This window comes from Enterococcus sp. CSURQ0835 (genome assembly GCF_902706605.1).
GTDB lineage: Bacteria > Bacillota > Bacilli > Lactobacillales > Enterococcaceae > Enterococcus_A.
Genome location: NZ_CACSLH010000002.1, coordinates 1 through 57,671 on the forward strand (window position 1 = coordinate 1; position 57,671 = coordinate 57,671).

Genomic DNA, 57,671 nt, shown 5'->3' on the forward strand with positions numbered 1-57,671 from the left:
TATCGTGGACATTTCCTGGTGTTACGACAAGACTAATAATAAATCCGTGATCTTCACATGCCATATGTGCGGAATAAGCAAATTGCTTTTCCCGCTCACTTTTTACATAATAGCCACTTTCAGGATCAGTCGTACTGACTTTTCGTTCCTTTAATTCTTCTACAAATTGATTTGACCACAACCTTTCAATGCCCCATGTAAAAGGACGTTTTCCTTCTTTTCTACGTTGTTCATTAATTTCATCTTCTAATTCAGTTTGGTAAGCCTTCGCCTCAATGTGAGTTCGCTCTTTATTGAATTTGTGCTTGTTCGCATTCGCTTTAATATGAGTTGAGTCAACATAAATAATATCCTCTGTCACAAATCCAGCTTTAACAGCCTGTTCTAAGATATAAGCAAAAATTTCTTCAAATAAGGTTGTTTCTCGAAAACGACGGGCATAGTTTTTACCGAAGGTAGAAAAATGAGGAATTTTTTCCTGAAAATCATAACCAATAAACCATCGATAGGCGAGATTCGTTTCAACCTCTTTAATGGTTTGACGCATAGATGGAATCCCAAATAAATATTGAATGAACACTAACTTGATCAAGACAACGGGGTCAATACTTGGACGCCCTAAAGTAGAATACGTTGATTCAACAATAGGATAAACAAAATCAAAATCAATAGCAGCATCAATTTTACGGACTAGATGATCTTTAGGAACTAACTCATCTAAAGAAATTTGAACCGTCTGTTTTCGACCATCTAACGGATGTTTTGACATCATCGCTCTCATTCCTTTCAATAGCATTGAATTCGTTTTCAATTCTATTATAAAAGAAAAGACTGTAAACATCATCCAAAAAGGGACTTTGTCTACAGTCTGAGTGGAAGGACCTTTTCAGGCCCTTCCACTTTTTTGACTATTTATTTCAATAATTCTTTCAACGTTGGCATATCGTGGACTTGGTATTTTTCTTTGAAAGCTTGGATCTGTTCAGCGGAGAATTTTTCAGGATCTAATTCTAATGCTTCAACTGGCAATGGTCGTTCGTCTTTGATTTTGACATCAATAACGACTGGCCGTTTGCTAGCTTTAGCAGCAGTAAAAGCAGGTTCCAATTGATCATACTCAGTGATCGTGAAACTATCAGCTCCTAGTGCTTCACCGACTTTGCCAAAATCAGCACCTTCTAGGAAAACACCGAATTTTTGTTGTTCTGTGTCTTCTTGTTCAGCTTCGATAAAACCAAATGCCTCATTAGAAAAGACGACGTTGATCACTGGCAAGTTGTATTTGACTTGCGTGATGATATCTTGCATCATCATGGCAAAACCGCCATCACCGCTTAACGTGAACACTTGCCGTTCTGGATAGCTCAATTGTGCAGCTAGGCCACCAGGAACGCCATAGCCCATCGTAGCGAACCAACCAGATGTCGTGAAGAGTTGCGCGCCATTGAGATCCAAATGGCGGATCGCATTGACGGTCACGTTTCCGACATCGGTGACAAAAATAGCATCTTTTTCAGCGATCCGATTGATTTCTTTAAAGATTGGTTCTGGCCGCAATGGTTTTTCGGCATCATTTTCAAAACTCTTGCGCCAGTTATGCCAATTCTTGATATTTTCTTGATTGGCTGTCAACCAGTCATCTTTTGGACGTGCGGCACCCATTTCTGCTAATTTTTGTAAACTGGCAGCACCATCTCCTAAAATGGAAACGTCTGTTTTATGGCGACGGCCAAATTTAGCAGCATCGATATCAATTTGGATGAATTTAGCAGCTGGGTTGAAGAAGTAATTGGCAAATGGAAAATCACTTCCCGCAAAAACGATCAAATCAGCTTCAGCTAATGCTTCATTTGCTGGTTTAGTTGCTACTCGAGCCGCAAAGCCTAAGAAGTTTTCGTAACTATCTGGAACGATCCCCTTAGCTAAAACAGCTGCGGCAACTGGCATTGAGTAGTGTTCTGCAAATAACTTGACTGCATCAAAGCCATCTCGTAACCCTTGACCGATGTAAAGAACCGGTTTTTGTGCCGCTTCGATCAAAGGAATCGCTGCTGCTAAATCTTTTTCGGCTGGTTGTAAAACGCCAGTCTTGTGTACTTCGGCAGTCGCTTCTTTTTGTTCGGTGATCTCAGCAAAACCAAAATCGACTGGGATCGTAACGACTGCGACACCATTGTGTTTATAGGCGGCTTTAATCGCTTCATCGACGACATGCGGCAAACTTTGTGGGGTCATGACGGTCCGATTGTAAACACTCACATCAGCGAACATCGGATTTTCATTTAACTCTTGGAATGAATTATAGTTCATCGTAGTCGAAGCGACTTGGCCTAACAAGGCAACGACTGGCACGTGATCCATTTGAGCATCGTAAAGTCCATTGATCAAATGGGTTGCACCAGGTCCAGCTGAACCAAAGACTGCACCGATTTTTCCAGTTAATTTCGCATCCGCAGCTGCCGCGATCGCGCCGGCTTCTTCGTGGCGGACTTGGATGTATTTTACCGATTCGCGTTCTTTGTAAAGCGCATCCATCGTCGAGTTGAATGATCCGCCGGGAATCCCGTAAATATGATCGATCCCCCATGCTTCAAATACTTTTACCATTGCAATACCAGCATTAATTGTTGACATCTTCTTATCCACTCACTTTCTTTTTGTAAGTATCTCTGTAACTAGTATAGCTTTTTTTGTTGAAAGTACCAAAGAAAGTGTCTTTTCAAACTTACTAGCAGCAGATATGGTAAAATAAAATTAGAAAATCAGGAGTAGGAGAATGTTATGCAAGCATGGTTATTAACATTGGCACCGTGGCAGCAAGCGTTTGTTGGAACGTTATTTACTTGGGGGATGACAGCTGCGGGAGCCGCAATGGTCTTTTTCTTTAAAAACATCAATCGGAATGTCTTAAATACGATGCTAGGTTTTGCTTCAGGAGTCATGATCGCGGCAAGTTTTTGGTCGTTGCTAGATCCAGCGATCGCAGCAGCAGAGGAAAATGGTTCGATCCCTTGGCTAGTCGTAAGTTTAGGTTTTGGTTTGGGTGGTGTCTTTTTATATTTAGCAGATAAGACGATTCCTCATATGCACTTTGGACCAAACCAAGAAAAAGAAGGGATCCCCAGCCATTTGAAGCGGACGATCTTATTAGTTTTTTCGATTACGTTGCACAATATCCCGGAAGGCTTGGCAGTCGGAGTCGCGTTTGGTGCGGCTAGTGAAGCTGCCAATCCGACAGTCGCCGTGTTAGCAGCAATTTCAGTTGCTTTAGGTATCGGCATCCAAAATTTTCCAGAAGGAGCCGCCGTTGCGATCCCGTTGCGTCAAGAAGGGTTGAGTCGGACGAAATCATTTTTATACGGACAAGCTTCAGGAATCGTGGAACCAATTGCGGCTGTTATCGGCGCGGTTTTAGTTACTAAAGTTGAACCGCTTTTACCGTACGCGTTGGCTTTTGCCGCAGGTGCGATGATCTATGTCGTGGTGGAAGAACTGATCCCCGAAGCACAAGTGACAACAGATAGCCACCATCACTTCGGCGTTTTTGGGACGATGTTAGGGTTTATCATCATGATGATCTTGGACGTGGCCCTTGGGTGATCATGGGAAGTCCGAACTAAAAAACGACGGACCGATTTTTAGGCCCGTCGTTTTTTGTGATTCAATTGTTCGTTAGTCTAATAGCGGCGTTGTCTTTTTTTAGTTAGCCAGTTAACTAGCCAGATCGCAATCAATAGTAGGATCGCGATTTTAAAGATCAGACCGATCAAACCAGTAACAACTGGGATGATTATTTTTAACGCGAGGCTAGCGACTAGAAACAAGCCGATCACCATCAAGATACGGACAACAAATGGATAATCTTTCATTTGGATCCCTTCCTTTGCTTTTTTTATAGTATACCAAGTCTAAAGCTGAGATTCGTCCAACTTAAGATGTATTTCTAGACAAATGACCAATTTTTTTGCTTAAATGAAAGAAAAATAAAGGATCTAGTTAAAGGAGTGTTCCAAATGTCGAAATCACGGATCGAAGCATTCACGGATGCAGTGATTGCCATCGTGATGACCTTACTCGTTTTAGAACTTCACGTGCCAGAAGCGGCAACGTGGAGTGCGTTTAGCGAAGTCGGACATAAGTTTTTGATTTATTTTATCAGTTTTATTTCATTAGCAATCTACTGGAACAATCACCATCATTTGTTCCAAAGTGTCCATAAAGTGGACGGCTTAGTTTTGTGGGCCAACAATTTCTTAGTTTTGATGATGACGCTGTTTCCGTTTGTAACAGCTTGGGTAGGAGATCATCCTCTTGATTGGCCGCCCCAAGCGTTGTACGGCTTGGTGATCTTAGGAACGGATATCGCTTATTACTTGTTAGTGCGCGCTTTGATCCACGCAAATGGCAGTGATTCACGAGTCGCACGTTTGTTCAATCATTATCCGAAATCTTATTTATCGATTGCTTCTGCAGCGATCGCCTTACTAGCGGGCAAATTGATCGCGCCGATCGCTGTTTTGGTGATCAACTTTTTAGTGTTGTTGCTGTGGTTTATCCCTGAAAAAAAAGTCGAAAAAACGATTTGATCCTGCTAGTTACAAGCAGGATTTTTTTTGACTTGCGTTTATGGTAAAGTAAAGGAAAAAGATCAGGTGAAAACATGTTACAAGCGATTATTTTTGATATGGATGGCGTATTAGTTGATTCGGAATACACGTATTTTCAAAGTAAAAGTGCGATTTTAGCGGCGGCTGGTCATCCAGTAACTGAAACGTATCATTATCAATTTATGGGAACGACGGGAGAATACATGTGGCAGCAGATGAAAACCGAATTTGCGTTGCCAGAGTCTGTTGCCCACTATGTCCAGCAAATGAATCAAGCACGCCAAACACTTGTAGCTGAAAATGGCGTCAAGGCAATCGAAGGAGCCCCTGCTTTAGTTAAACGGTTGGCTAAACGTTTTCCACTGGCAGTCGCTTCATCATCGGCTAAGACCGAGATCGAAGAAAACCTAGCGGCGCTTGGTTTGCGCGAGGCATTTAGTGTCGTGTTGAGCAGTGAAGAAGTCCCCCATTCTAAACCTGCACCGGATGTGTATTTAGAAGCGGCTGCTCGACTTCAAGTCAAGCCGGAAAATTGTTTGGGGATTGAGGATACGCAAAATGGAAGTTTAGCCGTTAAGCGCGCGGGGATGGTTTGTTTAGGTTATGCCAATCCCAGTTATCCGACACAAGACCTCAGCAATGCCGATGCTGTACTGACTTCATTTCATGAGGTAGGGGCCGCTGAGATCGAAATGATTTTTAAAGAACAAACTAAATAACACTAAAAAAACGATCACCCATTGAGGAGATGATCGTTTTTTAGTTGCTGAAAAATATTTTCGTTACGCGTCATAATCCGTATCGAGTTCACTTACTTTCAACTTGCCAGCAGCTTCTTGTTCGATTTCTTCTAAGCTCCGCCCACGAGTTTCAGGGACACAGAAGCGAATGAACGCGACACCTAATAAACAAATGATACCAAAGATCGCAAAGACCATTTCTTGTGGCATAGAAGCTGTCATGATCGGAAAGAGCAAACCGACTAAAAAGGAACCGATCCAGTTAAAAGAAGACGCTAGACCAGAAGCGCGTCCTCGAATCGCAAGTGGGAAAATCTCGCCTACTAAAACCCAGGTCAAAGGTGCCCAAGTAAAGGAATAAAAGGCAACATACACACATAAGAAGACGACGATCACCATTGGATGAGTTTTAACAAACGCATTCAAGATCGTAGGTAAGATGAAAGATAAGCCCATCATCGTTCCACCTAGCATCAACAATGTCCGCCGATCGAATTTGTCAGCGATCACTAAGAAAAAGAGTGCTCCGATCACGAGGATGATCCCTTGAATGATAGGCCACATCAATGCTTCACTGGCAGCGTGCCCCGTCGCTTTTTCAACGATTAATGGAATGTAGTAAAAAATAGCGTTCGCTCCTTGGAATTGTTGGAAGGCAGCGACGCCGATCCCAGCAATGACTAAAGGACGGTAGCGACTGTCCAACAAGGTTGACCAAGAAGTCGTTTTCAACGCTTTTTCTTCTCGTTTAGTCGTGGTCAAAATTTGTTCTAATTCACCAGCGACTTCTTCTGGTTTTCGAATGAAACTCAAGACTTGTTTGGCTTCAGCTAAGCGATTTGATTTAGCTAAAAAGCGTGGTGATTCCGGTAAGGCTAAGACGCCGATGAATAAAATCAGCGCTGGTACTGCCGCAAGCGCTAACATCAAACGCCAAGCGATCATATGTGGCAAGCCCTTTAATAAATAATCCATGATGTAAGATAGCAACATTCCAGAAACGATCATGACTTGATTGATCCCGGAAAGTCGCCCCCGCAAGTGAGCCGGTGACATCTCAGACATGTAAGCGGGGACCAGTGCTGAGGCTGCTCCTACAGCTAAACCAAGAAAAGTCCGGACAACAATCAAGTAGATTTGACCATTATTAGGTGACAAACCGGATAAAATCGAACCGATCATAAAAATCAAAGCAGAGATCAAGATCATTTTTCTTCGTCCTAAGCGATCGGATAAAACGCCCGCTAACGCCCCGCCAAAAATCGCACCTAGCATAACAGAAGAAGTGATCCAACCAATGATGGAAGCATCCCCTGTCAAATGCCAATCTCGTTGAAGAAATGGCAAAGCACCCGTCATTACGCCGATATCATAACCAAATAAAATCCCACCAAATGCACCGAAGAAATAAATAAAAGATGACGATATTTTTTTAGTCTGTTTAGTTTTTTCCATGAAACAATCCCCCAAGTGTTGAAATAAGTAAAGAATAAGTTGAGATTGATCGTTGTTTTGTAAGCGGTTTAATCTTACCTCAATTGTACGTACATTACAAGACTTATTTTTTCGTCCGTTTGCTAAAATACGGTTGACATGTACGTACATCTGGTGTACATTTACGTTGTAAGCGCTACTAAATTAGTTTGAAGTTAAGTAGATTGATCGATGTTGTAAAGGAGGGGGCTGCAATTAAATCAGCAGAAGAACAAAAAGCCCAAGCACTATTAGATATTATGGATGGTCGGACAGCTTTAGGGATTGAGTTCGGTTCAACGCGGATCAAGGCAGTTTTGATTGATTCGAGTTATGCACCGATCGCAGCTGGAAGTTACGAATGGGAAAATCAATTAGAAAATGGAATCTGGACCTATTCATTAGAAGATGTTTGGAAAGGATTACGAATCAGTTATCGCAAAATGGCAGCGGAAGTATTTGAAAACTACGGGGAAACGTTAAAGACGATCGGTTCAATCGGATTTAGTGCGATGATGCACGGCTACATGGCCTTTGATCAGGACGACAAATTATTAGTTCCGTTTCGGACGTGGCGTAATTCGATTACGGAAGAAGCCGAAAAGATCTTAACAAAGGAGTTTGCCTACAATATTCCGCAGCGCTGGAGTATCGCACATCTGTATCAAGCGATTTTAAATGATGAACCACATGTTAAAAAAATCAAATTTTTAACGACTCTTGCAGGTTATGTCCACTGGCAAATGACTGGGGAAAAAGTATTAGGTGTAGGCGATGCTTCGGGAATGTTTCCGATCGATCTAGAAACTAAAAATTATAACCAAGCAATGGTGAAAAAATTCAGTCAGTTGATCGCAGATAAAGAGCTCGATCTAGATTTGAATGTGATCTTACCGAAAGTTCTACTAGCAGGAGCAAAAGGCGGGAAGTTGACACAATCTGGTGCTTCGCTATTAGATCCAACCGGTAATTTACAAGCTGGGATTCCTGTTTGTCCACCTGAAGGAGATGCGGGGACCGGAATGGTAGCCACTAACAGCGTAGCACCGCGAACCGGTAACGTTTCAGCCGGCACGTCAGCGTTTGCCATGATCGTGTTGGAAGATGAATTAGCTGAAGTTTATCCAGAGATCGACCAAGTTACGACGCCTGCGGGTGATTTAGTTGGAATGGTCCATACAAATAATTGTTCGTCTGACATCAATGCTTGGATGAAATTATTTGATGAATTCACGAAGAGTTTAGGCTTAGAAATCAGTCAAGACAAATTGTTTTCGATCTTGTTCAATGAAGCGTTGAAAGGTGATCCAGATTGTGGTGGCTTACTATCTTATGGCTATTTCTCAGGCGAAAATATCACAGGAGTCAATGAAGGTCGGCCATTATTTGTCCGTTCACCTGAAAGCAATTTCAACTTAGCGAATTTCATGCGAGTTCATTTAGCCAGTGCATTTGGCGCGATGCGTATCGGAATGGAGATTTTGAAAAAAGAAAATATCACGATCGACAAACTCGTGGGCCACGGTGGGATCTTTAAAACACCGGTAGTTGGTCAAACAATTTTAGCAGCTGCGATGGAAGCACCCGTCACAGTGATGGAAACAGCGGGTGAAGGTGGCGCGTGGGGGATCGCGTTATTAGCAGCGTACATGGAACAGGCAAAAGGGAAAGAGTTAGAACAGTTCCTAGCTGAAACGGTCTTTGGCGCTGATCAAGGTCAGACGATCGAACCGACTGAAGCAGATCTGAAAGGGTATGAAGCATTCATCGAACGGTATCGTCAAGGGATCGAAATTGAAAAAAGTGCGATCGAACATTTAAAAATTTAAAACGGGGGCAATAAAGCATGTTAGAACAATTAAAAGAAGAAGTTTTTGAAGCCAATCTTGAATTACCTAAATATGGTTTGATCAAATACACGTGGGGCAACGTGAGTGCTTTTGATAAAGAAACGGGTTACTTTGTTATTAAGCCAAGTGGTGTCAGCTATGAAAAGATGAAAGCATCTGACATGGTCGTGGTGGATCTAGACAACAACGTGATTGAAGGGGAGCTGAATCCATCTTCTGACACACCGACACATGCTGTCTTATACAAAGCTTTCCCTGAAATCGGTGGTGTCGTCCATACGCATTCCACTTGGGCAGCTTCTTGGGCACAGGCCGGATTGGACGTTCCAGCAATGGGAACCACGCATGCCGATACCTTTTACGGCTCAGTCCCTTGCGCGCGGTATTTGACACAAAAAGAGATCGATGATGGCTATGAACATGAAACAGGAAACGTCATTGTTGAGACTTTTAAAGAGCGTGGTTTGAAACCGTTAGAAGTTCCGGGTGTGTTATTACACGGTCATGGTCCTTTCACTTGGGGCAAAGATGCCAGCAGTGCGGTGATGAACGCAGTCGTCTTAGATGAAGTCTGCAAGATGAATTTTATCACTCGGCAATTGAACAGCTATGCAGAAGAGTTGCCACAACGCGTGTTAGATAAACATTATTTACGGAAACACGGTAAAAATGCGTATTACGGTCAAGGAAATCATTAAAAAATAAATTTTAAGGGAGAATCGCAAATGTTAGAAGTAAGCAAAAAAGAGTTTTGGTTTGTTGTAGGGTCTCAGTATCTTTATGGTGAAGAAGCGTTGGCATCTGTCCGGACAGACGCTGAAAAAATTGTGGAAGGCTTGAACAACAGCGGCAAATTACCTTACCCGATCGTTTTGAAAGAATTAGCCGTTACCGCTGATACGATCACAAAAATCATGAAAGAAATCAACTATCGCGATGAAGTGGCTGGAGTCATCACTTGGATGCATACTTTCTCGCCAGCTAAAATGTGGATTCGCGGGACAAAATTATTACAAAAACCATTGCTACATTTAGCAACCCAATTCAATGAAAGTATTCCTTGGAAAACGATCGACATGGACTTCATGAATCTGAACCAAAGTGCTCATGGCGACCGAGAATATGGATTTATCAACGCGCGTTTGAAAAAACAAAACAAGATCGTAGTTGGTTTTTGGCAAGCTGAAAAAGTCCAAACTCAAATTGCTGACTGGATGGATGTTGCCGTGGCATTTGATGAAAGCTTCAATATCCGGGTTGCGCGTTTTGGTGATAACATGCGAAACGTCGGCGTTACAGAAGGAGACAAAGTTGAAGCTCAGATCCAATTTGGTTGGGTCGTGGATTACTTTGGGATCGGTGATCTAGTTCAAGTGATCGATGCGGTAACCGATGAAGAAGTAGATGCATTATTTGAAGAATATAAAAAATTGTATGACTTTGAGTACGGCGATTACGATCAAAAAACATGGGAAGACCACGTCAAAGTTCAAGCGAGACAAGAAATCGGGATGCGTCGTTTCTTAGAACAAGGTAATTACAATGCGTTTACAACGAACTTTGAAGATTTATACGGAATGCAACAATTACCTGGTCTAGCAGTTCAACGGTTGAATGAGGAAGGCTACGGTTTTGCTGGTGAAGGAGATTGGAAAACAGCGGCGATCGATCGTTTGATGAAAGTCATGGCACGTAACGAGAACACTGGTTTCATGGAAGATTACACGTATGAATTAACAAATGGCCAAGAAGCGATCTTAGAATCACATATGATGGAAGTTGATCCAACGCTTGCTGCCAACAAACCAAAAATCGTCGTTTCACCACTTTCAATGGGTGACCGTGAAGATCCTGCTCGTTTAGTTTTTGATGGTAAAGCAGGTGAAGGTGTCGTCGTTTCAATGGCTGACTTTGGAACGCATTACAAATTATTGATCAATGAAGTCAGCGCATTTGAACCAACAGAAGCTGCACCAAACTTACCAGTTGCACGTGTGATGTGGACACCAAAACCTAACTTTTACGATGGTATCCATGCCTGGATCGAAGCTGGCGGCGGTCATCATACTGTTGTTTCTTTAAATTTGACAGCTGATCAGATCCAAACTTGGGCGAAATTAGTTGATTTAGAAACTGTGCTGATCAACTAATTTATCTGAGTTCCTCCTAACTTGCGGCTAGGTCAGAAGTCGTCTTCTGGCCGGCTGTTTATCCAAAAATCAGGAGTTGGACATGTTAATGTTCCGCTCCTTTTTTCTAGTTTATTTGGAGCAAAAAAAATATTTGAGTAAAATTAACCAAAAAAGTATTTACAGGTGAACGGTTTCACGATATACTACGAAGTAATAAAAGTAAATTTAACTTTAAAAGGAGATTCATTATATGACAGTCGTTGACTTTGATTCAAAAGACTATTTGAAAAAACTTGATGCTTGGTGGCGCGCTGCTGATTATGTTTCAGTTGGCCAATTGTATTTAAAAGATAACCCTTTATTAGATCGTCCGATCGAATCTTCTGACGTAAAAGTTCATCCAATCGGTCACTGGGGCACTATCTCAGGTCAAAACTTTATTTATGCTCATTTACTACGTGCGATTAATAAGTACGATTTGAACATGTTTTATATTTCAGGTCCTGGTCATGGTGGGCAAGTTATGGTTTCAAATGCTTACCTTGATGGAACTTATACTGAAAAATTCCCTAAAATCACACAAGATAAAGAAGGAATGAAAAAGTTATTCAAACAATTCTCATTCCCAGGCGGGATCGCATCGCATGCGGCGCCTGAAACACCAGGTTCGATCCATGAAGGTGGCGAACTTGGCTACGCATTGTCTCACGCAGTCGGTGCCGTTTTAGATAATCCAGATGTGATCGCAGCACCTGTTGTTGGTGATGGCGAAGCAGAAACCGGTCCATTACAAGCTGGCTGGTTATCAAATAATTTTATCAACCCAGTTAATGATGGTGCGATTTTACCGATCCTTTACTTAAATGGCGGAAAGATCTCAAATCCAACTGTCTTTGAACGTAAAAGTGATGAAGATTTACAAAAATACTTTGAAGGTCTTGGCTGGAAACCTTACTTTATCGAAGGAACTGACCCTGAAAAAGTTCATCCAATCATGGCGCAACAAATGGATAAAGCCATTGAAGAAATCAAAGCGATCCAAGCTGAAGCTCGTAAAGGCAAAGCTGAAGCTGCTACGATGCCTCATTGGCCAGTCTTAGTTGTTCGTACACCAAAAGGTTGGGGCGGACCAAAAGAATGGGATGGCGAAAAAATTGAAGGAACTTTCCGAGCTCACCAAGTGCCAATTCCAGTAGATGCTAACCATATGGAACATATCGATGCATTAGTAGATTGGATGAAATCATATCGTCCAGAAGAATTATTTACTGCAGATGGACAGTTAAAACCTGAAATCGCTGACTTTGCACCAAAAGGCGACAAACGGATGTCAGCTAACCCAATCACAAATGGCGGGATTGATCCAAAAGCATTGAACATGCCAGATTGGAAACAACATGCGATCGATACTTCAACTCCAGGTGCCGTTACAGCACAAGATATGATCGTCTTTGGGGAACAAGCGCGTGACTTGATCGTGAAAAACCCAGATAACTTCCGAATCTTTGGACCAGACGAAACGAAATCAAATCGTTTGAACAAAATCTTTGAAGTTACGAATCGTCAATGGTTAGAGCCAAAAGAATCGTCTGATGAATGGCAATCTTCTGTTGGCCGGGTAATTGATGGTCAATTATCAGAACACCAAGCAGAAGGCTTCTTAGAAGGTTATGTCTTAACTGGACGTCATGGCTTCTTTGCAAGTTATGAATCATTCTTACGTGTTGTCGATTCAATGTTGACCCAACACTTCAAATGGTTACGGAAAGCCAAAGAACAATCTTGGCGTAAAAATTATCCTTCATTGAACGTGATCGCAACTTCAACTGTTTTCCAACAAGATCACAATGGTTACACTCACCAAGATCCAGGTGTCTTGACTCATTTAGCTGAGAAGAAACCTGAATTCATTCGTGAATATTTACCAGCTGATGCAAACTCATTGATGGCTGTGATGGATAAGGCTTTACAAGAAGAAGAAGTAATCAATTTGATCGTTTCAAGTAAACACCCTCGTCCACAATTCTACTCAGCTGAAGAAGCTGAAGTATTAGTCAACGATGGTTTGAAAGTGATCGATTGGGCTTCAACAGACAAAGGTCAAGAACCAGATGTTGTTGTAGTGGCTGCTGGGACAGAACCTAACTTAGAAGCATTAGCTGCAGTTTCGATCTTGAACAAACAATATCCAGACATGAAGATCCGGTTTGTCAATGTCGTGGATATCTTGAAATTACGTCACCCTGATGTTGACCCACGTGGTTTATCAGATGAAGAATTCGATACGATCTTTACAAAAGACAAACCAATCGTCTTTGCTTTCCATAGTTTTGAAGGCATGGTTCGTGATATCTTCTTTGATCGTCATAATCATAACGTCCGGATTCATGGTTACCGTGAAAACGGCGATATCACAACACCATTTGATATGCGTGTTCTAAGTGAAATGGATCGCTTCCACTTAGCTCAAGATGCTGCTGAAGCTGTTTACGGCGAAAAAGCTGCTGAATTTATGCAAAAAATGGAAGACACAGTTAATTATCACCATGACTACATCCGTGAAAACGGTGAAGACATTCCAGAAGTCAACAACTGGAAATGGGAAAAATTAAACTAATTGCTTCTCAGCTAGCTTGAGTATAGCGGGTACAATCAATGAACGTTGATTGTACCCGCTATTTGTTTTTTTGACTGACAGTAAGAAATGAAAGCAGATTCGGGTAATTAGCTGCCTAAGTTGAAGTAATTGCCTGGATCCTGCAGTGAATAATGGCTTTATTTATCTGATTTAGATTGAAAAAAGGAAGTGAACGTAACAAGGTGTTCACTTCCTTTTTTTTGCTTATTTGTTGAATTTAGAAGTTTGGAAAGAGGATAGACAAAAGTGTGAAATATCTTAATTTTTGTTTGTGATAGAAAATAGAAGCGCTTTCTTTTCGATGGTAATCTTAAAGTGTTGAAAGAGGAGGCGCTAAAATGATTGAAAATCAGAAATTTAAACTGACATTTGGACCAGCCGGACAACTCGTCCAATTGCTGATGAAAGAAGATCCCCATCAGATGAACTGGGTGATCGACGAAAATTATTTAGAACGTTTAGGGTATCCAGGAAAAGATAAAGTGTTTGGTCATTTTGAGTTGAAGCTTACTGACCAGCTTTACACTAGCCAACAAGTTCGTCCGACTGTTGAACAGACAGGCGAACAAATCCATTTTTATTATGCTTTCGGACCAGTGACCGTTAAAGTGAGCTATGATTTAGCAGCTGGTAAGTCCGAACGCTTTGATTGGACGATTGAATTGATCAATCAAACAACGGAACCATTAGCTATAACAGATTTTGGTGTTTGGCTCTCACTTGCTTATGTCATGTTTCGTGATAAAGAAGTCGCTAAAAATATTCATGATTCAGCTGCTGTTTTTCCAGCGATCTCGACTAACTATACGAAAGTAAATGCAGTGCGACGGGATAATGAAGGCGCTAATCTTGGTTTGTATCAAGTTAGCGGTGAGACACGTTCAATCGGGACGTATTGCGAGTATGAAAATCTCTTTTTCGAAAATGTCTCTCCTTCACTAGATGGATTATTATTCCATAAATTGATCTTAGCCGGTGGTTACCCTGAAGGATTTGAAAATCGTGATTGGATCTACTCAAAAGCCGGCTTTACTTTGGAACCACAGTCTAGTAAAAAATGGCAGTATGCTTTTGTGATCAATGATTCGCAAGCTGATTTTTATCAACAAGCGTTTGACTTGAAGCATCCAAAGATCGAATTCGAACCTTTGACGATTGTTTCTCAGCCGATTCAAGTGACCTTTACTTTGCCAGAGCAGGCGATTGAATCGGTTCGTTTAGTGCACAAAGCCAAAACGTTAACCGCAACGGGATTGACCGATCAAGTCACTCAATTGACTCCGACCACGTATCAGCTGCGTTTTACCCCAGAAACTTTAGGAGAGCATCAGTTAATCTTACGGTTAACTGATGGCACAGAAGATTTTGTCGTTTTCAATGTGATGGATGACTTGGCAAATGTGATCGAAGAAAGAGTCGCTTATATTTGCGACACACTTTATAACGGTGCTTCCGGCAGTACACCTTATGCGTTTGAACCGATCTCCAATCAAGGGGAGTCATTAGGTAAATTGACGTTAGTTTTGAAAAAGAATCTGTTAGGGGATTTATCGGTTGAACAGGTTCGAAAAGTTGAGGCCAGCGCAGTCAACTATGTTCGACCAAAGTGGTTCATCGAAGGCGACTTCAAACGACCACGTAAACTGTACGGAGAATTTTACCGCCCAATGGATTTTGAGTATATCGGTCATCTGTTCTTATTATTGTCTGAATTTGATGCGGAAGTCTTACAGCTAAATGATCCTGTCACTTACTTACAATGGACAGCCGATGTCTTTAACTTACGGGTGAATCCAGACTTGCATGAAGGTGAACGTGGGAAAGAAGAAGCGCAAATGTTAGGAGTCTACTTCTTATACATCCAAGAACTGTTAGAAAAACTCAAACATTCAGAGTTACAAGCGACTTATCAAACGATCAAACAATTATGGGAACAAGTTACTCAGCGGGTCAATGCAGAAAGTGTCACGTATCGTTCCGCGATCACGGAACATTTTTATGATAATGCTGGGTTTGGTCCTAGCGCGGGAGCTTTGAGTGAAGTTCGTTTACAAGCGGGTGCTGAACGTTATGGTCAGTTATTGTTAGCGAATATCGGTTATTCCAACGATTTCCGAGCTCAAAATCCGGATCGTTGGTGGGAAGCTTTGACCTATATGATCCATTCATTGTGGGGCGGTGTTACGGCAGCAGCCACGTACAAAGTGTATGAATTCTTGAAAGATCCAGCGTATTTAGAAGCGAGTTATCGGGCCACAGCTGGGATTTTGTATTGCTATGACACGCATTCCACGACCACGTTGCCATTAGCTAAAGGGATGGCGGCTTCGACTTACGCCGTAGCTGGTCCGCATCTCAATCGTCTAGATCTTTCTCGCGAACGTTTCGGTCAAGCAACCTTCTTTAAAGATGGTGGGATCTTTGCTCGATTATTTGAAAATGATACGCAAACGCCGGATTGGGATATGGGCGAAGAACTCGTAGCGTATTTAGATAGTTTTGGTCAAAAAACCTTTATCTTGAAAAATGCCGAACAGATCCGAGTGATCAATGGTAGTTGCGAAACGACATCTGATGGGTATTTGATCAAAAGCTTCGCACCTTACTGTCAAGAGTTCGTTCTCATTGAAGCAGGTAACGAAACAAAAATTGCTTGTGAGAATTCTGAAAAGGAATTATGGTTAAAAAAAGGAGTTGCCATACAATGAAATTAACGATTGATGAAAAACAATTTGCGCTTTCACTGATGTAAAAAGAAAAACCAGCTGGGATGAGTAACGAGCAATTCATCAAAGAAAATTTGTTGCTTTATTTAGAAGCTGTGATCGCGGTCAATCGCTTCAATTCATTGGAAGAGAAGCAATTTCAGCAAATGAAAGAAAATGATATTCGTGAAGTCATTACTGATATTCTAGGTGCTCGCTTAAATTCTTAAAAAGGAGTTGGTAGATCATGTCAGATCAGATCATTTCGATCTCAATCCCACCGTTTCCAGATTTTATCGAAGGCAATGTCCGCGTTTTTAAACCAGGGCAAAATCATCCAGATCGACAAAATCTCGGCTACTTTGATCTGCTGTTTGTCAAAAAAGGTTGTCTCTTTCTGGCTGAAGCAGACCAGAAGTATACGATCCGAGAAAATCAAATGTTTATCTTACTGCCCAATGAGCATCATTGTGCTTGGAAACCGGTGGCTGAAGAAACGGAATTTTATTGGATTCATTTTTATACGACAGCGCCGTGGAAACAAGCGCCACGTTCTAGTCGTCTAGAATCGCAGCTCCCAATTCCTGATCGACATTTTCACCAACGTTCTTATACACTGCATCTACGCAAACAAGCGACGATCAAAGAACCTAAATTGTTATTCCAGTTGATCCAAGAGATTTTAGCTAGTACCTCGGTTGACTCATTGGATAGTATTTGGCGGACTGAAGAATTGTTCTTACGGTTTTTAAAGTTTATTGAAAATCAAGGCGTTTATAAAGACCGATTGACTGTGATCGCTGAACAAGTTCACTTATTTTTAGAAAATCACTTCAATCAGACGATCACAAATAAAACTTTAGAACAGCATTTTCACTTGCATAGCAACTACATTGCGATCGCGATGAAAACGACCTTCAGCAAAACGCCGTTGGAATTATTAGAAGAGATCCGACTTGATCGTGCGCGAAATTACTTACTGAATACTGATTTAGGGATCAAAGAGATCGCGCAGTTAGTTGGCTTTAATTCCGAAGTTTATTTTTCCAACCGCTTCAAGAAAAAAGAGAGGTATTCCCCACAAAAATATCGTAGGCATTATAAAAATAATTAGGAGGAACTCAGAATGGAACAAAACTTAACCGAAGCGACGGCTGTAGCGGGTAAAAAGCACAAATTGTCGCTGGTCAATAAGTTGGCTTATGCCAGTACGGATACGGCTGGTAATCTGTTGTATTGTACATTGACAAGTTTTATTTTATATTTTTATACTGATGTATTTGGGATCTCAGTCGGCGTTGCTGGGACGATCTTGTTAGTCGCTCGGATCGTGGATTCGCTCGATGCGCCGATCTGGGGCTTAATCATTGACCATACGCATTCAAAATACGGACAAAGCCGTCCTTGGTTTTTATGGCTCGCGTTACCATTTGCCATCTTTTTGACCTTGTCATTCATCACACCGAATTTATCAACGAGTCAAAAAGCGATCTATGCGATGGCGACTTATTTATTGACTGGGATCATCTACACCGGGATCTCGACACCGATCACGGCGATCTTACCTAATTTAAGCAATGATTCGGCCGAACGGGTCCAACTGAATACGTTCCGAATGATCGGTGGTAATCTAGGCTATTTTGTAACCGCTTCGTTCACCTTGCCACTTGTTGCCCTTTTAGGTGGCGGCAATGATCAAAAAGGATTTGCCATGACTGCTGGGATGTATTCCGTCGTTGCCATCTTGATGTTCGTCTTTGCCTTTGCTAAGACAGAAGAGATCAACAAAGCTTCAACTGAATCAATGCCGATTCGAGATAGCTTCAAAGCGATTAAAGGGAATTGGCCTTGGGTGATCATCATTTTAGGAAATGTGTTTTATTGGTTAGGCAATACGGTTCGAACTTCGACGGTCATTTATTATTCGCAATATAATTTAGGTCGTAAAAATTATGCTTCTGTTTTAAACGGCTTAGTCTTGGCTCAAGTAGTCGGTGTGGCGTTGATTCCATTGATCATCAAACGATTATCGAAAACAAATACTATGATCTTGGGAATGTCGATTGCTGCGATCGGCCAATTACTGATCGGTTTTTCAGGCACGTATTTCCCACTGATCGCAGCGTCTTGGATCTTAACTGCGCTTGGAACAGGGATCGCAGTTTCGATGCCATTTGCAATGTTATCAGACACAGTTGATTATGGTGAGTGGAAGACCGGGATTCGAGCAAGTGGTTTTTTGACCGCGATCGGTAGCTCGTTTTGTATTAAAATGGGTTCTGGGATCGGAGGTTTTTTACCTTCGATCATCATGGAAAAAATGGGCTATGTAGCCAATCAAAGTCAAAGTGCAAGTGCCTTGCGGGGAATTCAATTCTCATTTGTTTGGTTACCTGCGATCTGTTTTGCAGCCGGTGCTTTAGTGATGCTAGCCTATCGCAAATATGAAAAAAATGAAGAACAGATTCGGCATGAGTTATTGATTCGCCGTAATCAAGCGTAAAGTGAGTCAATTGGCATCCTGAACTTGGGATGCCTTTTTATTTAGCCTAAGTACTATCAATTACTAAAAAAAAACCAACTTGTTCGTACAAATATAGTAAATTTTGTGATTGTTTGTTAAGCTAGTAAAGAAAAAACTAAAGGAGCACGCACATGACGCAAACCAAATATCAAAAAATCGCAGATGAATTGCGGGAAAAGATCTTGGCTGGCGATTATCCAGTTGATACGACGATCCCACCTGAATTACAACTGCAAAAAGATTATGCGGTCAGTCGTCATACTGTCCGTCAAGCGATCGCTTTATTAGTCAACGAAGGCTATTTGCGGCGCGAAAAAGGTTCAGGGACGTATGTTGATGATCGTTATAAGCAAGCAGTGGCAACTCATGTCGAACACAAAACGATCGGTGTGATCACTACCTATCTTTCGGATTATATTTTTCCTTCTATCATACGCGGGATCGAAAAAACATTGAGTACCCAAGGCTATTCATTACTATTAGCTAGTACGAACAACGATTATCAATTAGAAAAAGACTGCTTGCAAAAAATGATCGATTATGGCGTTCAAGGCTTGATCGTGGAGCCGACTAAAAGTAATCAATACAATCCTAATTTAGCTTCTTATGTTCAATTAAAAGAGCAAGGGATTCCAATGGTCATGATCAATGCTGCCTATGAAGAATTAGCGACACCCTATATTCGAGTAGATGATGTCCAAAGTGGCTTTTTAGCGACTGAGTATTTGATCCATCATAAGCATCGGCACTTATTATTTTTGACGAAGATCGATGACTTGCAAGGAAAGTATCGTATGAAAGGCTTTATCGAAGCGTGTGAGAAATACAATCTACAATTTTCACCGGAAGCGATTTTGACTTATACGACTGAGACGCGAAAAACGGTTATTTTACAAGCTGCTCGACAGTTAAAAAATGATCCTAGTATCACGGGGATCATTTGCTACAATGATCAAATCGCGAATGCATTGATGACCGAACTCATCACAGAAGGCTACCAGATCCCGCAAAATCTTTCGATCATCGGGAATGATGATTCTGCTTTGAGTAAGACTGGAATCGTTAAATTGACGACTTTGTCTCACCCGAAAGAAAAAATGGGGATCGATGCAGCGAATTGGATCATTCAAACAATCACGACTCAAAAACCTCAAGATAATATTATCTATGAGCCACAGCTAGTCGAACGAGATTCGGTTCGCCCTAACTGACGAACTATTAGTCAGTAAAGTAAAAGCCCATCTAAAATCTGCTGATTTTAGATGGGCTTTTTGCTCGTTTTAAACGACTTCGATATTTAGTTGGCCAGCTTCGATCCATTTTAGTTTTACGAGTACTTTTTGAACGACTACGGAGATGATGATCGGTAAAACAACTCCGCAAGCAACATAGATCATAAAGCCACGCAAGTCATTTGAAGCAAGATTGATCGGCGCAATGAATGAATTCAAACCAAGACCGGCGATCTTATAGCTCGTTTCAAAATGAAAGAGCATGGTAGCGATTGGAGCACAAACGATCGCAGCGACAAATGGTGGGATTACCAGGCGAGGATTCAACATCAAGTTTGGAAATTGGATCTTTGGAGTCACGACACTTTGGGCGATGTTGGCCCCTAAGTTGTTTTCTTTAAAGGACATCGCAGTGAAACCGACGAACTGGGCGGTCGTTCCGATCAAAGCCGCCGCTGATGAAACGGGGTCCAACATGATCGCAACAGCTAACGCGGCAGAAGATGCAGGTGTCATCAAGAAGACCGCCCACGCAAGTGCGATCAAGACTGAGCCGACTAGTGGATTTACCGCCATAGATTGCGCGATGAAATGACTGACCCAGATCAACGCAGGCGTCGTAACGGCGGCGAGGCCTAAACCGATCAATGAACCAACTAAGGTAGCGGTAAAAGGAACTAACATCATATCCAACGGGGTTTTCCCTGTTAAGTATTTCCCGATTAAAGCGGCAGCTAGTCCAGCTAACACGGCACTGATTGGCTGACCAGTGGTAAACACGCCGGCGCTAGCTGCTTGGGTGGCTGCATGCCCAGTCGCAGTTACGGCATCGATTTTATCACCGGTGAAAAAGACACCATTTGAACCGACTGTCGAAGCGATCATTGAACTGAAGATGACAAGTGTATTAGTCTTCAGCATACTGGCAATTGCAACGCCAAAAGAGGCTGGCAAGAGGATTTGCGCGATTTGTCCGATTTGGCTTAAAGGTTGCCAGTGAACGAAATTGGAAATCGACTGTAATAACAAGCCAACTCCCAGACAGACTAAAATGGCATTTGATACCCCCGCTGATACTTGATAGACGACATCTTTAGTTGACGTTGTTGCTTTTGCATTTCCCATGCTCAACACCTCTTTTTCTGAAAATTTTTACTAATTAAAACATGGTTAATAAACTCTGTCAATAGTTTAATCTAAAAGAAGTTGAAATTTTCTGATAAATGTTCGGGTCCTCTAAAGATTTCATTTGAAATCAATTAGTGCATCTTTTTTTCATTCGGCTAAAAAAAGTGTGTATTAATCTTTTGTTGTAAACGCTTTATATTCAAAGAGTAAACGAAAGAGGAGGAAGTAAACATGGCAGATTGGTTAGCGATTCAAGGGAAAGTAGTCATTGTAACAGGCGGTTCATCAGGCATTGGGGCGAGTATCGTCGCAGAACTTTTGGAGCAAGGCGTGACGGTCGCAAATTTTGATTTGAAGGCCGGAAAACAAACGGCAAAACAGTTAACATTTTATCAAACTGATATTTCAGATCGCGCACAAGTCGAGAAAAATGTCCAACAAGTCAAAGCAACGTTTGGTACGATCGACGGACTCGTCAACAATGCCGGAATCAATATTCCTCGGTTGTTAGTTGATGAAAATGATCCCCATGGGAAATACGAACTAGCCGAAGATGTCTTTGATAAAATTTTCCGAATCAACCAGAAAGGTCTCTTTTTAATGAGTCAAGCCGTTGCTCGAGTTATGGTTGAAAATAAACGTGGCGTGATCGTCAACATGTCATCTGAAAGTGGACTTGAAGGTTCGGAAGGTCAAAGTCCGTATGCTGCAACGAAAGCAGCTGTCAATAGTTACACTCGTTCATGGGCTAAAGAGTTAGGCAAAAAAGGGATTCGAGTCGTCGGGATTGCACCGGGGATTATGGAAGCGACAGGACTTCGAACAGCAGCTTATGAAGAAGCGTTATCTTATACTCGTGGAATCACGGTTGAAGATCTTCGAAGAAATTATAGCAAGACAACGACGATCCCGTTAGGACGCAGTGGTAAATTAAGTGAAGTTGCAGATTTGGTATGTTATTATTTATCTGATCGTTCCAGTTATATCACCGGTGTGACTACGAACGTCGCCGGTGGTAAGACAAGAGGCTAAACAGTGAGGGGGTAATAAAGTGACACTTGTTAATCAGTGGTATCAAATTTTACAGCATTTTATTACTCGGGATCACTTAACATTAGCTGATTTGAAAGAAATAACTCAAGCTAGTACGCAAACAGTCAAAAAAAATATCCAGTTATTGAATGATCAGCTGGAGCAGATCGCACGGATCACTGAAAACAATCAAGTTTACACATTAGAGATCATTGATTCACAACGCTTCGAGATCGTGATGAACGGTAGCCTTAAGCAGCAAACCGATTTTAACTCAGGTTTGAAACGGATCGCTTTTTTGATTGATTACTTCAGTCAAACCGATCAATACGTAGTGATCGATGAACTAGCCCAGCAATTAGAAGTCAGCCGTTCGACAGTCAATAAAGATTTGCGGCACTTAAAACACTTGCTCGCTGATTACCAACTCTCGCTGATTGGAACTCCTAACAAAGGCTTGATTTTACAAGGTAGTGAATCCGCGATCCGAATGTTGTATTTGTATCATGCATTTGATTATTTGCCACAACCGACTTTACCAGCAGAGGTTTTACATGTGATCCAACAAGTTGGACTAGCAAAAAAGTTGGATATTCGAACGATCGGACTGTTGAAAAAAGTCATCATGATCACGCTGCAACGAATCCGGCAGCAAAAAACTTTAACTGGTTCGATCGCGTATTACTGCAACTATTTTGCTAATGATCCGACGATCGAACAGCTACTTGTCACGATTGAGACTAGTTGCAATGTGACCCTGAGTTATTATGATTGGGATTTTCTGTGTTTTCCGTTGAATATTTTCAACAACAATGCAGTTTCTGAGACGCTAGCGGATAATCAAGTAGTCAAAGAATTGTTCCAAGTCATGATGGACCGTATCCATCAAGCTGTGATTTTTTCGGTAGACGAAATAGCATTATTTAAAAAGTTTCGAGCCCATTTTATGTTTTTGATCAATCGAGTCATCTTTCGGGTCCAAACGATCGATATTTTCGGAACGGAATTTAAGCAAAAACATGCTTTTTCATATGAATTAGCTGAGATTGGGATCGCAGCTTTGGCTGATTATTTAGATAAACCGCCTTTGGAAAATGAGATCTCTTATTTAGCAGTTTATTTTGAACTATTATTAAAAAATGACACACATAGTAAAATGAAAGAAATCGCTGTCGTTTGTAACACCGGTAAAGGGACGGCTCTAATGATCAAACGACAATTGGCAAATGTTTTAGGCCCAAACATTAGGATCTCGCATTACTCAGAAGAAGAATATGAAACGAAGGATTTGGATCGTTATTTTGCTGTTTTTACGACTATTCCGTTAAAACATACGAAAGCGACAACATCAGTCATCAAGTTAACAAATTTATTCAATGATAATTGGCTGCTGAGTGAATGGAAAAAAATCATTGCCAAAAAGGCGGTCTCTTTTGAACGTTTTGAGTTTGAATTTGTACAATTAGACCCGCAAAAAGAGTATCAGACGAATCTGACGATCATGCTAAAGCTACTTGAAAAACAGCACTTAGTCAATGCGACTTTTACGAGCTATATTTTGAAAAAGTCACAAGAAGATTCGGCCGTGATCGATAACGGTATTGCTTTTCCACATGGGATCAATCATGCAACGAATAAAGTAGTTGTTGCAATCGGCAGTTACGCGACACCAGACCCAGCTGCAATCGAGCTCGTTTTTTTAGTGGCGATCCCAGTGGAATTGACGGTAGAGTTGGAAGATGAGTTGTTACGCTTTTATGATACGATGTTTGCGATCGCGGCTGATCGATCGTTGCGGCAAGCATTGAAAACAGTCCGTTCAAAAGCAGAATATCAAGAACTAGTTACGAAAGGAGTTGATAAGGATGATTAATCTTTATTTTTTAGGAGCAATTGCGATCATCGCGTATCTCAGTCAAATCATTTTAGGATTGCGCCAGATCAAAAATTTTAATCAAGTCTATGCTCGGATGCGCAAAGCTGGTAAAGTCGCGATCGGCAGACGGCCGGGTCGTCTGACTTCAGGGACACTCTTGTTATGCGCGGTGAACCAGTTAGGAGAGATTACGGAAGCTGAAATGATGCAAGGTGTGAGTGTCTTAGCTCGTTTTAAAGCTAAGCCAGCTTTCGTTGGTTTAAATATCCATTCACTTTCGGCCACGTCACCTGAACTAGCCAAAGAAAATCGCTTTACTAAAAAAGCAATCTTGAATGCAAAGGAAGTTTATTTACAAGTTGAGCAAGGAACTTATCAAGAGACAAAACCCGTCTCGCCGATCATGGGTGTCGGGTTACAATTAAAACTTTGGGAACAGACATTGACTTCAAAATTTACTAAAAGGAGTGTTTGATCATGGAATATGTTACAAAATTTGCAGAAGGCTTCATGAAGCTTTTTCAGACTGGGGCCACGACGTTTATTGGTTGGATGACCAGTATTGTTCCACTAGTTTTAATGTTGATGGTCGCCATGAATACATTAGTCGCATTTTTAGGAGAAGAACGCGTGACAACGATTGCTAAGGCATCTTCTAAAAATGTCTTAACTCGTTATTTGATTTTACCTTTTGTATCCGCTTTTATGTTGGGAAATCCAATGTCGTTTACGATGGCGCGCTTTTTGCCTGAATATTACAAACCAAGTTATTATGCTGCTCAAGCTCAATTTTGTCACACGAGTAATGGTGTTTTCCCTCATATCAATCCAGGTGAACTATTCGTTTGGATGGGAATCGCACAAGGGATCCAAAAGTTAGGATTAAATTCGATGGAACTAGCTGTTCGTTATTTGTTAGTTGGGTTGATCATGAACTTCATCGGTGGGTGGGTCACTGATTTTACTACAGCATTTGTTTGCAAGCAACAAGGAATCACATTGAGTAAAAACGTCACCGAAGTCGCAACTGAACAATAAGGAGGAAATAAATCATGGCTTACAAAAGTATCAATGTCGTCAAAGGTTCAGGTGGCTTTGGTGGGCCTTTAAAAATTACACCGACGGATCAAAAACACAAATTCATCTATGTGACTGGTGGTGGTGAAAAACCGGCGATCGTCGATAAGATCAGTGATTTAACTGGTATGGAAGCAGTCAATGGTTTTAAAACATCGATTCCAGATGACGAAATCGCACTTGCTGTGATTGATTGTGGTGGAACATTGCGTTGCGGGATCTATCCTAAAAAAAATATTCCGACAATCAATATCGTACCAACTGGGAAAAGTGGACCGCTAGCACAATATATTACTGAAAATATTTATGTTTCAGCAGTCGGAGTCAATCAAATTACCACCGCAGACAGTCATAGCAGTCAATCGGCAGCGGGTACCGTTCCCGAAACAAAAACCGAAAAGCAACCTAAATATTCAACGGATAAGAAAATCACCGAACAACGAGCTGAACAACAAAGTTTTATCGCTAAAATCGGGATGGGTGCCGGCAAAGTCGTGGCAACTTTTAACCAATCTGCTCGCGATGGAGTCCAAACGATGATCAATACGGTCATTCCTTTCATGGCGTTTGTTTCACTTTTGATCGGGATCATTCAAGGCTCTGGAATCGGGAAAGTTTTTGCTAATTTGATGAAACCATTAGCCGGAAATATCGTCGGTCTAGTGATCATTGGTTTTATTTGTTCATTACCTTTCTTGTCACCCTTACTAGGACCGGGGGCGGTTATCAGTCAGATCTTAGGGACCTTGATTGGTGTTGAAATCGGAAAAGGCAATATCCCACCGCATTTAGCTCTACCGGCTTTATTTGCGATCAATACTCAAAATGCTTGTGACTTCATTCCCGTTGGTTTAGGGTTAGAAGAAGCAGAAGCTGAAACGGTAGAAGTTGGGGTGCCATCGGTTTTATATTCGAGATTTTTAAATGGGGTTCCACGGGTGATTGTGGCATGGTTAGCAAGTTTTGGTTTATATAGTTAAGCTTTTTTATTGGAGGAGTTAATGATGATTTTTAAAACGAAAGTAATCAACATCGGACCTGAAGCCGAAATGTTCAAATCAGAAAATATGCTGATTTTATTTGGAGAGAATGCACCGGCGACTTTAGCTGATTATTGTTACAATATTGAACTGCGCCCGTCCACTGGGGCGATCACACCGGGAATGCTGATATACTTTGATGACACAAGCTACCGAATCACCGCAGTCGGGAATGTGGCCAAAAAAAATCTGGATGATCTAGGCCATATCTCGTTGCGCTTCAATGGCGCGACTGAAGCAGAACTACCCGGAACGATCTATGTGGAAGATAAAACACTGCCTACGATCAAAATCGGAACGCAAGTGTCGATTGGGTAAAGCAAGTTTAGCTAAAAAACGAAACGATTAAGGAATTCCTTAGTCGTTTCGTTTTTTTGTTTGGTCAATTTGTGAAACAAAAAAAGAAATGTCTGTTTTTTAGTGACTGACAATAACTGGAAAGTGTAAAAATAATGAATGTTTCTGATTAAAAACAAAACGATAAAAGTATCACGTTGCATAAAACGGTTTTTGTGTAATTGAGACTTAAGTACAATAGTTGCGATAAGATAAAGGTTTTTAATTTGTCAGTTCGATTATTTGGCTATGCTAATGAATCTAGAGTACCATGTTGCATAAAGAGTAGTGAATAATTTGGGAACAAAATGAATAGTAGTGTAAGCGTTTTAGGTGTAAGCTATGTTTGTGAAAGGGAATAGGATGAATTGAAATGAACTTAGAAGAACGGACAAATCAAATCTTTGTTGAGCTGTTAAATAATCCACAAATACCGAGTAAAGTTTTATGTGAGAAGTTCCAATTGAGTCGCGGGCAATTGAATTACGCCATCAAAAAAATCAACGATTCATTACAGTTGGAAAACCTAAATGGTATCAAGCGGACGAAGCAAGGTCATTTTATCATTCCAAATGAAACTTTAATGAATTTTAAAGGTGGTGAAGAACAACCCACGGAAGAAACGAAAGATTATGTTTTTTCCAGTAAAGAGCGGATCTACTTGCTGGAGTTGATCTTGTTGAGTAAAGAAGAATATCTTTCTTTGAATCACTTTATCGACAGTCTGCAAGTTAGCCGGAACACTGTTTTACGAGATCTAAAAGATTTAGGCAGTGAGTTGGCGCATTACGAATTGACCTTGAAGTATACGCGAAAGCACGGCTATTTTATTGATGGTGATGAATGGAACAAACGGCGTTTATTATCCGATACGTTAAATAATTTGGCTGAGATTTACGATGGGATCCAATTCATTATTCAGTTTGCAAAGATCGATCAGCAAGCTGTTGAGACGTATCGTCAACGAGTTGAGATGGTAGAAAAAGATCTGAATGTCCAATTTACCGATGAACGTTTGAAAGTCTTACCACTTTTGATCATTTTGTTGATTCGGCGAGCTCAAAAAGGACGACTGATCTCGTATAGTTTTAAAATCAATTACCGCGAGTTAGCCGATACCGAAGAATATTTCGCAGCCGAACGTGTCATTTGGGATGTCGATGGCATCAGCGAGAACGAACGAGTTTATTTGACGCTCTTGCTGCTGACGACGAACTTATCAAAAGGCGATATCCTTTCGGCAAAGGAAATCAACAAAATGAAAGAAGCGTTAGAAGGCGTCATTCAAAATTTCGAAAAGATCGCGGGCGTGAAGTTAGAAAATAAAGAAAAGCTGTTGGAACGTCTATTAGTCCACATGCGTCCAGCATATTATCGGATCAAGTATCATTTAAACTTGCAAACGAAATATTACCAAGAAAATAAAGATGCTAATTTATTTTCCATGTTGTATTTAGTCAAAGAAGCGAGCCAGCCGTTAGAAGATTTCTTTGGTGAGCCGATCCCAGATGCTGAACTGTTCTTTATCTCATTGTTTATTGGGAGTCACATCGTTGAAAGTACCGAGATCGTTCATCCAGAAAATCGAAAGACAGCCGTGGTGGTTTGTCCCAACGGCATCTCGATCGCAGTTTTACTAGAAAATACGTTGCGTAATTTGTTACCAGAGATTGATTTTGTCGCTTTGATGTCAAAACGTGATTTTGATCGAACCGATTATGATGTTGATTTTGTTTTTTCAGTCGTTCCGTTAAAGACAGCTAAAAAATTATTTATCGTCAGTAATTTCTTGTCGGAACAAGAAAAACGAGAATTGCGTGAACGCGTTTTGCGGTCAACGGCTTTGATCTATCAAGAAACGGTTTCACCGGAAAAGATCATGGCAACGGTCAAAAAATATGCCACGATCAAAGATGAAGATCGGCTTTACTCGGAGATCTTGAGCTTGTTTACACCTAAAGAGTCTAAGATCTTAAAACAACGGCCTCATCTGATTGACTTATTAGATCAAGAAACGATCCAAATTTTTGAAGATCAAGTGGATTGGTTGACTGCTTTAGATAAGTTAGGCGAACCGTTAGAAAAACAACATGTCATCACACCAGATTACGTCAAAACATTGAAACAAGAAATGCCTGAGATTCCGGTTTATAGTGTGTTGCGAGAAAAAATCGTCTTACCGCATACCGTGCCAGAAGCCGGTGCGACCGGAGTGGGAATCAGTTTAGGGATCTTTAAAAAAGGAATCCCACTAGAAGATAATAAAATGATTCATACCGTGGTGTTGTTAGCATCCAACGATAAGGAAGAACATATCGATTTGATTTTTGAGTTGATGAGTTTGGCTGGCTCAGAGAAATTAGCCGTTTTAGAAGCTGCTCAAAGTATTGAAGAAGTGCGCAGCGTTTTGCTGAGTTTTAATCAGGATTATTGGAGGTAAATAAGATGGAAGATGAAGTAAAAGAAACAAAGTTGAGTGATTATATCAAAGAACCGCTTGTTTTTGTACAAGCTGACTTTAAAACGAGTGGGGAATTATTTGAGCAAGTGTACAACGAAGCAAAATCACTCGGCTGGGTAACCGATGATTTTCTAGAGCGGATCAAAGCGCGAGAAGCAACATTTCCAACGGGGATCCAATTAGTGAATCTCGGCGCTGCGATCCCACATACAGATGCTGAATGTGTGTTAGATGAATTTGTGGCAGTCATTACAAACGGCAATAAGATCCCTTTCAAACGGATGGATGACAGTGAACAAGTTGTTGAGTCAGATATCGAATTTGTTTTAGGGTTGAACCAACCCCATGCACAATTGGCGATGTTGCAATCATTGATGGGTGTTCTACAGAATGAAAGCCTTTTATCAGAATTGTTACTAGCTTCAACACCGCAAGAAGTAATCGAGATTTTCAAAAAAAATGACCTATAAAAACAACTATTAAAGGAGAGAATTATCATGAAAAAAATCAAAGTTTTAGTCGCCTGTGGTGCCGGGATCGCAACTTCAACTGTTGTAATGAAAAAAGTGGAAGAGTTGTTTAAGCAAAATAATGTCCCTGCTGACCTTATTCAAATCAAAATCGCTGAAGCCGCTGCAAAACAAGATAGCGCAGACATGTTGATTTCAACTACCATGTTGCCTCAAGAATACAAAATCCCAGCAATCAAAGCGATGGCCTTTTTAACCGGGATCGGAACAGACAAAATCGAAAAGGAGATCTTAGACACTGCAAAACAAGTAGGGGAATAAGATCAAAGAGGTAATTTGAGGAGGGAAAATCAATGGATGCATTGATGAATATCGTTCAAGGCATTTTGAATGTTGGCGCTAGTGTTATGTTGCCAATCATCATCTTTATCGTGGGGATCATTTTCCGAGTACCAGTTAAAAAAGCATTGATCTCAGGGATCACAGTTGGGATCGGGATGATCGGGATCAACTTAGTTATCAATTTATTGACGACCAGTGTTGGACCGGCCGCCCAAGCGATGGTTAAACGGTTTGGTTTGAATTTAACGATCATTGATGCCGGCTGGCCAGCAGTGGCCGCAGGTACATGGGCACAACCGATCGCAGCGGTGATGATTCCGATTATTTTGATCGTCAACTTGATCATGCTAGCTATGAATTGGACGAAAACGTTAAATATTGATATTTGGAACTACTGGCATATGAGTGCAGCAGCAGCAGCAGGTTATATCGTAACGAAAAGCTTTATTTTTGGGATCGTCTGTGGGGTCGTTTACACGGTTATCGTTCAGGTCATCGCAGATAAAACCGCCCCGAAAGTTCAAGAGTATTATGGCTTAGAGGGGATCAGTCTTACCACTGGTTCGGCTCAAGGTTATGCACTGTTAGCATTACCGATCGGTTGGGTCGTTGATAAGATTCCTGGCATCAACAAACTAGATGTCAAACCAGAAACGATTCAAAAACGGTTTGGTGTTTTCGGTGAACCTATGATCATGGGGATTATTATTGGGGCGTTCCTAGGATTGCTAGGTGGCTATGATTTCCCTAACATCTTGAAAATCGGGATGACCATGGGTGGTGTCATGTTCTTAATGCCACGAATGGTGAAGATCTTGATGGAAGGTCTGATCCCAATCCAAGAAAGTGCTCAAAAAGTCTTGCAAAAACGTTATGGCGATCGTGAAATCTATCTAGGGATGGATGCCGCTTTAGCAACTGGGTCACCAGCCGCTTTAGCAACTGGTCTTTTGATGGTACCAATCACATTGTTCTTAGCCGTTGTTTTACCAGGCAACCGGGTCTTACCATTCGGTGACTTAGCAACGATTCCATTCTTTGCGGCATTAGTTGTTCCTAGCCGTAAAGGGAATATCTTACATTCGGTTATTTCATTAACGATTGTAATCGCTTTAGCATTATTGATGGCAACTGATTTCGCACCAGTATTGACTCAAATGGCCCATGGGATCGTGAAATTCCCTAAAGGTGCCGCTGAGATCAGTAACTTAGATACTGGTGGTAACTTCTTAAACTGGATTTTCTTGAAACTATCTCAATTGATGGCTTCAGTATTTTAAAATAAAATGGAGGCATATTTAAAATGAGTGGAATGACAATTAAAGGCGTATGTAAAACTGAACCTGGTTACGATAAGATGGAATATGTAGATTTCGAGGTTCCAGAACCAACTGAAGATAAGATTTTGATCAAAGTAGCATTTACTGGGATTTGTGGATCAGATATCCATACGTTTAAAGGGGAATACAAAAACCCAACAACGCCAGTCGTTTTAGGTCATGAGTTTTCAGGAGAAGTTGTCAAAGTCGGCGATCAAGTAACGAAAGTCAAAGTTGGTGATCGGGTTACAAGTGAAACGACATTTTATGTCTGTGGCAAATGTGATTATTGTAAACAAGGCCAATACAACTTATGCCCTTACCGTAAAGGAATCGGGACACAACAAAATGGTAGTATGGCAAAATATGTTTTAGCTCGCGAAGAAAGCGTTCATATCTTACCTGATACATTGAGCTATGAAGGAGCTGCTATGACTGAACCTTTGGCTTGTGGTGTCCATGCGATGTATCAAAAGAGTCATTTGGAATTGAAAGACAAGATCATTATCATGGGACCTGGACCAATTGGCTTGTTCTTATTACAAATTGCAAAAGATATCGGTTCATTTGTCATCATGACTGGGATCAGTAAAGATGCAAAACGTTTAGCTTTAGCAAAAGAACTTGGTGCTGATATCGTAGTCGATACACAAAAAGAAGATTTAGCGAAAGTCGTTAATGAAGCAACGGATGGTTATGGCGTCGATAAAGTCTATGATGCTTCTGGTGCTGTTTCTGCCATCAATGCTAGCTTGCCATTAATGAGAAAACGGGGTCGTTTCGTTCAAGTTGGTCTATTTGCTAAAAAGATGGTGGAATTAGATACGGAATCCATTATCCAACGCGAGATCCAATATGTGGGTAGTCGTTCTCAAAACCCTTACGATTGGCCAATTGCGATCCATTTACTAGACAAAGGTGCGATCAACATCGATAAAATGATCACGAAGAAATTCGTCCTAGATGATTGGCGGACTGCCTTTGAAAAAGTAATGGAAGGTAACGAGATCAAAGTTATGTTGGAATCAAACCCAGGTGAATTTTAAAATCAAAACGTGGTCGCCAGTAAATGGTGACCACGTTTTTTAGGTCAGATTTTATGAGCTGAACGCGTTTGTTCAGCTCTTTTTATTAGCTCTGTTGCTGTTTCTTGATCGGTTAATAATGTATTGAAAGTTCCGCTGTTTAGTAATGGCAAGAGGGAGTGCACTTTTTGTTTTGAACGTACGATGGCAACCGTAGTCGGGATTTTAGCTAGTTCAGCTAGTGTCAATCCGATCGTTCGCTCATTGACTGGACTGTTCAACACTTTACCCGTACGATCATAAAAACGCCCGCAACATTCACCGACGGCTTCTCGTAATTTCAACTCTTCAACGTCTTTTACGGTCAATAAATCACGCCACTGACTTTTTTCAGTCAAGCCGCCGCCGACAGTTACAAAAGCTAGATCGATCTGTTGCCAAGCTTGATGTAAAGGAAGGAAGTATTTTGATTGCAAGATCGCCTCTTTAGTTTGTGGGCTTTCTTCGATGATGCTGGCATTGATAAACGTACCTGTCCCGTTTAATTTTTTACTCAATTCATAGACTAAAGTGTTCACGTGAAATTGGGTATCGATGTATCCCGGCCCACCAACGAGAGGAACGACTTGGACATGGTTCAACTTTTTAGGTTCTAACGCTGCGATCGTCAAACCAAGCGTTGAACCCCACGATAGTCCAATCGTTTGCCCGCTTTTGAAATGATACTTTAAAAAGCTAGCGGCTGACTCGGCTAACCTTTGATCTTTTTGCGAACTCGAAAGCAAAGGATCGATTGCGGTGACTTGAACTTCTTTGAGGGGAAAAAGTTGTTTCAATTTCCGTTCTAATGCCATAATTGCAGGATCGAAATCAGAAATCTCGATCTTTACGATGCCTTGTTGCCGAGCTTGTTTCAATAGCCGACTGATACTAGTGCGATAAATTCCTAATTCGTTTGCGATCTCAGCTTGCGTTTTATTTTCGAGATAGTATAAGTAGGCAATTTTAGAAAGTAATTCATCTTTGTACATGTTAAAAACTCCTTCATTTGCCGATCTGCACAAATGTGCTAAAGATAATCTTTGTAATCTTATTTTAGTTGACTTGTAAGCGTTTGTATAGAGAGGCTTAAAAAGCTAGCAGTAAAAATGTGCTGATTTCTTATAATGAAGGTAGAAAGAGAAGGTGGCGAAAGCAGATGACTACATGGTTAGAGTTGAACGACAAAGTCATGATTGTAACAGGTGGTTCTTCAGGGATCGGTAAAAGGATCATCGCTGAACTATTAGCACAACAAGCAATCGTAGTAAATTTTGATTTGACCCCCGCTGAAATGGATACGAATCCTAATTATTATTTTTTTCAAACCAATGTCGCAAATAAACAACAAGTTGAAGCAAGTGTGGAGCAAGTCTGGAAAAAATTTAAACGAATCGATGGGTTAGTCAATAATGCCGGTATCGCCTTGCCAGGGATGCTGGTGAATCCGGATGGAACTGGGAAGTATGAACTGACAGAAGAACTGTTTGATCAGACAGTGGCGGTAAATCAAAAAAGTGTTTTTTTGATGAGTCAAGCAGTTGCGCGAAAAATGGTCTTACAACAAGCCGGTGTGATTCTCAATATGTCGACTGAAAGTGCACGAGAAGGTTCGATCGGACAAGGATTTTACGTGGGAACAAAAGGTGCGATCAACAGTATGACATGTACATGGGCTAAAGAATTAGGAAAGTACAATATTCGTGTTTTAGGTGTGGCACCTGGGATCATGGAAGAAACTAAGCTACGTTCACACGACTATGAAGAAGCACTAGCATTTATTCGTGATGAGAGTGTGGCTGATTTACGCGCCGGTTATCAGCAAGCGACGAGCATCCCATTGAGACGCGCTGGAAAATTAAGTGAAGTCGCAGCTGTAGTAGCCTTTTACTTGTCTGATCAAGCGAGCTATTTAACCGGTGTGATCACTAATATCGCGGGTGGAAAATCGCGGGGCTAAAATTCACGTTGAAGGTTTCTAACGCAACTAGCTAAAAATTTATTTGTCATAAGAAAGGAAGGGTCCAAAAATGAAAGCAGCTTTGTTAACGCATTTGAATCACTTTGAAATCGCAGAATTAGAGCAGCCGAGTCTCAAAGCAAATGAAGTGTTAGTCAAAGTAGAAGCAGCCGGAATTTGTGGTTCAGATATTCATAAAATGCAAAGTGGCTGGAAGTATGGATTTCCAATGGTGATGGGACATGAATTTTCCGGTGTGATCACAGCAGTCGGTACTAAAGTTACCCAAAGTCAGATCGGTGATCGCGTAGTTGTAGTTCCCTTTATGCCTTGTAATCAGTGTGTGTACTGCAAAGCCGGCAAATTTCAATTATGTGAACACTACCAAATGATCGGCTCACAACGTTACGGTGGATTTGAACAATTTGCAGTCGTTCCAGCAACGAATGTGCTCAAAATCAGTCCGAAGATCAGTTTTGAAGAAGCAGCCATGATCGAACCATTAGCAGTGGCGGCTCATGCAGTAATGGGACTTGATCCCCAACTAGGTGATACGGTGGTTATTTTCGGTCTAGGAACGATCGGGATCTTAGTCCTCCAATGGCTTCAATTAGCCGGAGTCAAAAAAATTATCGGGATCGACATTGATCCAGCCAAACTTGCAGTTGCGAAAAAGTTTGGTGTTACCGAAACGATCAATCCGCAAAGCGAACCGTTAGAGCAACGAGTTTTAGCTTTGACTGATCAATTAGGTGCTGATCTAGTCTTAGAATGTGCCGGCTCGCCGCTAACTGAAGAAGAAGCATTACTGGTTTTGCGAAAAGGAGGAAAACTCGGTTATTTAGGGATTGCTTATGCCGATATTTTGCTCCATCAACAAGCTTTTGAAAATATTTTTCGGCGGGAATATACGATCCAAGGTTTTTGGAATTCTTATTCTGCGCCATTTCCAGGTAATGAATGGCGTAATGCCATCGCTTTTATTGAACAAGGAAAAATAAAATTGAAACCGTTGATCTCCCATCGGTTTGGATTAGATCAGATCCAGCAAGCTTTTGATCTAACAGTCAATAAAACCGAATCCTACAACAAAGTCATGCTTTATCCCCAAAAGAAGGAAGTTTAAAATGGAATTTTTATTAGATACGATCAACTTAACGGAACTCAACAACTATTTAACGATCATTCCAGTTGCTGGTTTGACCTCAACTCCAAGTATCATCAAGCGCGAAGGAAAAGTCGCTTTTATCGAGCACATGAAAAAGATTCGAGCAGTGCTTGGGACCTCTCGAACCTTACATGTGCAAGCGGTCGCTCGCGATGCGGAAGGTCTGATCAAAGATGCGCAGACAGTTTGGGAAAAGATCGATCCGGCAGTTTACATCAAGATCCCAACGACTAAAGCGGGATTGCAGGCGATCAACTATTTAAAACATGAAAATCCCAGTTGTCATCTAACTGCGACGGCCGTCTATACTAAAATGCAAGCGTTTTTAGCTTTACAATCAAAAGCAGATTACATCGCGGTTTATTCCAATCGTTCAGAAAATGTCGGTGTCGATCCATTTGCAATTATCCAAGCGAGTAAACAGTTTGTTCAAACCAATCATTTGGCGACCAAAATCATGGCCTCTAGCATAAAAAATGTGGCACAAATCACTGAATCGATTGAAAATGGTGCTGATGCGGTGACCTGTGCGCCGGCTATTTTAGCAACTGCTTTGGATCTGGCAGTGGTTGATCAAGCAGTAGATCGTTTTACGGCTGACTGGTTAGAACTTTATCAAAGAGAAGAACTTTATTGAGGAGGTAGCTTATGAAGCGCGAAAATCCTTTTTTTGTCTTTAATCCTAAGTCTTATCTCTATGGAGCAAAATTATTGGATTTAGCATTGGTAGCGGATGATTTGGCGCAAAAATATCCACAGCATTCAATCTTTATGACTGTTCCAGTTGCTGAAATGGCAACGATTGCTGCTCAAACGAAAAAAATCATCGTGACAGCTCAGCATGTTGATGGGATCTTACCAGGTCGTGGAATGGGAAAAATTTTACCAGAATCACTTTATGCAGCCGGTGCTCGAGCAGTTTTTTTAAATCATGCGGAACATCCGTTAACAATCACGGCTTTAGTCGCAGCAGTCAAGCGAGCTAAAGCGTTAGGAATTTTGACGATCGTGTGTGCTGATTCGATCAAAGAAGCGCAAATGATTGCTAATTTAGCACCAGACATCATCTTATGTGAGCCAACTGAATTGATTGGAACTGGAAAGACGAGCGGTCAACAGTACATCAAACAAACACAACAAGTAATTCGGTTGATCGATCCAAAAATTTTAATCATGCAGGCAGCTGGTATCAGTAGTCCAACTGATGTTTATCGAACGATCCAATTAGGTGCAGATGGAACTGGTTGTACGAGTGGGATTACTAAAGCGTCTGATCCAGCCCAAATGTTACGCGAAATGGTCGCCGCTTTAGTAGAAGCTAGTGAGGAGTGAGCAGATGAAAGTAGTACACACGCAATTTTTCGTTGAGTCAAATGGCCGGCGTGTAACGTATCATAATATTACCGAAAAAGTCACTGAAGCTATTAAAACTTCTGGGATCGATGATGGTTTTTGTGTGATCACTACGCCGCACACCACTTGTTCAATCGTATTAGAAGAATTCGTCCATGACCAGGACTGGAACGGGGATGAATTTTTGCAAGTCGATCAAAATCGGTTATTAGAAAAAATGATTCCTCGTCAATTGACAGAATCTGATTATTTGTATCCCGGTCCTAAGCATGTTCAGTTTTTGCAGGAACTAGCTGCAGCTAATCCCGATTATCCAGCTGATCCCGCTACGATTTTGAATGCAGATGCGCATATCAAAGCATCTTTGTTTGGTTCAAGTGAATTTGTGATCATAAAAGCGGGCAAACCATTGATTGGCTCAGTTGGCTCTTTGTATTATATTGATTGGGATCAAAATCGAAAACGTCAACGAACCTGTAATTTAATGCTAATGGGTGAACGAGGTGAGTGAGGAGTAGTTTCAAATAGCAAGGAGGACTCAAGCAAGTGAGAATACTCACTTGCTATTTTTATTTAAAAAACCAGAAAAGAAAGCGTTGACAAAATAAGGTCCGTGTTATACTAAACTCGTAATTAACAAATGACAAATAAATTGTCATATGACAAAAACTAGGAGGAAGAATCATGACGTTATATGGACAGCTTTTGGAAAGAGAAGAAAATAACGAACTTATCAAAGTTGGGGTGATCGGTGCAGGTCAGATGGGGTTTGGGATGATCGCTCAGATCTCAACGATTCCAGGAATGGCTGTAACTGGAATCAGCGATATTAATCCAGCAGCAGCACAACGAGCAGCTGATGCTTATAATGCAAGCGCTAACAAGAAAGTTGACATTTTGACTAGTGCTGATTTTAAAGAGATCATTCATTCCGATCGAGTTGAAGTGATCGTTGATGCGACTGGTGTTCCTGAAGTAGGTGCTCAAATCTCGTTTGAGACTTTACTAGCTAAAAAGCATTTAGTTTTATTAAATGTCGAAGTCGATATCACAATTGGTCCTTTGATGAAAAAATTATATGATTCTGCTGGTTTAGTTTACACAGGATCAGATGGTGATGAGCCTGCCGTTACAACTGAGCTATTCGAATTTGCGAAAACGATGGGAATGGAAGTTTTAGTCGCTGGTAAAGGGAAAAATAACAAATTAAAAATTGGGGCAAATCCAGATACTGCTCAAGCAGAAGCGGATGCAAAAAAAATGTCGAGTCATATGCTAGCGGCTTTCCAAGATGGTACGAAGACGATGGCTGAGATGAATTTGTTATCTAATGCAATTGGTTTTGTACCAGATAAAGTTGGTATGCACGGAATCAAAGGAGATCTGGATTCTGTGATTACTGATTTAAATACGAAAGAAAATGGCGGAATTTTAGATAATTTTGGTGTAGTTGAATATGTAGATGGGCTCGCTCCAGGGGTATTCGTAATCGTCAAAGGTCAAAATGATGGTGTGGCCCACGAATTAAGCTACTTAATGAAAAAAGGTGATCGGGATCATCATATCCTATACCGGCCATTCCACTTAGCAAGTTTAGAAACGCCATTAACGATTGCGAAAGCAGTCTTAAATCATGATCATGCGATCGTTCCATTAGGGGCTCCAATTTCTGAAACAGTTGCTGTTGCTAAAAAGGATATCAAAAAAGGTGAAAAGATCGATGGTATCGGTGGCTATTGTGTCCGCGGTGTATTAGAAACACATGCTGATATGGTGAAAAACAATAATGTTCCAATCGGTTTGGTTGGCGGTTCTTCAGTTGCAAAACGTGATATTAAAGATGGTTCTTTCCTAACGTTGGATGATATTGAACTAGATGAATCAACTACCGTTTATCGTCTGCGGAAATTACAAGATCAGACATTTGTGGAATAAAAGTAAAACAGATAGAGCTATGGCTCTATCTGTTTTAGAAATGGGGTTCATATGAATTCAGTTTTGATTGTGGTCTTAGCATTCATGGCACTGCAAAGTTTGGCAAGTATGTTACAAGTAAAGTATTACCAAAGATTTATTCAACAAGTCACGGAAGCATATAAGGGACGATCGAATTATGAATTTTATACCGATGTTTCAAAAGGATTTTTAATGAAGACCGTGATTGCAGTTGTGTTAGATGAAAAAGGAAAAATTATTACTTGTTATCTGTGTCGTGGCTTTACGATTTTTGCTAAATTTAGACAGCTGAAAGATTTTAATGGAAGATCATTAGCTGAGATTCATCAAAGAGAAATAGAACAAGTTCGTTTGACTCAAGCGGAAACTTTGTTAAATAAAATTTATTCCCGAAAGCTGCAAGCAACCTCTTAATTTGAAAGGAGTTTATTTATGAAATACATTGAGTGGCTAGGTAAAAACTTTATTGGTCTTTTTGAAGCAGGCGGTAAACAATTTATGAGCTTTATGACTGGAATCGTGCCACTACTGATCGTCTTATTGACCTTCACGTATTCTGTGATTGCTTTTATTGGTGAAGAACGGGTAGATCGAGCAATTCGCTATTGTTCAAAATATTTACTTTTACGCTATTCTGTGATGCCAATTTTATCAGTGTTGATGTTAACAAATCCGATGGCTTATACATTTGGAAAATTTGTTCGTGAAGAGGAAAAGCCGGCCTTTTATGATTCAGTCGTTTCTTTTTTACATCCAGTGACGGGGTTATTTCCTTATGCAAATGCGGGAGAATTATTTGTTTATCTCGGAATTGCCAATGGCGTGATGAAAGCTGGTCATAGTCAATCAAGCTTAGCTGTTCGCTATTTTTTAGTGGGTGTGATTGTCATTTTGATGCGAGGGATCGTCACTGAAAAATTGACGAAGTTTTTAATCGCGAAAGAAGCCAAAAAAGCGCAAGTCGCGGAATCTTAAGGAGGATGAGACATGTATAAAACAGTCTTTGTTGAGCCGGGAAGTAGCGGTTGGGGCATCGGATTAACTTTAACTCCAACTGATAAAAGAAATAAAGTCGTTTCTGTAACAGGAGGAGGCATCCATCCAGTCGCGCAACAAATTGCTGACTTAGCCGGAGTCGAAGCTTGGGATGGTTTCAAAAATCAAATCCCAGAAGATGAAATGTTGTGTGCGGTAATTGATTGTGGAGGAACAGCCCGTATCGGCGTGTATCCGATGAAACGAATTCCAACCGTTGATATCTTACCTTCGTCACCATCAGGACCTTTAGCTAAACACATTACCGAAGATATTTTCGTTTCAGGCGTTAAGCCGGAAAATATTGTCTTAAAAGAGAATATTGCGGATAGAGAAACTGCAGGAATCAATCAAAGAATCAAAAGTGAAGCAGAATCGATTGCCGCGACTGAAAAAATCATTACAAAGCAAGCCGAACCAAATGACGAAGAATTTGAGACGAAGTACGCCAAAGCAAAAGAAGTACATGCAAAAGAAAATGCGAAAAAAGATGGCTTTCTAGTTCGATTCTCTCGTGGAATTGGCGGTGTGATGGGTGTTTTCTATCAATCAGGTCGGGATGCAGTTGATATGTTATTGAAAAATATTATTCCGTTTATGGCATTTATTAGTATGATGATCGGGATTATCAACTATACTGGAATTGGTGATTGGATCGCAAAAGTCTTATCACCACTTGCAGGTTCACTGCCAGGGATGATTGTGTTAGCATTGGTTTGTAGTATTCCAGTCTTGTCACCAATTTTAGGACCCGGTGCTGTTATTTCTCAAGTAATTGGTGTCTTGATCGGAACTCAAATCGCGAACGGCTCAATTCCAGTTCAATATGCGTTGCCAGCGCTATTTGCGATTAATGCTCATGTTGGTTGCGACTTTATCCCAGTGGGGCTATCATTAGGAGAAGCCAAACCTGAAACGGTTCAAGTTGGGGTGCCAGCGATTCTTTACAGCCGAATGTTTACTGGGTTTGCGGCGGTTATTATCGCGTGGGTATTTAGTTTTGGAATGTATTAAGGAGGAGAAAAGATGTTTAAAACAAAAATCGTCGAGATCGGCTCAATGGTGCCAGCTTTTGAAGAAGAACAATTAGTGATTTTATTTGGACCTAAAGCAACACCGGAATTACGAGATATCTCAGTGATTCATGAAGTAGCGTCTCAGCCCAATGGAGTCCTGAAAGCTGGGGGGAAGATCAAATTTGGTGATGATGTTTTTACGATTGAAGAAGTCGGCTCACAAGCCAATGCGAATTTTGATGAGTTAGGGCATATTTCAATTTATTTTAGAAATGAAGTTGGTGAAGTATTGCCGGGAGCGATCATTGCTAGCCCGGGAAAATTTCCTCAGTTGGAAGTTGGGGCAGAGATTGAATTTATGTAAATCTATTTTGAAAACACCGCCAAAGTAACTGCGGTGTTTTCTAGTTTAGGGGAAAAGATTATGGCAAATAGTGGGGACCGTGACTTAGTAAAAGTTGCGACGATGTATTATAAAGAAGATATGAAACAATCAGAAATCGCAAAACATTTAGGGATTTCGCGTTCGTTAGTTTCAAAGTATTTGATTGATGCCCGAAATCAAGGAATTGTTGATATTTATATTCGCAGTGAGAGTGCGTATTCCATTGAGTTAGAAATTGAACTCGAAAAAAAATTTGGATTACATAAAGCAGTCGTCTTAGATACTAATAATCTTCGAGAAAATGAAATTGAACGCTTGATTGTTCAAACGGCGATTCAAGCACTTCGCAAGGATATTGCTAAAGCTCATACAATCGGTTTGTCTTGGGGAAAGATGTTACGCCGTTTCATTGATGAATATCCCTATCAAAACGATCCTGAGACGACGATCATTCCCTTGATCGGTGGGATGGGCTCAGAGTATGTAGATATTCATTCGAACCAATTAGCTTATGATCTTGCCCGGAAGTTACGAGCAAAATGTAAATATTTATATGTCCCAGCATTAGTTGACAACCAGGCAATTAAGTCTTATTTATTAGAAAATGAAGCGATCAAAGCCGTCTTAGGAGCTGGTCGCAAGGTTGATCTTGCTTTAGTTGGACTTGCATCACCTTTCAGCAAAAATAATACGATGTTGCAAATCGGTTATATTAATACGGAAGATGTAGCACAACTCAAGTCAGCGCAAGTCGTAGGCGACATCAACTCACGATTTTTTGACGAACAGGGAAATGAGTCAGAGTGTCAAATCAATCAATATGTGATGGGGATCAATCTGGCAGATTTGAAAAAAATTGAAAAAGTCGCAGCAATTTGTTTTGAAGAAGATAAGCAAAATGTTTTGTATACTGCGCTAAAAGCTGACTTACTTAATATTATCACTGTTACGGATACTTTGGCCGAATACTTACTTGGTCGGTTAAAAGAAGAAGACGAGGATTGATAAGATTAGCTTTTATGAATGAGTTTTATTTAGCTAGACTAAGTTGATTTGCGGCATCCTTTTTTCACAATGAGAAAATTTAAGAGAGTCGTTATATCATCATGCTAAAAAATCTGATCGAGTGTTTTACCTTTTACTACTACGATCATGTGATTCAAAATTCTACAATTGTGCCGAACTTCAAATTAGACTAAAACTCTAATTTTGAAGTTCGGCTTCTTTGACGTCTTGTCATATAAGAATTTATTATCAAAACCCGCCCCTTTGACTATAATAACATCCGCCTTCTATACTAGCTCTCGTAATCAAATCTGAGGAGGAAATAATCCATGTTAAAAGGTGCTAACTTGTTAAATAATCCGTTTCTAAATAAAGGAACGGCTTTTACAAAAGAAGAAAGAGAAAAATACGGCTTGACTGGGATGTTACCCGCAACGGTTCAAACATTAGAACAACAAGCAGTTCAAGCTTATGGTCAATATTTAAGCAAACCATCTGATTTAGAAAAACGTATTTTCCTAATGAACGTCTTCAACACAAACCGGACACTATTCTACAAATTGATGGGGCAACATTTAGTTGAATTCATGCCGATCGTGTATGATCCAGTGGTGGCTGATTCCATCGAGCAATACAATGAATTATTTTTGAAACCGCAAGATGCTGCCTTTTTATCAATCGATGATCCTGATTCTATTGAAGTAGCGTTAAAAAATGCTGCGGATGGTCGTGACATTCGTTTGATCGTAGTCACAGATGCTGAAGGAATCTTAGGTATGGGGGACTGGGGCGTTAATGGTGTCGATATCGCAATCGGTAAATTGATGGTTTATACCGCTGCTGCAGGGATCAACCCTAACCAAGTTTTACCCGTTTCAATCGATGCTGGGACCAACAACCAAACCTTGATCGACAATCCATTATACTTAGGCAATCGTCATGAACGGATCTATGGTGAACAATACGATGCCTTCATCGAAAAATTCGTGAATGTTTCAACGACGTTATTTCCTGAATTATTATTGCATTGGGAAGACTTTGGTCGTGGAAATGCTGCTCATATCTTAGAGCGTTATCAAGATAAGATCACGACTTTCAACGATGATATCCAAGGAACGGGGATCGTAGTTTTGGCTGGTGTTTTAGGCGGCTTGAACATTTCTCAAGAAGAATTAAAAGACCAAACGATCTTAACTTATGGTGCCGGAACTGCCGGTGTCGGAATCGCCAATATCTTATTAGATGAAATGGTGCGTTCTGGAATTCCCGAAGCAGAAGCCCGCACCCATTTCTATCAAGTTGATAAACAAGGTCTCTTGTTTGAAGACACAGCAGATTTGACACCCGGTCAAAAACCATTTGTCAGAAAACGCAGTGAATTTGCAAATGCAGAAGAACTAACGAACTTGGAAGCTGTAGTTAAAGCGATCCATCCAACGATCATGATCGGAACGTCGACTCAACCTGGTGCATTTACAGAAGAAATCGTCAAAGAAATCGCAGCTCATACTGCTCGTCCAATCATCATGCCTTTATCTAACCCAACAAAATTAGCGGAAGCAACTGCTGCTGATTTAATCAAATGGACGGATGGTAAAGCCTTGATCGGAACAGGTATCCCGGCTGATGATGTGGAATACAACGGTGTCACGTATCAAATCGGCCAAGCAAACAATGCGTTGATGTACCCAGGTTTAGGCCTAGGCCTGATTGCATCAACTGCAACTCGGGTCACTGGCCAAACGATTTCAGATGCTAGCCATGCGCTAGGCGGAATCGTGGATGTCACTAAACCAGGTGCATCGATTTTACCTCCTGTTTCAAAAATCAATGAATTCTCACAAACGATCGCTGAAACAGTAGCTGCTTCTGTTGTGAAACAAGGTTTGAACCGGGAAACGATCGGTTCGGTCAAAGAAGCGGTGGAACAAGCAAAATGGTATCCCGTTTACGGTGACGAAAATGCAAACCAAGTTTAATTTTTCACTTATTTAATTAAAGAAACTCAAACGATCAGAAGAACAGCATCAAGCTCTAGTCAGTTGCGGAACTACCGTAGCGTTAGCGGCTTGATGCTCAACTTTTGTTTTGGTCGTAGAGGAGAAAGGAAAGAATAAAAATATAATGGAACAGAATGTAAAATCAAATAAAAGAACAGGCTGGTTCTGGGAAACTAAAATCAGCAATATTTCATTACCGCTTTATTTGATCATGGTCGTCGTTTTGATCGTCGTGATGGCGTTAGGAAAATTACCTACTTCAATGATGGGCCCAATCGCGGTTTTAGTTATCCTAGGTAATTTATTTCACTTTATCGGCAATCGCCTTCCCATCATCAAAGACTATTTAGGTGGCGGCTCGGTATTTGCGATTTTTGCTTCAGCCGCACTGGCAACATTTGGTATTTTGCCGCATGAAGTAGTTGAATCAACCAAGAATTTTGTTGGCGGTATGGGTTTTCTTGATTTTTATATCGCTGCTTTGATCGCCGGTTCTATTTTAGGTATGAATCGAGATCTCTTGATTAAAGCGTCCGTTCGTTTTATTCCAGTTGCGTTGATCTCGATGGTGGCATCATTTTTCGCAGTTGGATTAGTTGGCGCTTTAATCGGCAATGGCTTTGGTAATTCGGTTCTATACATTTCGATGCCAGCGATGGCCGGTGGAGTTGGTGCCGGCGCAGTCCCACTATCTTCGATTTATGCGCATGCCTTACATGGGGATGCCTCTCAAATCATCTCGCGTTTGATCCCAGCTACTGCCATGACCAATGTATTAGCAATCATTGGTGCTGCTTTAGTCTCTCGGCTTGGGAAGTCTGTGCCTAAACTTAACGGTGAAGGAAAAATGATGGCGAAAGGTGATCTAGGTGATGTTGAAACGACCGAGGTCAAACCTGACATTCAACAACTAGGCGTCGGTTTACTCGTTGCGATCACATTTTTCTTATTAGGACAAATCGGAAACTACTTTGTACCTAAAGTTCATGCGTATGCGTTCATCATCATTTTCGTTTTCATTTGTAAAGTTGGTAATTTATTACCGAAGTACTATGAAAATGCGGCGACGATGTTTAATCAATTGATCGTGAAAAATTTGACGGCGGCAGTCCTTGCCGGTATCGGGATCGCGTTGTTGAACTTGAATGTCTTGGCAAATGCCTTCACTTGGCAATTCGTTGTCTTATGTTTGACTAGTGTCTTAACGATTTCACTTGTAGCTGGCTTTGTCGGGAAATTATTTGGCCTTTATCCAATCGAAGCGGCGATTGCGGCAGGATTTTGTAACAACTCAATGGGCGGAACTGGAAATGTTGCAGTTCTGTCAGCTTCAGATCGCATGGGCCTGATTGCTTTTGCGCAGATGGGTAACCGGCTAGGCGGTGCGTTAGTACTGATCATCTCAGGATTCTTGATACAGTTGTTTTCGTAATTAAAAACTTCAGCTAAATAAGTTTATGAGCGTTTCACAAGTCAAATTGTGAGACGCTTTTTTATTTTCTACTATTTTGATTGATAATATTTGTTTTTTTTAATCCCTATATTTCTATTTAATTATTTTAATTAACTATCAAAATCAGTTTTATTACAGTATAATTCTCGAGTTGGAAAAACATATAGTGAGAATGAACTTTTCATATCCGTTATTGATTGCATTTTCAATTTGCAAAAGATAGCGTTTTCAAAAAGATTAAAACATTCTATGATAAGAACCAAGGAGGAAGACATTATGAGAGAGGAAAAAATTGTTCATTTTTTAAAGAATAATCCGTCTCCTCAGCCTCTAGCTGAACTAGCGCAGACTTTTGGCGTTTCGAAACGAACGATTGCGAATGATTTAAAAGCAATCAATGCTTTGGGAAAACAAGCTTGTTTTCAAATAATAAATGTTCGTGGTAAAGGTTATCGGCTAGCTATCAGTAATGAAGTACAGTTTGAGCAGTATTTTAGTCAGGTGGAAAAAAATTTGGCTGAAGGAATCAGGGATCCGCAAGAGCGCAAGCTGAATATCGAATTATTGTTGTTGTTTGCTAATGAGTACATGACGTTGAATCAAATTGCCGAAACATTAAATGTTAGTCTTTCAACGGTTAAAAGTGACTTAGTTGAAGTGAAACAGGATTTTATTGGCATGAATTTGAAATTGACGTCAAAAGCGCACTATGGATTCCGAGTCAGTGGATCAGAAGAAGCAAAGCGGTTGTTCATTATCCAGCTGTTACGAAAAAATTTGGCACGGCCGGTCTTTACACCGGAATATCAAGTTTTTAGTGAACGATTTGACACGCAAAAATTGAAAGCGTTTCTAATCAAACGCGTAGCCGACTTACAGATTCGGGTCAATGACTTAGTTTTAGATAATTTAGTCCAGCATATTTTTTTATTAGTGTTTCGTATCAAGCAGCATAATTTGCTTAAAGAGCAACTGGATCTACCGACGATCCAAACAGATTACACGCAATTGGCCGCTGATATCGCAGTTTATATCGCAGAGCATGAACAAGCCCAGTTGACAGAAGATGAGCAGTTGTATCTGAGCCGACAATTATTTGGCAAAATCGTTACCTTGAATGATGTGCAGCAACATAGAGAGTTGACCAAAGCAGTTGAACAAGCTTTAACGCAGATCGATCACAAATATCAAACTGCTTTTTTAGCGGATCAAGAGTTGATTGATGCACTAACGTTGCATGTAGCACCACTTTTACAGCGATTATACGTCGGAAGACAATTGGAAAATCCGATTATTGATGATGTGTATACGCGCTACGCCAATGTCTTTAATATTGCTTTTGAATTCATTGAAGCGATTCGCAGTGAAGCTAAATTGACCCTTAGTAAAGATGAAGCTGGCTATTTAGCAATTTACTTTGCAGCCAGTTTAGAACAACAATTGCAAAAAGCTAAAGATCATTATCAAAAAATCGCAGTGATCTGCGCGACTGGTGGCGGAGCTTCTTACTTTGCAAAGATCAAGTTGGAACAGATCTTTGCTAATGCTAAAGTGAACACCTTTGCGTTAGCCGAGGTTCAGCAAATCGATGATTCGTATGATTTGGTCATTACGACTGTTCCGTTGGAGTGGGATTTTGTGGCTATCCCAGTGATCCAGACCCATGCTTTACTGACTGAAAAAGAATTATACCAGATTCAACAAGACCTATTGTTGATTCAAGATGATACAAGTCAGGAACAAAAGCTGACGCAACAAATCCTAACGTTGTTTTCAGCAGAGCATTTCCACGTAACGCAGGAGACTGACTACCTTAGCTTGCTGAAGAAACACGGCGAACAGTTAGAACAAACTGGTTGGGCAGCTCAAGGCTATAGCGAACTAGTACTAGAACGAGAACAACTTGTAGATACGATTTATCACAAAGGAGTTGCAGGACCCCATCCAATGGAGTCAAAGGCCAAAAGAGAGTGCATCGATTTGATTTTATGTCATGATGGCTGTCAATTTAATGGGAAACCAGTCAAATTGATTTTTTTGATTAATATCAGTAACCGCCATCTAGTATTACATAAAGAAATCAGCCGGTTAATGATCCAATTGATGGAAGATCCACAGCTGGCTGAACAGTTGGCAACGATCAAAGAATTCAATCAATTTTTATATTATATTAAAAAACTTATTGAAAGAGGGTAACTAAAATGACTGAACAAGAACAAAATATTTTCCAAATCATTTCTGCTTCTGGTGACAGCCGGGGCTTAGCTTTTGAAGCGTTGCGATTAGCTAGAGCGGGAAAATTTTCAGCAGCTAAAGAAAAGATGGGGGAAGCTAAAGAACGCAGTATCGCCGCTCACGAGATTCAAACATCGTTGATCACAAAAGAAATCAATGGAGAAGGCGTGGAGACTTCATTATTAATGGTCCATGCTCAAGATCATTTGATGGGTAGTATTTTAGCTCGAGATTTGATCGAAGAGATGATCGAGATGTTACAAGAACAACGCCTTGTTTCAAATGCCATCTAATTAATCATGTACATTAAAAAAATAAACAGAGGGCCGAATAAAGGTCCTCGGAATGGAGCGTAACAAAATGAAAACGTTATTAGTATGTGCCGGAGGATTTTCGACGACGATGATGATGGAAGCAATGAAAAAAGTAGTCAAGCAATCGGAAAAGTTAGCCGAACAAGATTACCCAATGGAAGCCATTGGTGTAGATAAATTGGATCGTTATGTCAGTGATTATGATGTGATCTTAGTCGGTCCGCAATTGAGTCATAAATATGACTTTATCAAAGAAACTGCTGATCGTTTGCATAAACCCACCGTTTTATTGACCTCTGATATCTATGGTTCGATGGATGGTGCAACCGTAATGAAACAAGCTATCTTAGCTTATCGTAAAAGTTTACAAACGGTCTAAAAGTTCTGCACACCACTACTGTGAAATAGGAGGAGCAATGAAATGGAAAGTAAGAAAGAGTCTACTTTTGATAAAGTAGAAGGATTTATTCGAAAAACATTGGTGCCGATTGCCAATAAAGTGGACAACAATCCCTATTTAACGGCAATCAAAAAAGGAATGGTCGTTTTAACACCGGCTTTGTTATTAGGATCAATTGCAGCGATTTTTCCATCGATTCCAGAGTTCATCAAAGCTGCTAGCGTTCAAAATTGGTTTGAGCAGTACGGCTATATTTTCAGCTTGCTATCAAAAGTCTCACTAGGGTTAGTCGGCTTGTATGCAGTTTTAGCGATCGCGTATTTTTTAAGTGAAGAATGGAAACTCTATACGATTGGGTCTATGATCTTATCAGCGATCGGCTTTTTACTAGTTTCAATGGATTTGGATAAAGATGGCAATATCATAGCTAGTTATTTAGATTCAAAAGGCTTGTTTGCGGGGATTTTTATTTCAATCATTTGTGTGAGTATTTATCGTTTCTTTACCAAACACAAACTGGTCATTAAGATGCCAGAAGGAGTCCCTGACTTTGTTTCCAGTTCTTTTGAGCTGATTACACCAACTGCTGCAATTGGAGCTTTATTTATTATGGTGCGTGCAATTACTGATGCATTATCTGGAGGAGTCTTATTACCGCAAGTCATCATGAATATCTTAGCGCCAGCTATTGGATCGTTGGATTCTTTGTGGGTCATTTATTTTGTCCTTGTATTACGATTAGTTTTTTGGTTCTTTGGCATTCATTCGGCAGTCTTATCACCGATCTTATCACCTATTATGGTGCAATACTTATCTGAAAATTTGGCTAATCATGAAGCCGGTCAGCCGTTAACTCACGTAGTAACTGGAGGAACGTTGTCTGCTTTTGCGAACTTTACTGGTTCTGGTGTAACAATGGGATTAGTGATTGCGATGTTAGTGAGTCGCTCTCAACGGTATAAAAAAGTTGGAGCGGTGGGATTACTACCTTCTTTATTTGGAATCAATGAACCGATTCTCTTCGGTGTGCCCATTATTTTGAATCCTGTTTTGATGATTCCGTTCATTTTTGGAGGAGCATTTGTGGGAATGATTCCAATGATCTTTATGAAATTAGGACTATTGAACTACCCTATTTTTGATCCCCCTTATGTACCCGTGTTCATGGAAGGCTTTTTGACAGGGTTTGACTGGCGCTCGATTCCGATCCAATTGTTGCAGATCGCACTTTCGTTTGGCTTATATTTACCATTTTTCAAAGTGTTAGAAAGACAAGAATTAGAACAAGAAAAAGTAGTCTCAGCTAATAAAGATCAATCGATCACTCAAGTTATCAGTGATGAAGATGAAGCATTATTGGCAGACTTAGATTTTTAGAAATAGTTTAGCGCAGATGTTCAGCATTTGCGCTAAATTTTTAGTTTATTCTTAAAGTAAAGTAGGAATGATAAATGGAAATTCGATTTGAAAAATTCTATCATACAATGGCAACTGCGGAACTTGAAGCTTTTGTGGTAACAGATAAGATTAATCGGCGCTATCTTTGCGGCTTTACGGGCTCTAATGGTCTATTAGTGGTCACTCCAGGAAAAAATACACTGATTATTGACGGGCGATATACTGAGCAAGCTAGCAAGCAGACTCAAAATGTAGCAATCTATACATTAAAATTTGGAGAATCTTATTGGGGTGTTGCTGCGCACTTGCTAGAAAAATTCAAAAAAATCGGCTTTGAAGAAGACTCTCTCTGCTTTAGGGACTATCAAGCGTTAAAGCAAAAGCTCGCGATTTCAGTGGAATTGATTCCAACTAGCCATCTCATTGAGCAACTCCGGATGATTAAAACTTCTGCTGAACTTACAAAAATTAGACAAGCTGCAATGTTAGCCGATCAAACATTCTCGCGCGTTTTGACTCTTATCAAACCCGGGATGACAGAACTAGCATTAGCTAATGAGATCGATTATTTGAGTAAAAAGTATGGAAGTGATAGTCCAGCGTTTGAAACGATCGTAGCTTCTGGGACTCGAACTGCGCTGCCTCATGCCCATGCTACGCATAAAAAAATTGAACAAGATGAATTAATCATGCTTGATTTCGGTTGTACAGTAGGAGGGTATTATTCTGATTTGACGCGAACATTTGCTTTGGGAGAAGTTTCCGAAACGATCAAAAATAGTTATCAATTACTTTTAGAAACGCAACGCCACGCACTTGCTCTGGTTGAAGTCGGCCGTTCCGTCTCTGAGCTTGATCTTGCTGCTCGAAACTATTTAGCTAAAAGTGATCAAGCAAAATATTTTACCCATGGGCTAGGTCATGGAATCGGGTTAGCTTGTCATGAATATCCTAGTATAAATCAAATTGATGATACGCGCTTACAACCGCAAATGGTTTTTACAGTTGAACCAGGTATCTACTACCCCGGTCAATATGGTATCCGGATTGAAGATGATGTTTACCTTGATGAGCAAGGTAAGGTCGAAATTTTAACAAAGTCAAAGAAAGAGTGGATGAATATCTGATGGAATTAACAAGCGATCTTTTGAAGTTGTCTAACCTTGCTGGAATTGCTGGTCAAGAACAACAAATTGCCGCTTTTTTAGACCAAATCATTCCGCAAAAAGTAACCATTGATGATTTTGGCAATCATTATTATGGGAATTTACAAACTAAAAAGAAAAAAATTGCACTCTATGCGCATACAGATGAAGTCGGCTTTTTTATTCGGGAGATTGATGCTCAAGGATTTGTTTATTTTCAAGCAATTGGTGGCTGGTGGGGACATGTGATGTTGGGGCAAGAAGTGATAGTCACTTGTCGAAAAAATGGCAAAACGATTCCCGGAATTATTGGTACGCTACCAGAAGGCTCAATCAAAGGTGAGCACATTGTTCCAATTGATAAGATGTACCTTGATTTAGCCTGTGAGAGTCGTGATGAAGTTTTAGCACTTGGGATTCAGATTGGGGATATGATTACTCCGGCGTCTCAAGCACGACTCAGCTTTAATCAAAAATATTTGATCGGTAAAGCACTAGATGATCGTGTGGGCTGTGTCATCATGGCAGGGGTACTAAACAATTTAGCGCAACGAAAATTAACATCAGTCGAAGTGATCGGGATTGGAACAGCTCAAGAAGAAGCCGGAACACGCGGTTCAAAAATTGCCGCAACTCAAGTGGAGGGTGATCTCAACTTTATTTTAGACGTTGCAGATGGGAAAGATACCCCTAAAGCAGCAACCCGCAAAACACGTATTTTAGGGGCAGGTCCAGGAATTTGTTTATATGATAAAACTGCGTTAGCACATTTACCGTTAGCTGATTTTGTACGGGACATAGCAGAAAAAAATGGGATCACTTATCAATATGATCAATTAACTGGTGGTGGGACTGATGCGGGCTCTGTCCAATTGACAAATGGGAAACCCACTTTGGTCATCAGCTTACCAGTTCGTTATTGTCATTCTTGGTATTCACAAGTCAAGCTTAAGGATTGTCAAAGCGCGATTGATTTGTTAACTGAAACGATTTTACAATTGGATCAACAAGGGGGGAAGCTGTAATGACTGATTTTGACCAAGTCGTAAATCGTTATGGTACGTATTCAACACAATGGGATTACGTTCAAGATCGTTTTGGAGAAGAAGCGTTATTGCCCTTTTCAATCTCAGATATGGATTTTGCAATTCCAGCAGGGACAAAAGATGTTTTAGCAAGTGCAGTTGCTCGCGGTGTTTTTGGCTATACTCGTTGGAATCATCCTGATTTTAAAGGTGCAATTAGTCGTTGGTTCGACCATGAGTTTAATTGTGAAGTAGATGAGGATTGGATCGTTTTTAGTCCCAGTGTAATTTACAGTTTATCGATTCTGATCCAATTGTTAGGCAAAGGTCGTAACAAAGTTGTGACGTTTACGCCGTGCTATGATGCGTTTTTTAGTACTGTTCGAGAAAACGCAGGAGAATTGTTTTCAGCTAGTCTCAAAAAGAATGACGGACATTTTGAAATTGATTTTGCTGATCTAGAAAATTTGTTTAAAACTGAAAAACCAGAAATATTTTTACTGTGTAATCCTCATAATCCGACAGGCCGGGCTTTTATGCTAGCGGAATTGACGAGATTGATTGAACTTTGTAATCAGTATCAAGTTGCAATTATCAGTGATGAGATTCATATGGATATTCGGCGACCGGGGATTTTTCATCACCCGATTTTGGCTTTGTATCATGAGATTGAAGTCCCCGTCGTATTATTATCGTCGGCGTCAAAAACATTTAATACTCCAGGCTTAGGCTGCTCTTACGGACTGATTCCAGCTGAGGCATTACGTGAGGAATTTCTGACTATTTTAAAAGCACGGGATGGTTTATCGTCAGCTCCCTATTTAGGGATGATAGCTTTGCAAGATTGTTATAACAATGAAAAATCTTGGTTGGCTGAATTGAATCGATATGTTGATCAGAACTTTCAATATGTGCTAGCTGCTTTAGAAAATCACCCCCATATTGATTGTTATTTGCCTGAAGCAACGTATTTAGCTTGGCTTGAAGTAAAAGATTTGCCAGTTGAAATGGACCAACTCCAAGATATTCTCGTTCACGAAGAAAAAGTCGCCATCATGCGTGGTGATACGTATGGGATCGAGGGGAGAAATTATTTGCGTTTGAACTTAGGTGCACCCCAATCAAAAATCCGCACCGGAGTAGCAGCGTTATTACGCGCGCTTGAAAAGTCAAGTGTGCGAAGTAGTCAATCTATCGAAACATAAAAAATGATTGCTATTCTTCTACCAGAGTGCTAAACTTACAGCGAAAATTAAATAGTAGATTATCCACTAGGGGCGCTGATGCTGAGATAGACGAAAGTCTGGTCCCTTTGAACCTGATTTAGTTAGTACTAACGTAGGAAAGTGGTGACGTTTGTTGAATGATAGCGTCTCACCTTTTTTCTGTCTGCATGTGGATATGGAAAAAGGAGGGGCGCTTTTTTTAGTGGACAGAAAAGAAAAATTGAGAGGATGACAATTAAATATGGAAAGCTGTACGATTGATGGCATTGATATCACGGGTGTCCGCGTAAGTTTGTATCCGATGAAAGATGCGTTTGCTGATCAGATTTTAAACAGTGTGAAAAAAACGAATACTACAGCCGTGTGGAGTCAAACGGATCTGTTTAGCACCTTATATCGTGGTGAAGCAGAAAGTGTGGTGGATGCGGCGGCTGGTTTGTTTATCAATGCTTATGAACCAACGACGCATCTAGTCGGTGAGTTCACATTTTCAAAAGGCTGTCCGGGAGATATTGCTGGCGATAGTTATTTGACTGGAGAAAAGCGGCAGCCGAATCAAACTCAGATCAAAGCCCAAGGTGATTTCCCGATCCATTGTAAGTATTCATTTTATACGTTTGGAAAAGAATCTTATATGGAGGAAATTGCACAGATCGTAACACTGGCTGATGAAATGGGATTACAGCCGCAAAGCGCACATTATTCGACTTTCTTAACTGGCTCAGCAACGCAATTATTTGCTTATTTTGAAAAAGCTTTGGCTTATGCCCACGCGCACTTGAATCATTATGTGATCGAAGCGACTGTTTCAGTCAACAGTCCATCATTAGGAGGAAGTACAGATGTTTAAATGGGAATTAAAAGATGTCATTATGGTGGGGATCGTTTCAATTGTATTTGGTGTGATTTATCTAGGTGCGGTTCATTTAGGCGTTTTGTTAGGTGCGATTTTGGCTCCACTTGGTTTGTCGATTTTAGCTAACGAATTTATTTTTGGTGTTTGGTTTATGGCGGCAGCTTTTGCAGGGTATGTGATTCGGCGACTGGGAGCTGCGACGATCACTGAAATGATCGCGGCGTTACTAGAAGTTTTTATGGGGAATTTTTATGGACCGATCGTGTTTGTTAGCGGCTTTGTTCAAGGAATCGGAACAGAGGCAGGCTTTTTAACGACACGTTACAAACGTGCTGGTTGGATCCAATTGATCTTAGGTGCCGTGTTTGCTACGATCACGAGTTTCATTTGGGGGATCGTTCGCTCAAGTTTTACCGGGTTGCAGTGGCAGATGCTTTTAGCGATTTTTGTGATTCGTTTAGCTTCAGCACTATTGTTCTCAGCGGTTTTAGTAAAACTTACGTGTGATCATTTAGTGAAGATGGGTGTTTTGAAAAGTTATCCAATCGGGGCGCATCATGTATGAGTTTGCAAACTGAACAGTTGATCTTTCAAGTCGATACACGCGAGATCGCAGCTGAATTAGAAGTTGCTCCAGGAACTGTTCGCGGACTTTTTGGGGTCTCAGGGGTCGGGAAAAGTACGTTATTCAGCTTACTAGCGGGTCAAGGTCAGTCGACTTTTAGTGGAAAAATCTGCTATGATGGTCAGTCATTGGAGAAGTTACGGGCGGATCAAAAAGTAGCGTTTGTCAGTTTGATGTTTCAAAATCCTGACACGCAATTTTGTATGGCCACACCTGCAGAAGAGTTGATTTTTTGTTTAGAAAATCAGCGCGTCCCAAAAGAACAAATTTCCGGTAAAGTAACAGCAGCGTTGGCTTTTTGCGAGATCCCTCACTTAGCCCAGCGGTCACTTGCCGTATTGTCAGGTGGTGAAAAACAACTTGTTGCACTGGCTTGCTGTGTTGCTCTGGGGAGTCGGTATCTTTTATTAGACGAACCGTTTGCAAATCTTGATGAGGCTACGACCGCCTTTGTGATTGGGAAATTACAACAACTACAACAAAGTGGTGTAGGAATTTTAATGATCGATCATCAGTTGAAAAATACGAAAGGTTGGATCGATGAGTGGTATGTTTTGGATCAAACAACACTGACTTTGAAAACGCGGGCGCAGTTAGCAGCAGCTTCTGAGCAGCAAAAAAGACGGCAGCCACGATTGGCAAAAATTGAACCGACTCAGACAGTTTTACAGTTGAAAAATTTTTCGTTGCCATTAGCCGATCACCAGCTCCGCTTACCTGATCGTGCGTTAAAAGCTGGCCAGATGATCGGCTTGACTGGGCGCAGTGGCTTGGGAAAATCGACTTTATTAAAGGCGTTGATCGGAGCGGTAGAATTTACTGGGACGATCGAATTGAATCACCGCTCTGTCCAAAAGCAACGTCGGCAAATTTTTAAACAGTTGAGTTGGATCATGCAAAATCCGCAAGATCAATTTGTAGCGGCGACTGTTTTTCAAGAATTAGCGAATGGTCAGCAAGCTGATCTGTGGGTAGAGCAAAAGTTACGCGAGTTGCAATTAGAAGACAAACGATCCGAGTCGCCCTTTTTATTGAGTCAAGGTCAGCAACGGCGCTTAGCGGTCGCTTGTTTTTTAGAACGACCAGTAGACGTATTGTTAGTTGATGAACCGACATATGGTCAAGACCAAGAAAATGCTTGGCAAGTGATGCGTCTATTACAGCAAAAAGCTAACGAAGAGACGCTTATTTTAATTGTGAGTCACGATCAAGAACTGTTGCAGACTTTTTGTGATGAAGTTTGGGATCTGAATCAAATGGAGGAACCCCGACATGAAAAAATTGAATCCGACCATCAAATTCGGCGGTATTTTACTCACCGGTTTACTCGTCTCTTTTCAAAATAATCTCAGGTTGAATCTGACATTAGCAGTGATCTTTGCAGTTGTTAGCATCCTGTATTTAAGTTTCAAACAATGGCTACAGTTAACAGTTCTTTTAACGGTGACGGCAATTGGCGTTTTTTTCAGTGGTTACTTCTTCTTACAAGCAAAAAGTGGTCAAGCTGTGATCGGTGATTTAACGGTCACGCCGCAAGTCTTGTATGGGTTGAAACTAGCTACACGGATCTATTGTTTTGGTTTTTTAGGTTCAAGTTTTGCTGCAACGACGACCTTGCCAGCTTTTATTTATTCAGCGCAGCAACAACTACGCCTGCCAGCTCAATTTGCCTATGGGATGATGGCGGCGTTTCATATGTTGCCGTTGATCAAAAAAGAATATCAAAATACGCGGATCAGTTTACGGTCGCGTGGGCTAACAGCTGGATTTATCTCACCGAAATTATTGACGCCACTATTAGTCAAATCGATCCGTTGGTCAGAGACGTTGGCTCAAGCGATGGAATCGCGCGGTTTTTCCGGGACTGCTAACCGCACTTATTTTTATGATTATCAGATCCGATTTCAAGACGGCTTGTTTTTAGTTGGCCTACTAGGTTTGGCAGTAGCTTTGAGTTTTTGATCAGTAAACACTTCCTGTGATGGGAAGTGTTTTTTTTAGGTTTTACAGCGTTGTCAATTATGAAAAAAGTATGATGATTCAGTGGTCTTTTAGTGCATTGATCTTTTTTCGTTGACTTCTTTTTGTCAAAGCGTTATTATCTTCAAGCGTTAATTATTAACACTATTAGCTATTAAAAGATAAAGTTAAACGTGGGTTCACATTTTTGAGTTAGAGTGGAACGCGTCTGACGGAAGAAAAGGGGGAAGCACATGTCATTTGCTAACGAGGCGGAAAGTAAACTTTCGCGCCTAATGGTCAGCAATCGGAACAGTTCATTTGCCAAGCTGGAAAAAAGCAATCGCGGTGAAGAAGTCGTGATCAAATTTTTAGAACACTTGCAGCAGCCGGCTAGTCCAAAGATGCTAGCGGAAGCATTGCATCTGTCAAGTGCGCGGATCGCGACGATTCTAGGTGGTCTGGAGAAAAAAGAATTGATCACGCGGACGATCTCATCAAAAGATCGGCGGCGGATCACCGTGACGCTGACAGAAAAAGGACAACAGTTTGCGAGTCAAAAAGCAAAAGAAGCAACCGCCCGGATCGTTCAGATCTTTGAACAGATGGGAGAAGAAGACACGAATCGATTTGTTGAATTGATCGAGGAGTTCTTTTATTACTCGCAAAAAATTACAGATGAGGAAGAAGGTAGTCAAGCGTGAGAATTTTTAAATACTTATTCAAATATTGGTATGCGGTGTTAGCGGTCGTAGCACTTTTGATCGTGCAAGCTTCCAGTGATCTATCGCTGCCAAACATCACCTCGAATATTGTGGATGTAGGGATTCAACAAGGCGGATTGGACAATGCAACGCCTGAAAAAATTCGCGCCCAAACGTTACAAGGAATTGAGATGTTCATGACGGATCATGAAAAAGAGACCGTCAAAGACAATTACCATAAAACGACTGAAACGATCAAAGGTAAAAAGACAACGGTCTACCAGTTAGACTTAGCGGATGGGATGACGAAGAAAAAGTTAGCTAAAACGTTTGAATTGCCAATGGTCATGTTGGCTTCTTCTCAAATGAAGCAAAAAAATAGTTCGATGGATGCTAAAGGAGCCAAA

General features: G+C 40.8%; 55 protein-coding genes and 1 riboswitch (1 of these 56 running past the window's edge). Of the genes, 49 read left to right on the plus strand and 6 right to left on the minus strand.

What is annotated here, in order from left to right; all coding sequences use genetic code 11:
- A partial coding sequence (locus GVJ38_RS01370; RefSeq protein WP_159721375.1) for a transposase occupies positions 1-772 on the minus strand: 772 nt, incomplete at its 3' end.
- A gap of 140 nt (positions 773-912) precedes the next feature.
- The gene (gene spxB / locus GVJ38_RS01375; protein WP_159721376.1) at positions 913-2,634 is read right to left on the minus strand and encodes a pyruvate oxidase; all 1,722 of its coding nucleotides are present in this window, start codon (positions 2,632-2,634) and stop codon (positions 913-915) included.
- Positions 2,635-2,781: 147 nt separating this feature from the next.
- On the opposite strand from spxB, the gene GVJ38_RS01380 reads away from it, so the two are divergent.
- Positions 2,782-3,600, plus strand: a complete 819-nt coding sequence (locus GVJ38_RS01380; RefSeq protein ID WP_159721377.1) for a ZIP family metal transporter — start codon at positions 2,782-2,784, stop codon at positions 3,598-3,600.
- Between the two features lie 77 nt (positions 3,601-3,677).
- Here GVJ38_RS01380 and GVJ38_RS01385 read toward each other — a convergent pair whose 3' ends face one another.
- A complete protein-coding gene (locus GVJ38_RS01385) occupies positions 3,678-3,869 on the minus strand; it encodes a hypothetical protein (protein ID WP_159721378.1) in 192 nt (63 codons plus the stop codon).
- A 144-nt stretch (positions 3,870-4,013) separates the two neighbouring features.
- Here GVJ38_RS01385 and GVJ38_RS01390 point away from each other — a divergent pair, with 144 nt between their 5' ends.
- Entirely contained in the window at positions 4,014-4,586 is a 573-nt protein-coding gene (locus tag GVJ38_RS01390) for a TMEM175 family protein (protein WP_159721379.1), read from the plus strand.
- Positions 4,587-4,660: 74 nt separating this feature from the next.
- Positions 4,661-5,326, plus strand: a complete 666-nt coding sequence (locus GVJ38_RS01395) for an HAD family hydrolase (protein ID WP_159721380.1) — start codon at positions 4,661-4,663, stop codon at positions 5,324-5,326.
- A gap of 63 nt (positions 5,327-5,389) precedes the next feature.
- On the opposite strand, the gene GVJ38_RS01400 is transcribed toward GVJ38_RS01395, so the two are convergent.
- A complete protein-coding gene (locus tag GVJ38_RS01400; protein ID WP_159721381.1) occupies positions 5,390-6,802 on the minus strand; it encodes a sugar porter family MFS transporter in 1,413 nt (470 codons plus the stop codon).
- Between the two features lie 278 nt (positions 6,803-7,080).
- On the opposite strand from GVJ38_RS01400, the gene GVJ38_RS01405 reads away from it, so the two are divergent.
- From GVJ38_RS01405 to GVJ38_RS01445, 9 genes are all read left to right on the plus strand, one after another.
- Positions 7,081-8,649: a xylulokinase gene (locus GVJ38_RS01405; RefSeq protein WP_159721517.1), complete on the plus strand. Its 1,569-nt coding sequence runs from the start codon at positions 7,081-7,083 to the stop codon at positions 8,647-8,649.
- 17 nt (positions 8,650-8,666) lie between these two features.
- Positions 8,667-9,368, plus strand: coding sequence for an L-ribulose-5-phosphate 4-epimerase (locus GVJ38_RS01410; RefSeq protein ID WP_159721382.1), 702 nt, complete (start codon positions 8,667-8,669; stop codon positions 9,366-9,368).
- A gap of 27 nt (positions 9,369-9,395) precedes the next feature.
- On the plus strand, positions 9,396-10,820 hold the full coding sequence (araA, locus tag GVJ38_RS01415; RefSeq protein WP_159721383.1) for an L-arabinose isomerase: 1,425 nt from the start codon (positions 9,396-9,398) through the stop codon (positions 10,818-10,820).
- A 232-nt stretch (positions 10,821-11,052) separates the two neighbouring features.
- Positions 11,053-13,419, plus strand: a complete 2,367-nt coding sequence (locus GVJ38_RS01420; protein ID WP_159721384.1) for a phosphoketolase family protein — start codon at positions 11,053-11,055, stop codon at positions 13,417-13,419.
- A 359-nt stretch (positions 13,420-13,778) separates the two neighbouring features.
- Positions 13,779-16,148: a hypothetical protein gene (locus GVJ38_RS01425; RefSeq protein ID WP_159721385.1), complete on the plus strand. Its 2,370-nt coding sequence runs from the start codon at positions 13,779-13,781 to the stop codon at positions 16,146-16,148.
- Positions 16,149-16,210: 62 nt separating this feature from the next.
- Complete coding sequence (locus GVJ38_RS01430) at positions 16,211-16,375, plus strand: hypothetical protein (RefSeq protein ID WP_159721386.1); 165 nt, start codon at positions 16,211-16,213, stop codon at positions 16,373-16,375.
- Between the two features lie 17 nt (positions 16,376-16,392).
- Positions 16,393-17,259 carry a helix-turn-helix transcriptional regulator gene (locus tag GVJ38_RS01435; RefSeq protein WP_159721387.1) on the plus strand — a complete coding sequence of 289 codons (867 nt, stop codon included), beginning with the start codon at positions 16,393-16,395 and terminating at the stop codon, positions 17,257-17,259.
- A 12-nt stretch (positions 17,260-17,271) separates the two neighbouring features.
- The gene (locus GVJ38_RS01440) at positions 17,272-18,648 is read left to right on the plus strand and encodes an MFS transporter (protein ID WP_159721388.1); all 1,377 of its coding nucleotides are present in this window, start codon (positions 17,272-17,274) and stop codon (positions 18,646-18,648) included.
- 152 nt (positions 18,649-18,800) lie between these two features.
- A complete protein-coding gene (locus GVJ38_RS01445) occupies positions 18,801-19,880 on the plus strand; it encodes a GntR family transcriptional regulator (protein WP_159721389.1) in 1,080 nt (359 codons plus the stop codon).
- Positions 19,881-19,949: 69 nt separating this feature from the next.
- Here GVJ38_RS01445 and GVJ38_RS01450 read toward each other — a convergent pair whose 3' ends face one another.
- Positions 19,950-21,026: a PTS transporter subunit IIC gene (locus GVJ38_RS01450; protein WP_159721390.1), complete on the minus strand. Its 1,077-nt coding sequence runs from the start codon at positions 21,024-21,026 to the stop codon at positions 19,950-19,952.
- Positions 21,027-21,260: 234 nt separating this feature from the next.
- Here GVJ38_RS01450 and GVJ38_RS01455 point away from each other — a divergent pair, with 234 nt between their 5' ends.
- From GVJ38_RS01455 to GVJ38_RS01505, 11 genes are all read left to right on the plus strand, one after another.
- Positions 21,261-22,061, plus strand: a complete 801-nt coding sequence (locus tag GVJ38_RS01455) for an SDR family oxidoreductase (protein WP_159721391.1) — start codon at positions 21,261-21,263, stop codon at positions 22,059-22,061.
- A 19-nt stretch (positions 22,062-22,080) separates the two neighbouring features.
- Positions 22,081-23,934, plus strand: coding sequence for a BglG family transcription antiterminator (locus tag GVJ38_RS01460; RefSeq protein WP_159721392.1), 1,854 nt, complete (start codon positions 22,081-22,083; stop codon positions 23,932-23,934).
- The gene (locus GVJ38_RS01465) at positions 23,927-24,412 is read left to right on the plus strand and encodes a transcriptional regulator GutM (RefSeq protein ID WP_235032776.1); all 486 of its coding nucleotides are present in this window, start codon (positions 23,927-23,929) and stop codon (positions 24,410-24,412) included. The genes GVJ38_RS01460 and GVJ38_RS01465 overlap by 8 nt, the downstream gene beginning before the upstream one ends.
- 2 nt (positions 24,413-24,414) lie before the next feature.
- Positions 24,415-24,975, plus strand: a complete 561-nt coding sequence (gene srlA, locus GVJ38_RS01470) for a PTS glucitol/sorbitol transporter subunit IIC (protein ID WP_159721393.1) — start codon at positions 24,415-24,417, stop codon at positions 24,973-24,975.
- A 14-nt stretch (positions 24,976-24,989) separates the two neighbouring features.
- Entirely contained in the window at positions 24,990-25,994 is a 1,005-nt protein-coding gene (srlE, locus tag GVJ38_RS01475; protein WP_159721394.1) for a PTS glucitol/sorbitol transporter subunit IIB, read from the plus strand.
- Positions 25,995-26,015: 21 nt separating this feature from the next.
- Positions 26,016-26,372 (plus strand): PTS glucitol/sorbitol transporter subunit IIA, encoded by a 357-nt coding sequence (locus GVJ38_RS01480; RefSeq protein ID WP_159721395.1) that lies wholly within the window; start codon positions 26,016-26,018, stop codon positions 26,370-26,372.
- 391 nt (positions 26,373-26,763) lie between these two features.
- On the plus strand, positions 26,764-28,830 hold the full coding sequence (locus tag GVJ38_RS01485) for a BglG family transcription antiterminator (protein WP_159721396.1): 2,067 nt from the start codon (positions 26,764-26,766) through the stop codon (positions 28,828-28,830).
- 5 nt (positions 28,831-28,835) lie between these two features.
- Positions 28,836-29,321, plus strand: coding sequence for a PTS sugar transporter subunit IIA (locus GVJ38_RS01490; RefSeq protein ID WP_159721397.1), 486 nt, complete (start codon positions 28,836-28,838; stop codon positions 29,319-29,321).
- A 27-nt stretch (positions 29,322-29,348) separates the two neighbouring features.
- Positions 29,349-29,642 carry a PTS sugar transporter subunit IIB gene (locus GVJ38_RS01495; RefSeq protein ID WP_159721398.1) on the plus strand — a complete coding sequence of 98 codons (294 nt, stop codon included), beginning with the start codon at positions 29,349-29,351 and terminating at the stop codon, positions 29,640-29,642.
- Positions 29,643-29,674: 32 nt separating this feature from the next.
- Complete coding sequence (locus tag GVJ38_RS01500; RefSeq protein ID WP_159721399.1) at positions 29,675-30,943, plus strand: PTS galactitol transporter subunit IIC; 1,269 nt, start codon at positions 29,675-29,677, stop codon at positions 30,941-30,943.
- A 23-nt stretch (positions 30,944-30,966) separates the two neighbouring features.
- The gene (locus GVJ38_RS01505) at positions 30,967-32,028 is read left to right on the plus strand and encodes a zinc-binding dehydrogenase (RefSeq protein WP_159721400.1); all 1,062 of its coding nucleotides are present in this window, start codon (positions 30,967-30,969) and stop codon (positions 32,026-32,028) included.
- A gap of 44 nt (positions 32,029-32,072) precedes the next feature.
- On the opposite strand, the gene GVJ38_RS01510 is transcribed toward GVJ38_RS01505, so the two are convergent.
- A complete protein-coding gene (locus GVJ38_RS01510) occupies positions 32,073-33,038 on the minus strand; it encodes a sugar-binding transcriptional regulator (RefSeq protein ID WP_159721401.1) in 966 nt (321 codons plus the stop codon).
- 167 nt (positions 33,039-33,205) lie between these two features.
- Between GVJ38_RS01510 and GVJ38_RS01515 the strand changes: the two genes are divergently transcribed.
- The 26 genes from GVJ38_RS01515 to GVJ38_RS01640 all read left to right on the plus strand — a co-directional run.
- Positions 33,206-34,006 carry an SDR family oxidoreductase gene (locus GVJ38_RS01515; protein ID WP_159721402.1) on the plus strand — a complete coding sequence of 267 codons (801 nt, stop codon included), beginning with the start codon at positions 33,206-33,208 and terminating at the stop codon, positions 34,004-34,006.
- Positions 34,007-34,076: 70 nt separating this feature from the next.
- Positions 34,077-35,132, plus strand: coding sequence for a galactitol-1-phosphate 5-dehydrogenase (locus GVJ38_RS01520; RefSeq protein WP_159721403.1), 1,056 nt, complete (start codon positions 34,077-34,079; stop codon positions 35,130-35,132).
- 1 nt (position 35,133) lies between these two features.
- Positions 35,134-35,811 carry a fructose-6-phosphate aldolase gene (locus GVJ38_RS01525; RefSeq protein WP_159721404.1) on the plus strand — a complete coding sequence of 226 codons (678 nt, stop codon included), beginning with the start codon at positions 35,134-35,136 and terminating at the stop codon, positions 35,809-35,811.
- An 11-nt stretch (positions 35,812-35,822) separates the two neighbouring features.
- Entirely contained in the window at positions 35,823-36,506 is a 684-nt protein-coding gene (locus tag GVJ38_RS01530; RefSeq protein WP_159721405.1) for a triose-phosphate isomerase, read from the plus strand.
- 4 nt (positions 36,507-36,510) lie between these two features.
- Positions 36,511-37,038 (plus strand): YjbQ family protein, encoded by a 528-nt coding sequence (locus tag GVJ38_RS01535; RefSeq protein WP_159721406.1) that lies wholly within the window; start codon positions 36,511-36,513, stop codon positions 37,036-37,038.
- Between the two features lie 173 nt (positions 37,039-37,211).
- A complete protein-coding gene (locus tag GVJ38_RS01540) occupies positions 37,212-38,462 on the plus strand; it encodes an NAD(P)H-dependent oxidoreductase (RefSeq protein WP_159721407.1) in 1,251 nt (416 codons plus the stop codon).
- A gap of 51 nt (positions 38,463-38,513) precedes the next feature.
- A complete protein-coding gene (locus GVJ38_RS01545) occupies positions 38,514-38,897 on the plus strand; it encodes a transcriptional regulator GutM (RefSeq protein WP_159721408.1) in 384 nt (127 codons plus the stop codon).
- A gap of 18 nt (positions 38,898-38,915) precedes the next feature.
- Entirely contained in the window at positions 38,916-39,458 is a 543-nt protein-coding gene (gene srlA / locus GVJ38_RS01550; RefSeq protein WP_159721409.1) for a PTS glucitol/sorbitol transporter subunit IIC, read from the plus strand.
- Between the two features lie 12 nt (positions 39,459-39,470).
- Positions 39,471-40,532 (plus strand): PTS glucitol/sorbitol transporter subunit IIB, encoded by a 1,062-nt coding sequence (gene srlE, locus GVJ38_RS01555; protein ID WP_159721410.1) that lies wholly within the window; start codon positions 39,471-39,473, stop codon positions 40,530-40,532.
- Positions 40,533-40,544: 12 nt separating this feature from the next.
- Positions 40,545-40,898: a PTS glucitol/sorbitol transporter subunit IIA gene (locus GVJ38_RS01560; protein WP_159721411.1), complete on the plus strand. Its 354-nt coding sequence runs from the start codon at positions 40,545-40,547 to the stop codon at positions 40,896-40,898.
- Between the two features lie 60 nt (positions 40,899-40,958).
- Positions 40,959-41,924 carry a sugar-binding transcriptional regulator gene (locus GVJ38_RS01565; RefSeq protein WP_159721412.1) on the plus strand — a complete coding sequence of 322 codons (966 nt, stop codon included), beginning with the start codon at positions 40,959-40,961 and terminating at the stop codon, positions 41,922-41,924.
- Between the two features lie 329 nt (positions 41,925-42,253).
- Complete coding sequence (locus tag GVJ38_RS01570) at positions 42,254-43,903, plus strand: malolactic enzyme (protein WP_159721413.1); 1,650 nt, start codon at positions 42,254-42,256, stop codon at positions 43,901-43,903.
- A 145-nt stretch (positions 43,904-44,048) separates the two neighbouring features.
- Entirely contained in the window at positions 44,049-45,356 is a 1,308-nt protein-coding gene (locus GVJ38_RS01575) for a 2-hydroxycarboxylate transporter family protein (protein ID WP_159721414.1), read from the plus strand.
- A 297-nt stretch (positions 45,357-45,653) separates the two neighbouring features.
- The gene (locus tag GVJ38_RS01580) at positions 45,654-47,573 is read left to right on the plus strand and encodes a BglG family transcription antiterminator (RefSeq protein WP_159721415.1); all 1,920 of its coding nucleotides are present in this window, start codon (positions 45,654-45,656) and stop codon (positions 47,571-47,573) included.
- Positions 47,574-47,578: 5 nt separating this feature from the next.
- The gene (locus GVJ38_RS01585) at positions 47,579-47,905 is read left to right on the plus strand and encodes a PTS lactose/cellobiose transporter subunit IIA (RefSeq protein ID WP_159721416.1); all 327 of its coding nucleotides are present in this window, start codon (positions 47,579-47,581) and stop codon (positions 47,903-47,905) included.
- A 67-nt stretch (positions 47,906-47,972) separates the two neighbouring features.
- Positions 47,973-48,305 (plus strand): PTS sugar transporter subunit IIB, encoded by a 333-nt coding sequence (locus tag GVJ38_RS01590; protein WP_159721417.1) that lies wholly within the window; start codon positions 47,973-47,975, stop codon positions 48,303-48,305.
- A gap of 42 nt (positions 48,306-48,347) precedes the next feature.
- Entirely contained in the window at positions 48,348-49,703 is a 1,356-nt protein-coding gene (locus GVJ38_RS01595; protein WP_159721418.1) for a PTS sugar transporter subunit IIC, read from the plus strand.
- 74 nt (positions 49,704-49,777) lie between these two features.
- Entirely contained in the window at positions 49,778-50,851 is a 1,074-nt protein-coding gene (locus GVJ38_RS01600) for a M24 family metallopeptidase (protein WP_159721419.1), read from the plus strand.
- A complete protein-coding gene (locus GVJ38_RS01605; RefSeq protein ID WP_159721420.1) occupies positions 50,851-51,894 on the plus strand; it encodes a M42 family metallopeptidase in 1,044 nt (347 codons plus the stop codon). The genes GVJ38_RS01600 and GVJ38_RS01605 overlap by 1 nt, the downstream gene beginning before the upstream one ends.
- Positions 51,894-53,099 carry a MalY/PatB family protein gene (locus GVJ38_RS01610; protein WP_159721421.1) on the plus strand — a complete coding sequence of 402 codons (1,206 nt, stop codon included), beginning with the start codon at positions 51,894-51,896 and terminating at the stop codon, positions 53,097-53,099. Before GVJ38_RS01605 ends, GVJ38_RS01610 begins: the two co-directional genes overlap by 1 nt.
- A 58-nt stretch (positions 53,100-53,157) precedes the next feature.
- A riboswitch (TPP riboswitch) is annotated at positions 53,158-53,256 on the plus strand.
- Between the two features lie 105 nt (positions 53,257-53,361).
- A complete protein-coding gene (locus GVJ38_RS01615; RefSeq protein WP_159721422.1) occupies positions 53,362-53,970 on the plus strand; it encodes a YkoF family thiamine/hydroxymethylpyrimidine-binding protein in 609 nt (202 codons plus the stop codon).
- Positions 53,963-54,541 (plus strand): ECF transporter S component, encoded by a 579-nt coding sequence (locus GVJ38_RS01620; protein ID WP_159721423.1) that lies wholly within the window; start codon positions 53,963-53,965, stop codon positions 54,539-54,541. The genes GVJ38_RS01615 and GVJ38_RS01620 overlap by 8 nt, the downstream gene beginning before the upstream one ends.
- The gene (locus tag GVJ38_RS01625; protein ID WP_159721424.1) at positions 54,538-55,947 is read left to right on the plus strand and encodes an ATP-binding cassette domain-containing protein; all 1,410 of its coding nucleotides are present in this window, start codon (positions 54,538-54,540) and stop codon (positions 55,945-55,947) included. Before GVJ38_RS01620 ends, GVJ38_RS01625 begins: the two co-directional genes overlap by 4 nt.
- Positions 55,874-56,563 carry an energy-coupling factor transporter transmembrane component T family protein gene (locus GVJ38_RS01630; protein WP_159721425.1) on the plus strand — a complete coding sequence of 230 codons (690 nt, stop codon included), beginning with the start codon at positions 55,874-55,876 and terminating at the stop codon, positions 56,561-56,563. The genes GVJ38_RS01625 and GVJ38_RS01630 overlap by 74 nt, the downstream gene beginning before the upstream one ends.
- 251 nt (positions 56,564-56,814) lie before the next feature.
- A complete protein-coding gene (locus GVJ38_RS01635; protein WP_159721426.1) occupies positions 56,815-57,264 on the plus strand; it encodes a MarR family winged helix-turn-helix transcriptional regulator in 450 nt (149 codons plus the stop codon).
- A protein-coding gene (locus GVJ38_RS01640; protein ID WP_159721427.1) for an ABC transporter ATP-binding protein crosses the window boundary here: on the plus strand, positions 57,261-57,671 show its 5' end (the start). 1,947 nt of this gene lie beyond the right edge of the window; the window shows 411 of its 2,358 coding nt (coding positions 1-411); the start codon lies at positions 57,261-57,263; its stop codon lies beyond the right edge, outside the window. The genes GVJ38_RS01635 and GVJ38_RS01640 overlap by 4 nt, the downstream gene beginning before the upstream one ends.

Bases quoted from the DNA above. Each gene is read 5' to 3' on its own strand.
- spxB (WP_159721376.1), bottom strand. From the start codon at position 2,634: ATGTCAACAATTAATGCTGGTATTGCAATGGTAAAAGTATTTGAAGCA.
- GVJ38_RS01380 (WP_159721377.1), top strand. From the start codon at position 2,782: ATGCAAGCATGGTTATTAACATTGGCACCGTGGCAGCAAGCGTTTGTT.
- GVJ38_RS01385 (WP_159721378.1), bottom strand. From the start codon at position 3,869: ATGAAAGATTATCCATTTGTTGTCCGTATCTTGATGGTGATCGGCTTG.
- GVJ38_RS01390 (WP_159721379.1), top strand. From the start codon at position 4,014: ATGTCGAAATCACGGATCGAAGCATTCACGGATGCAGTGATTGCCATC.
- GVJ38_RS01395 (WP_159721380.1), top strand. From the start codon at position 4,661: ATGTTACAAGCGATTATTTTTGATATGGATGGCGTATTAGTTGATTCG.
- GVJ38_RS01400 (WP_159721381.1), bottom strand. From the start codon at position 6,802: ATGGAAAAAACTAAACAGACTAAAAAAATATCGTCATCTTTTATTTAT.
- GVJ38_RS01405 (WP_159721517.1), top strand. From the start codon at position 7,081: ATGGATGGTCGGACAGCTTTAGGGATTGAGTTCGGTTCAACGCGGATC.
- GVJ38_RS01410 (WP_159721382.1), top strand. From the start codon at position 8,667: ATGTTAGAACAATTAAAAGAAGAAGTTTTTGAAGCCAATCTTGAATTA.
- araA (WP_159721383.1), top strand. From the start codon at position 9,396: ATGTTAGAAGTAAGCAAAAAAGAGTTTTGGTTTGTTGTAGGGTCTCAG.
- GVJ38_RS01420 (WP_159721384.1), top strand. From the start codon at position 11,053: ATGACAGTCGTTGACTTTGATTCAAAAGACTATTTGAAAAAACTTGAT.
- GVJ38_RS01425 (WP_159721385.1), top strand. From the start codon at position 13,779: ATGATTGAAAATCAGAAATTTAAACTGACATTTGGACCAGCCGGACAA.
- GVJ38_RS01430 (WP_159721386.1), top strand. From the start codon at position 16,211: ATGAGTAACGAGCAATTCATCAAAGAAAATTTGTTGCTTTATTTAGAA.
- GVJ38_RS01435 (WP_159721387.1), top strand. From the start codon at position 16,393: ATGTCAGATCAGATCATTTCGATCTCAATCCCACCGTTTCCAGATTTT.
- GVJ38_RS01440 (WP_159721388.1), top strand. From the start codon at position 17,272: ATGGAACAAAACTTAACCGAAGCGACGGCTGTAGCGGGTAAAAAGCAC.
- GVJ38_RS01445 (WP_159721389.1), top strand. From the start codon at position 18,801: ATGACGCAAACCAAATATCAAAAAATCGCAGATGAATTGCGGGAAAAG.
- GVJ38_RS01450 (WP_159721390.1), bottom strand. From the start codon at position 21,026: ATGGGAAATGCAAAAGCAACAACGTCAACTAAAGATGTCGTCTATCAA.
- GVJ38_RS01455 (WP_159721391.1), top strand. From the start codon at position 21,261: ATGGCAGATTGGTTAGCGATTCAAGGGAAAGTAGTCATTGTAACAGGC.
- GVJ38_RS01465 (WP_235032776.1), top strand. From the start codon at position 23,927: ATGATTAATCTTTATTTTTTAGGAGCAATTGCGATCATCGCGTATCTC.
- srlA (WP_159721393.1), top strand. From the start codon at position 24,415: ATGGAATATGTTACAAAATTTGCAGAAGGCTTCATGAAGCTTTTTCAG.
- srlE (WP_159721394.1), top strand. From the start codon at position 24,990: ATGGCTTACAAAAGTATCAATGTCGTCAAAGGTTCAGGTGGCTTTGGT.
- GVJ38_RS01480 (WP_159721395.1), top strand. From the start codon at position 26,016: ATGATGATTTTTAAAACGAAAGTAATCAACATCGGACCTGAAGCCGAA.
- GVJ38_RS01485 (WP_159721396.1), top strand. From the start codon at position 26,764: ATGAACTTAGAAGAACGGACAAATCAAATCTTTGTTGAGCTGTTAAAT.
- GVJ38_RS01490 (WP_159721397.1), top strand. From the start codon at position 28,836: ATGGAAGATGAAGTAAAAGAAACAAAGTTGAGTGATTATATCAAAGAA.
- GVJ38_RS01495 (WP_159721398.1), top strand. From the start codon at position 29,349: ATGAAAAAAATCAAAGTTTTAGTCGCCTGTGGTGCCGGGATCGCAACT.
- GVJ38_RS01500 (WP_159721399.1), top strand. From the start codon at position 29,675: ATGGATGCATTGATGAATATCGTTCAAGGCATTTTGAATGTTGGCGCT.
- GVJ38_RS01505 (WP_159721400.1), top strand. From the start codon at position 30,967: ATGAGTGGAATGACAATTAAAGGCGTATGTAAAACTGAACCTGGTTAC.
- GVJ38_RS01510 (WP_159721401.1), bottom strand. From the start codon at position 33,038: ATGTACAAAGATGAATTACTTTCTAAAATTGCCTACTTATACTATCTC.
- GVJ38_RS01515 (WP_159721402.1), top strand. From the start codon at position 33,206: ATGACTACATGGTTAGAGTTGAACGACAAAGTCATGATTGTAACAGGT.
- GVJ38_RS01520 (WP_159721403.1), top strand. From the start codon at position 34,077: ATGAAAGCAGCTTTGTTAACGCATTTGAATCACTTTGAAATCGCAGAA.
- GVJ38_RS01525 (WP_159721404.1), top strand. From the start codon at position 35,134: ATGGAATTTTTATTAGATACGATCAACTTAACGGAACTCAACAACTAT.
- GVJ38_RS01530 (WP_159721405.1), top strand. From the start codon at position 35,823: ATGAAGCGCGAAAATCCTTTTTTTGTCTTTAATCCTAAGTCTTATCTC.
- GVJ38_RS01535 (WP_159721406.1), top strand. From the start codon at position 36,511: ATGAAAGTAGTACACACGCAATTTTTCGTTGAGTCAAATGGCCGGCGT.
- GVJ38_RS01540 (WP_159721407.1), top strand. From the start codon at position 37,212: ATGACGTTATATGGACAGCTTTTGGAAAGAGAAGAAAATAACGAACTT.
- GVJ38_RS01545 (WP_159721408.1), top strand. From the start codon at position 38,514: ATGAATTCAGTTTTGATTGTGGTCTTAGCATTCATGGCACTGCAAAGT.
- srlA (WP_159721409.1), top strand. From the start codon at position 38,916: ATGAAATACATTGAGTGGCTAGGTAAAAACTTTATTGGTCTTTTTGAA.
- srlE (WP_159721410.1), top strand. From the start codon at position 39,471: ATGTATAAAACAGTCTTTGTTGAGCCGGGAAGTAGCGGTTGGGGCATC.
- GVJ38_RS01560 (WP_159721411.1), top strand. From the start codon at position 40,545: ATGTTTAAAACAAAAATCGTCGAGATCGGCTCAATGGTGCCAGCTTTT.
- GVJ38_RS01565 (WP_159721412.1), top strand. From the start codon at position 40,959: ATGGCAAATAGTGGGGACCGTGACTTAGTAAAAGTTGCGACGATGTAT.
- GVJ38_RS01570 (WP_159721413.1), top strand. From the start codon at position 42,254: ATGTTAAAAGGTGCTAACTTGTTAAATAATCCGTTTCTAAATAAAGGA.
- GVJ38_RS01575 (WP_159721414.1), top strand. From the start codon at position 44,049: ATGGAACAGAATGTAAAATCAAATAAAAGAACAGGCTGGTTCTGGGAA.
- GVJ38_RS01580 (WP_159721415.1), top strand. From the start codon at position 45,654: ATGAGAGAGGAAAAAATTGTTCATTTTTTAAAGAATAATCCGTCTCCT.
- GVJ38_RS01585 (WP_159721416.1), top strand. From the start codon at position 47,579: ATGACTGAACAAGAACAAAATATTTTCCAAATCATTTCTGCTTCTGGT.
- GVJ38_RS01590 (WP_159721417.1), top strand. From the start codon at position 47,973: ATGAAAACGTTATTAGTATGTGCCGGAGGATTTTCGACGACGATGATG.
- GVJ38_RS01595 (WP_159721418.1), top strand. From the start codon at position 48,348: ATGGAAAGTAAGAAAGAGTCTACTTTTGATAAAGTAGAAGGATTTATT.
- GVJ38_RS01600 (WP_159721419.1), top strand. From the start codon at position 49,778: ATGGAAATTCGATTTGAAAAATTCTATCATACAATGGCAACTGCGGAA.
- GVJ38_RS01605 (WP_159721420.1), top strand. From the start codon at position 50,851: ATGGAATTAACAAGCGATCTTTTGAAGTTGTCTAACCTTGCTGGAATT.
- GVJ38_RS01610 (WP_159721421.1), top strand. From the start codon at position 51,894: ATGACTGATTTTGACCAAGTCGTAAATCGTTATGGTACGTATTCAACA.
- GVJ38_RS01615 (WP_159721422.1), top strand. From the start codon at position 53,362: ATGGAAAGCTGTACGATTGATGGCATTGATATCACGGGTGTCCGCGTA.
- GVJ38_RS01620 (WP_159721423.1), top strand. From the start codon at position 53,963: ATGTTTAAATGGGAATTAAAAGATGTCATTATGGTGGGGATCGTTTCA.
- GVJ38_RS01625 (WP_159721424.1), top strand. From the start codon at position 54,538: ATGAGTTTGCAAACTGAACAGTTGATCTTTCAAGTCGATACACGCGAG.
- GVJ38_RS01630 (WP_159721425.1), top strand. From the start codon at position 55,874: ATGAAAAAATTGAATCCGACCATCAAATTCGGCGGTATTTTACTCACC.
- GVJ38_RS01635 (WP_159721426.1), top strand. From the start codon at position 56,815: ATGTCATTTGCTAACGAGGCGGAAAGTAAACTTTCGCGCCTAATGGTC.